Below are 57671 nucleotides of genomic sequence, written 5' to 3'. Positions count from 1 at the left end.
TGCGCGACCAGTCCGAGCCCTTCTTGCCCCAGGCGTACGCGCGCAGGCTCACGAGGTCGTAAGGCGCGCCGTTGTCGATCCCGAGCTCGTCCTTCTCCAGCGTCGGCGCGGGCAGGTTGCGGAACGTGCTCCAGGGCGTCTTCTGCGGCTGCTGCGGCACGCGCCCGAAGCCGCCGAAGCCGCCGAACCCCCCGAACCCGGGCGGCACAGGCGGAGCCGCGGCCTCCTTCTTCGCGGGTTTGTCCGGGAGCGGCTCGGTGACGGGTTTGCCCACGGGCGCGCAGGTCATCCGCACCGTCGGCGTCGTCTTCATCGACACGTAGAGCGAAGGCGGCGCCTCGGCCGCGCCGAGATCCCCCGAGATCGCGGGTTTGCCCCAGCCCACGCGGACCCAGCCCGCGAGCACGCACCCGACGGGCCCGCAGGCGCGCGTCGGCGCGTCGCTCGGCTCGACGTCGTGCTCGGGCAGGTCGAAGACCTTCCACGTCATGCCGCCGTCGATCGACTCCGCCGCGCGCCCGCCCTCGCCGGGCGACAGCGCGAACCGGCCCGAGATCACGACGCCGTTCTCGTTGTCGCGCGCCTCGCCCGCGGTCACCGTGCCGTCGAGTTTCACGCGCACGCCGATCACCGGGCCGCCTGCTTCCACCCAGCCGCCGAGCACGCCGGGCTCGCGCTCCTCGAACCCTTCGAGCCACATCCCGCGCCGCAGCTCGCGCGCCACGCTGCGCGGCTTCTGCGGCAGCACGAGCGGCACGTTCGTCATCTCCGCGCCCTTCAGGATCGTGAGCTGCCCGGTGCTGCCCGCGCGCGGGGGCACGAGGATCGCGACCCGCTCGTCCGAGAGCGCCACGACCCGCTCGACCCCGAGGTCGCCCTTCACCCGCACCTCGCGCGTCGCCCCGCTCGCCGCGCGCACGCAGTACACGCGCGTGCCCGCGTCGCTCGCCGCGCTCGCGGCCTCGGCCTTCGCGCCCGGCCTCTTCGCCTCATCGGCACTGTCCTCGCACGTCCCGCGCACCACGAGCGCGCCCGCCCCGTTCGCCGAGACGAACCGCGGGCCTTTGAACGAGAGGACCTTCTGCATCGCGAGCGGCGGGACGAACGCGTAGACGTTCGTCGGCCCCTCGCGCTCGCCGCAGACGAACCCGTACGAGGCGCCGAGGCGCACCGCGTGGCAGCTCGCTTCGCGCTCGGGGAACGCCGTGAGATTCAGGTCGACGATCGCGGCCGTGTCGAGCGAGACCCGCGCGAGCGCCCCGGCCCGCGCGACGACGGCCGTGCGCGCCGTGTCGGGAAAACCGTCCTCCACGGCCGCGCGCAGCACCTTCTTCCCGAACGGGCCCTTCGGCGCGCCCGGCGTGCTCGCGTCGCCTTCGTCGTCGGTCGCGACCTGGTTCGCGCGGTACGTCAGGTTGCCGCGCGCATCGAGCACGTACTTGCCGCCCGCGACGAACATCGTCGGCTCGCCGCCCACCACCGAGATCGCCGCGGGGCGCTCGGGGAGCTGGAGCGGCCGCCACGTCGTGCCCGCGTCGAACGTGGCGAGCACGCCGCGCAGATCCGCGTCGACGACCCCGGTGAACCCATCGGCGAACGCGAGCCCGCCATACGCCGCGGCGGGCGGCAGCGGCGCGAGCGATCGCACCTCGCCCGACTCGGCGTCCACCGCGACGAGCTTTCCGTTCGAAGAGAGCCGCAGGTAGAGCCGGTCGAAGCCCGGCACGACATCGCTCGTCGTCGACGAGAACTGCACGAGCGGCCGAAGTTTTCCGAGCCACGACGAGGCCCGCCAGAGCTGCGTGCCGCCGCCGGACGTCGCGTGGAAGACGAACCCCCCGCCGAGCCGGCTCGGCAGCGCCACGGCGCTCACGTGGCCGAGCGGCAGAAGCTCGTTCGCCCGCTCGGTCGTCCCGTCGTCGCGCACGAGGAGCCGCATGCGATCGACGAGCACGCGCCGCGCGCCCGCCTCGTACGCGACGAAGCCGCGATCGCCGCGCACATCGGGCACGAGCCGCGACGGCGAGACCATCGGGACGAGTTTTTCCGGGACGGCACCGGCGTTCGCCGCGGGCGGCGCGGACCCCTGGGCCGCGCGACCCGAGGCGCCCGATTTGCAGCCTGTCACGGTCAGCGACGTGAGCGGCGCGAGCGCAAGAAGCGCGAGGAGGCACGACGAAGCGCGGGGAGAGCCTCGCATCACGGAAGCCATGCTAGCGCGCGCCCCGCCGAGGCGCAGCGTTCTTGCGTCGACCGCGGACCGAGCGCTATAGCGGCACCATGTCGTGTGTCGTTGCTGTCGTGGGCGCCACGGGCGTGGTCGGGCGGGAGATGTTGCGGACCCTGGAGCTTCGGCGCTTTCCGGCGACCGAAGTGCGCGTCCTCGCCTCGGCGCGCTCCGCGGGCAGCCGCGTCCCCTTCCGCGGCGGTGAGCTCGAGATCCAGGTCGCCCGCGCGGAGGCCTTCGACGGCGTGGACATCGCGCTCTTCAGCGCCGGCGCCGCCGCCTCGCGCGAGCTCGCCCCGCTCGCGGCCGCGCGCGGCGCAGTGGTCATCGACAACTCGAGCGCGTGGCGCGGCGATCCCGACTGCCCCCTCGTCGTGCCCGAGGTGAACATGGACGCAGCGAAGAACCGCCCGAAGGGCATCATCGCAAACCCGAACTGCAGCACGATCCAGATGGTCGTCGCGCTCGGCCCGCTCCACGCCGCGGCAAGGCTGAAGCACGTCATCGTCTCCACGTACCAGGCCGCGAGCGGCAAGGGCCACGCGGCGATGGACGAGCTCATCACGCAAACGCGCGAGCTCGCGGCCGGCGCCGAGCCCACGGCGAACGTCTTCCCCGGCTCGCTCGCGGGCAACCTCCTCATGGACTGGAAGGCCGGGAGCCTGCCCGACTGGTCGGAGGAGGAGCTCAAGATGGTAAACGAGACGCGCAAGATCCTGGGCGACGCGGAGATCGGCGTGACGCCGACGACGGTGCGCGTCCCGGTCGTCACGGGCCACAGCGAGGCCGTGCACGCGCAGTTCCACCGCCCAATGACGGCGGCCGAGGCGCGCGAGCTTTTGCGCCGCGCCCCGGGCATCCGCCTCTTCGACGAGCCTTACGCGCCGGGAAAGCACCCGCAGCCGCGCGAGGCAGCCGGCACCGACGATGTTTTTGTTGGCCGCGTGCGCGATGACCTCGCGGTGCCGGGCGCGCTGAACCTGTGGATCGTCGCGGACAACCTGCGGAAGGGCGCGGCGCTGAACGCGGTGCAGATCGCGGAGCGGCTCGTCGGCTGAGGAAGTGCCCCCCGTCAGGGCGTAGCGCCGGGGTTTCACCCCGAACCCGACCAGGGGTTGTCCACCCCTGGACCCGGACCAGGGCCAGCCCTGGACCTCTGGGCATCGACTGCGCGATGCGCAGTCGATGCGGGGGAATTTTTGTAGCGTCCACCCCTCTTTGCTGGGCCAGCCCTGGACCTTTGCATCGACCGCGATGTGGTCGATGCAATGGCGCATCGCGCGGCGGAGCACTCGCGAAAGGCGGCGCCCCCCGCGGCCGGGCCGTTCGTTCCGGCACGCGCGGCATCCCTTCCCGCACCCCGAGGGAAAGAAAGCTACAACACACGCCTACCTTCCCACGGAAGTGCGGTTCGCTCCCACGGACGTGCGGTTCGCTCCCACGGAAGTGCGGTTCGCTCCCACGGAAGTGCGGTTCGCTCCCACGGAAGTGCGGTTCGCTCCGGGGGCGTGGGAAAACCCTCCCTGCACAATCGCTCTTCCTTCCTGCGGAGCGCCGCGACCTTCCTGCAAAGTTGCCTTGACGCGAGGGACCGTACCGCCCTCCGATCGCCCACCCACACGCCGTCAGGCCTCCCCCGCCCATGGCCAAGGACAAGAAAAAGCGCGCCGTCTCGCTCGACCCCGAAGACGTCATCACCGGCCGCGTGCGCCCCGAAGCGCGAGAGCTCGTCGCCCTGATCCGCGACGTCAACCCCACCGGCCTCGGCCTCGATCGCCGCGAGACCACGCGGCGCTACGCCCTGAAGAGCCGCCTCCAGAGCGTACTCGTCACGCACTTCCGCGACGCCATCGAGATCCGCCCCGAGCCCGACGAGCCCGGCGTCGTCCTCCTCCACCATCGCCCCTCCGGCCTCGACGCCTGCCACGCCGTGGTCGCAGAGCTCGACGACGACGCGCGGTCCTTCGTCCAGCGCGCGATCGATACAGCATCCCCCGTGCCCCCGACCCCGGAGGCTCCACGCAAGGCCGCGCCACGGCAAGGCGATGGGCGCGCGCCGAGAGGCGCGGACGAACCGCGGGGCGTCCGTGACGTCCCGGAGCTCCTCCGCGCGGCCGACGCTGCGCTCGCGGAGTACGACTACGAGCTCGCCCGGGCACACCTCGAAGAGGCGCTCGCCCGGAGCGGCGGCGACGTGGAAGCCGCAAGCGCGCTCCTCTCGCTCCTCGTGGCCACGCTCGGCGCAGACAAGGAGGCGCTCGACCTCGGCGAGACGCTCCCCCCAGAGACGCTCGCCGAGGTCCACGTGCGCCTCCTCCTCGCGCTCGCCGCCGCAAGGCTCGAAGACCGCGACCGCGCCCTTCGCCTGCTCCCAGCCGCGAACACGAAGGCCCCCCCGGCGCGCGTCGCCGAGGTCTTCGTGGCGCTCGCACGAGCCGCGCTCGCCGCGGGGAACCTCGCCGAGGCCGCCGACGATCTCGCGCGGGCGCGAGCCCTCGACGTGACACACCCGGAGCTCGTCGGCCTCGCGGCCGCACTCGCGAAGGCGCGCGCCACGACACGAGGCCCCGCAGAAGCGGAAGCTTCGCGGCTCTTCGCGGAGGGTGATCTCCAGGGCGCGGAAGGACGAGCCCGCGAGCTCCTCGCGCACCACCCGGAGAGCGAGGTCGCCCGGAGGATCCTTCGCGCCATCGAGGAGCAAAGGAAGCGGGACGAGGCGCGGCGAAAGCTCGAGGACGCATGCGACGCGCTCGATCGCGGCGAGCCTCAGCAAGCCGTCGCGCTGCTCGAAGCGGCGAAGGGTCTCGGGCTGCCGGAGCACGAGGCAGCGCCCGCGGAACGACGGATCGCCGAGAAGCTCGCCGAAGCCCGCGCGCGGGAAGACGAAGCGCACGCCGCGGCGATCGCCCGGACGATCGGCACGGGTGCGCTCGCCGAGGGGCTCGCCGCGTACGCCGCGCTGCCCGCCGCGGGGCGCGGCAAGGTGAAGGAGCGCGCGGAATCGAAGCTGCTCGCGTGGGTGGATGTCATCGCACCTCCCGGCGAAAGCGCGAAGGTGAAGCCAGCCGTAGCCGCGATCGTGGCGCTCCACCGCGCCGCGGAGATCGCCGAGCGAGCGCCGGAGACGGCCATGGATCTCGTCGACGCGCACGAAAAAGTGCTGCACGGCTTCGGGCCCGCGGAGGACGTACGAAAGCGCGCGCAGGTCGCGATCACAGAGGAACGTCGGCGCGTGGCGACGGCGCGCGTCGAGGCTGCGCGGCGGGCGATGGTGGAAGGCGACGTCGCGCAAGCGAACAAGATCCTCGGCGAGGTCCAACGAAAGGATCTGCCAGAGGACGAGGCCTCGCTCTTTGATGGGTTTCGCGCAGAGGTGCAGCGGAAGCTCGAACGACAAGCCCTCGCCGTCTCGCTCGATCAGCTCCGGCGCGAGGGGGATGCCCTGCGCGCACTCGCCGTGTGCGAGGAGCTCGCGGCGCGTCTGGAGGGCGAGGAAGCGGCGCGGTTCGCGGCCGTGCGCGGGGAGATCCGCGCGGAGGTACGGCGCGCGTTTTCAGTGCAGGTCGAGGCGTTCGAGGGAGAGGGCGTCACAGCGGGGCCTCTGGCGATCTTGCACGACGCACGGGTCTTGCCGCGGTGGAAGTGGGAGACGATGCTCGTGCGGACGCGCGACGAGCGCGAGGAGGTCGTGCTCATCGTCCCCACGACGAGGGGCCCGTGGGTCTTCGTCCGCGTGATCGATGTCGCGACAAGCGCGCTCCGGGCGCGCGTGCTCCTGCGGACGCCGAGGCCCCTCGAGGTCGTGACCTTCGCGCTCCGAGGCCATCGCTTGATCCTCGCGGGACGGCACGGAGGCGTGCTCGAGATCGACACGGACGACTGGACCGTGCTCGCATGGTGCCCGAACATCCTCCGCAACGACGGCGCCGTCGTGCCGACGCTCGAAGAGGGCATTTTCGAGGACACGCTGCCGGAGCTGCGCATCGAGGAGGGCACCGTCAGCCCGGAGGGGCGCTACCTCTGGCTCCGGATACGCAGCTCGCGCGACCTGTCGAACGTCATCCGCGTGTTCGACCTCCAGGATCTGCGGCTCGTCCGCGAGATCCCCGAGCACGGCTTCCCGCGCGTCCACATCCAGGGCGTCGAAGGACTCTCGGCGCCGCGCGTCGTCGTCGTCGTGGAGGCCGACAACGAGAAGGACATCGGGCGAACGACGTTCTACACGCCCCGCGGCACGCCGTCCGGCGCGCCGATCCCGAGGGCGCTCCTCTCCCTCACGGTGGCGCCTTGCCCCGACGGCGAGAGCGTCGTCGGCGTCGTCGGCACCGACGACGGGCCGAAGGAACCCGAAGGCGCGCTGTGGGGGTTCGTCCAGGTGGGCGCGGAAGGGGCGGGGCCCTTCCAGCTCTTCGACGGCGTGACGGGCCTCTACGAAGGAACCGCCGTCGGAAGCGCCTCGGCAGGGATGTGGTTCGTGCTGTTCGACATGCAGCGAGAGGGTCCCTTGCTCTTCGGCCTCCGCCACGGACAAGCAGGCCCTTCCATCGTGTACCGCGTGCGCGTGCCGCGTTCCTCGATCTTGCTCGCGACGCCTGGCGCCGACCGCGCGGCGCTCCTCGTGGTGCACGAGGGCCGCCCGACGATCGTGCCGCTCGACGCCAAGCCCCCGAAGGTCCCCGAGGGCCACACCACCAGGGCATTCTACTTGCCGAGCCTGCCCGTGAGGTCTCTCTACGCGAGGCGCTTGCTCTGCCACAAGCCGACAGGAAGGCACCTCGCGGCGGCGATCGCAGAGGAGCGCGCGCTGCGGAAGGAGGGAAAGGAAGGGTTGAAGCGCCGCCTCCTGTGGGCAAAGAGCAAGGCCGGTCCCGACGAGCTCCTGGCGCTCGAGGCAGCACTCTTCGCGCTCGGCGAGCACGCGACCGGAGCCATCGACGAGCTCGCCTGCACGAAGTTCCCCGATCACCCGCGGGTGCGTCTGTCGCTCGCGCGCTCGTTCGCCTGTGCGGCCAACTGGCGAGGAGCGCTCACTCAGCTCGACGGCATCGACCCTTCGCAGCTCTCCGAGGAGGCGGACGTGAAGCACTTCCATCACCTGCGTGGGATCACGCTCCTGATGCTGGGCGAGCCGGAGGCAGCGCTGGAGGCGCTGGATCGGTCGGCGGCGTGCAAGGAGGGCACGTGCGAGCCCGAGCAGCTCCTCCCGCTCTGCGTGCCGCTCGGGGAGGAGAGGTCATGGACGCCCAAGCAAGCCGCGTTGCGGGACTACGTGCGTGCCATCGCCGCCGCGGACGAGGCGCTCGCGCGAGGAGACGCGGACGCGGCGCGGCAGATCCTCGACGGACCCCTCGTGTGGGAAGCCAACGAGGTCCAAGGCTTCGCGCGGCTCGCGGAGACGTACCTATGCGAGGCGGAAAAGCACGCGCCCGTGGATCGATTCCGCAAAGCCTTAGCGCTCCTGTCCTTCTGCGACCTCTTCGACACGCGGAACACGGTGACCCGCCGCGAAGTGCCCCTGCCACGCGCGACGTGGGACGCCGAGCGACTGTCCATGCTCGCGGCTGAGGCGCGCGCATGGGTGGAGGAAGCGCTGAAGCTCAGCTGAGGACGCCGCGCCGGGGCGCTGCCCCGGGCCCCGCGGGGGCTGTTCGCCCCTCGACCCGAACCAGGGCCAGCCCTGGACCTCAGGGGGAAGAACTGCGCTCCGCGCAGTTCTTCCCACAGGCCGCCGCTGGTACCACGTCGCCCGTTGAACCGTCAGCGCGGCCGTCTTGGTTGGCAGGGTCGGTTGCGGTCTTGACCTGGCCTGTTCGATGAACTGCGCATCGCGCAGTTCATCGACCACGAGTCCAGCGCTTGCGCTGGTCCGGGGTGGAGGGGGCGGACAGCCCCCTCCTGGGGCCTGGGGCAAAGCCCCAGCGAAACGCTCACCAGGGGAACCACTCCCCTGGGATCGTCTGCCATGCGGTTGGCCTTCGCGGATCTCCTTCCGGCATTACGAGCGAGCCGACGAACTCGGCGTGCTCGTATACGCTCCCGATCGACCGGGAGATCCCGTCGAGATCTGCCTCGTCCACGACGCCGTTGCTCGTGGCCTTGTAGAACTGCACCGTGACGCGGATCGGGAACTTGGGATCCCGTACGAGCTTGAGGTTTCGCCCCTCGTTGTAGGGACCGAGGTTCGGGCCGTGGCCGAGCACCGCTTGCTCCACGTCGCTCTCCTCGGTGGGCTTCATGTCGAACACCTTCGACGGCTTGGCCGTGGCTGTGGCCATGGGCATCGACGTCCCGCCGCCGGACTGCTTCGGGACCGTCGGCACCGAACCGCCGAGCACCCCGCGGTTCGCGTGCACCAGCGGCACTTGTACCAGGAAGAGCACGTCTGCTCCCTTTGCGAGGGCGCTCTTGTCCGCCTCCGTCTTCGGCCCGCCTTGCGCCTCGATTCGCGCCTTCACGTCGCTCCGGCGCTCGGCCGTGAACGAGGAGCGCTGGCCCTTGTTGTTGAAATAGAGCTCCTGCCCCCATCCGCGTGCGCCCATGTCCTCGTTGCGATTCTCGATCACGCTGACGCTCGTGCCCTCGCGCGTCACGAGGAGCGTGAGCACGGCGGGGGATTTCGGGGCTGATTGGTAATTGAAGATGACCGGGTTGAACTCGGCCTTGCCCGTCTTCGGAATCGGCAAGAACACGGCCTGCGCGCTCACCAGGAAATGCGTGTCCCGCGGCGCGAGCAGGTTGCCGCTGCCGAGGATCGAGCCCGGCACGCTGGCGAATTTGCGAATGTCCTTGAGCACGTCCTTGAGCGGCACCGATTCGATCGACCCGCCGTCCGCCTTCTGGTTGCCGACGCGCACGAAAAACCGATCCGCCGGGATGTCGCCCGTGCGGTCCGTGAAATTCGGGAAGCGGATCACCGGCATCAGCGCCGTCTTGAAAAGGTCCCCGCTCTCGTCGCGATAGCGCACCTGCAGCGTCAGATCCGAGATGTTCGGCCCGAGCGACGAGCCCTGGGCCCGGCCCGTGTCCTCCCACATCACGTTCATGACCGACAAACCACGGCGCTGCGCCCCCGCCACGACCGTGCGGTCGCCGATCATCGACTCGACCTTCGCGACCACGTTCGGGTAGTTCACGGTCGGCGCGGGCGCGGGTCCGACGATTCCCCATTCGGATGGGCCCGTCGCCACCTCGGGCCCCGTGGGGGTCGTGAGGGGCGGAGGCGTGGGCTCGGTCTTCGCCTGCGAGGGGAGCGGCTCGGCGGCCTGATCACTGCTTTGCACGACCACGGGCCCGCTCGCGCATCCGATCCCGAGCCCGACCCCCGCGGCAAAGAATGCCGCAACACCCACCATGCTCCGCTTCATTCGCTCCTCCTCGCCTCCGCAGAACGTCCGGGCCGACATCGACCTTACACTTCTTCGTCAGCGGGCTCTTCGACGTTCGTACGCCACAAAAGACTTCGGCCGCGGATCGCTCCGCGGCCGACGTCATCGGACAGGTGTTTCGGTCACACCTTGTTCACGAGCGCGGTGATGGCGGAGCCCTTGTAGAACTCCGTCACCTTCTTCATGTCGCCGTTCGCGATCGCGTAGAGGATCGCGGCGCTCGCGGCGTGCACCGACTTCATCCCGTTGTAATCGGTGCTCAGGCCCGTGGTCGGGTCGATGCCCATGGCCTTGTTGTCGGTCCTCGGATGACCGTGCCAGCCGGCCGGGATGTACCCGTTGCCCATCACGTAAATCCAGTTCGCGCCGCCCGGCGTCGAATCGGGCCACGCCGGCCGGGAGAGCGGATCGTGCGGGTGATCGCCGTGCACCGTGGTGATGACCGTCTTGTCGAGGTTCTTCGCGGTGCAGGCCGGATCCGGCGCGCTCGCGAGGTCCTGATAGAACCGGTCGAGGAACATGCCGTAATACTTGGTCACCATGCGCGCGGCGGCGAGCTGCGCGAAGGTCTCGTGCGGATCGGTGAAAATGCCGCCGCCCGTCTCCGGCACGACGCCAATGACCACCTGGTTCGTCAATCCGAGCGAGAAGGCCTTCTTCGTGATGATGAGGGCCTTCGCCAGGTTGAGGAGCCTGTCCTTGCCATTCTGACCACCGAAGAACATGGCCGCCGCCATTCCCTCGACCTCGGTGGCCCCGTAAAACGCGAGGTCCGCGGCCGTCGGCTGGAGCTGCGCGGCGAGGTTTCGGCCAATCAGGTTCGAGGCCTTCTTGGAGATGTCGAGCTCGCGCGCCCAGGTCGGGCGCCCGGCGGCCTCGCGCAGGCCGAGGATCGCCTTGTAATAGGTCTCGAACATCGACTTGTCTTCCTGCGCGAGCAGGATCGCCTTCGACGCGGCGCTGTTGAACAGGTCGACCATCGAGTCCGCGCTCGGCACGACCGAGAGCGTCGGCGCGCCCGGCGCGGAGCCAATGGAAGCGGGCGCGACGCCGATCGACGGCAGGATCGAGGTCGTCGTCCGTTGCAATGCGCCGATCGCGGCGAAGAGCGTGACGCTATTGCCGACGACGCCGTCGCCGCTGTTGTTCGTGTTGCCCGGGAGTGCGCCGTCGATCGTGATCTGGCGGAGCGGCTTTCGGTGGTGCACGGCCGTATCCGCGACGAGGAACGCGCTCATCGGGCGGACCACCGCCTGCGTCGCCTGGTCGACGAACGGCGCGTCGGGGCCATAATAGAACGGCCGGTCGGCGGGGCCCGACTTGAAATACGACGTCTCGTCGACGTAGTTCGTCATGAAGCCCTGGCCGATCGAGTCGTACGCGAAGGCCGGGTTCATGGCCGCCGCGACGTCGGGCAGCGGCCACATGAGCTGCCAGAGGCAGAAATTGCCGCCGCCGGAGACGATACCGACGTGGCGGTTCGTCTCGCCGCACGCCTCGGCGGCGAGCGCGGTGCCGCCCTCGTCGGCGATGAAATTGAGCAGCCGCGAGCGCTCGAGCGCGAAGCCCGCGCCCGCCGCGGCCATCAGCCGGAGGAAGTCCCGGCGCTGAGGGCCGCGCAAATCCTTGAGTTTGTAGTTTGCCATGGCCCGTTCTCCTACTCGCAGGTGTGCGCCGCGCTCAGGAACGCAGCGACGGTGAGCGCGCGCTTGTTCGCGAGATCCTTGGGATCCGCCTTGTTCGCCTGCTCGATCATCAGGTTGCAGAGGTCCATGTCGTCCTCGCTCGCCGGCCGGCCCATGAGGCAGCTCAGCGAGTTGTAGACGCACTTGCCCGTGGCGGCGTCGAACATGGGGTTACCCACGCCGCTGATCTTGCACTCCTCGGCGTTCTCGATGTTCTGGATGATCTCGGGCGCGGCCTGGATGAAGATGTCGAGCACCTTCGCGGCCGCCGAGATCGTATAGAAATACGACTCGCCCATGCGCGCGTCGAAGTTCGCCACGCCGAGCGAATCCTTCGTTGCCGCCGATTTGTAGAGCTGGCCCGCCGTCGGGGGTTGGCCCGCCGCCGCCGTCTTGTTCAGATCCACGCCGCGCGACGTGAGCAGATCGCCGAGCGCCGCATACGTGAGCTTGCTGCATGAATGCAGCCGCGTGCGGATCTCCGGCGGCCCTTCGGCCGCGCGCTTCTTCAGGATGTCGAACGGATCGTCCTGGCCCGCCTGCGTCGGGTCCATCGGGTGGTGGAAGTTGTTGCTGCCATTCTCGCTCGTCTCGGGATCACCGGACGATTGCGCGCCCGCGCCGGCCGTGCCGCCGCCCGCGCCGCCCGCGCCGCCCGCGCCGCCATTGCCGCCCGCTCCGGGGCCCGACGCCGACGGCACGCAGTCCTCGCCCATCGGATCCTGGGTGCCGAGGCACGCAGCGAATCCGAAGCCGATCGTGAAGAACAGGCCGGGCAGCGCCCAGCCGAGGAAGCTCCGTGCCATGATCAATACCTCACGAAGTCGTCGTGGACGAAGGACGCGCGGATGATCTCGCGCAGGTTGTAGTTCGTCTTGAATTGCGTGACGAGCGGGCCGATGACCGAATCGGGCACATCCGCCAGATCGTAGACCGCGTCGCCCTTCGACATGGCGTAGTTCCAGACGCGGACGACCGCGCACCGCGCGACCTCGTCGTCGGCGGCCATGCGCTGGCCGAACTCGAGGAGGTTCGCGGCGGGCGCGCCGAACTTGAACGCCGTCGTCTCGCCGGGCGGCAGATAATCGCTCTGCTTGACCTTCGGATTGCCCTCGATCGGCACCGTGGCCGCGAACTCGAGGATGCCGTCCATTCCGGGAGCGGGCTCGACGTACTTGCCGGCGTCGTCATAGGCCGCGAAGAGCGGAGCGCGGTGGTTCATCGATCCGTGGCAGTTCGCGCAGATCGTCGACGAATAATCGAGGAAGTCGACGCGACCGCCGTTCGCCGCGCCGCCGATCGATTCGAACGGCCAGGGCGACGTATAGAAACCATCGCCCTTCGGCTCCGGCGTGCCCCGGTATTCGGCCGGCATCTTGCGACAGGAGAACGTCTCCTGGATGAACCGCACGCGGCGGAACGCGAGCGCGCTCGCGTACTGGGCCATCAGGCCCGCGTCCGTGAGCACGCCGGCCGCGGGCGCGGCGGCGGGGCCGTTCGCGCAATCGACGGGCGTGAACGTGCCAGTCGCCGGGTCGAACGTGGGGCACGTGCCGCTCATCGCCGTGAAGATCTGACGATAATCGCCGCCCTCGACGGTGACCTTCGCCGCGAAGAGCGGCGCGTTGTTGCGGTTCGGCGCCTCGTTCGCCGCCATGGCGCCCGAGCGGAACGTGTTCTTCCAGTAATCGATCATCACCGCGGCGAACCGCGGCGACGTCATGTACTGGTCGACGAGCGTCTCGTAGACCTTCTTCGGATCCGCGGCGCTCCGGACGCCCTCGATCTCCTCGTTCTTCGGCAGCTTGCCGACGAGCTTGAGGCTCGCGGTGCGCAGCGCCTCGGTGTACGTGACGACGCGCTCGTCGAGCACGGTCTTCACGCCGCCGCCCGCGCCGGTCGTCTCCCCGCCGCTCGTCGTCGTCGGATCGCCGCCGGCCGATCCGCCATTCCCGACGGTGGACGACGCCGTGGATCCGCCCTCGCCGCTCGCGGAGGGCGGGCAGGGTTTGCCCCCATTGGCGGGCGCCCCGCCGAGGAGCTTGTTGGGATCGTCCGGGTTACACGCAGAAAGGACCAAAGAAAGTCCAATCAGCGCGGTCCCGGTCCACGCTCTCTTGCCCCATTTCATTGTCATTGCTGCTCCGCCATGATCCAAGGCTCCACCTTGGTCTTGAAAGCGTTGTATGCGTTCAGATCACCGTCGAATTTGTACATGTGCACGATCGCCTGCACCGGATCCGTCACCTGCAGGATCTGGCTCGCCGCAGGATCGCCCGGCTTGATGCGCGCCCGTACCTCCTGGCAAGCCGCCGTGGGCATCATCGCGTTGAGCTCCGACAGGTCCATCGTGCCCTTCGCCTGCGGGTTTGCCCCGCCGTGACATTTCATCATGCACGTCTGCATGGCCGGCACGACGTTCTGCTGGAAGTTCACGAGATCGTTGCAGCCCGTCCCCGGGCCCGCGTTGCCCCCGTACACCTCGATGAGCTCGAACGCGATCCCGAGGTACGCCCCCTTCTGCCAGTTCGTCAGGACGAGCTCCCCGGTGCCGAGCGTGTTCTCCCCGCCGAGCGTGAACGTCTGGTCGAGGTTCGAGAAGCTGTCGACGGGATCCGGATCCCCCGGTTGTCCCGGCACGTACACCGTGAAGAGCGGGTGCACGATGTGGAGCGGCTTGTCGACCACCGGGTGCACCGTGATGTTCGTCAAGCGGAGCATCGTGGGCGCGTCGCTCGAGCCGCCGAGCGTCTCGGCGAAGAACGCGATCGACATGTACTCGAAATCGGCGCCGAGCGCGTCGAGGTAGACCGTGTTCAGCGCGCCGCCGGGCAAGGTCCGGAACGGACGCACGCTCGGCCCGATGTCCGCGGGGTTCGACGGCGGGAGCGCCTCGGCCTCGGCCGTGAGCCACTCGAGCACGCCGGGCTTGACGTTCTCCGGGATCTTCGGCGCCTCGCCGCCGCCGTGGTTCGGCGACTCCGGATGCGTGAGCAGAATGCTCTGCTCGGGCGCCGAGGTCACGATGCCCGGCCAGAACGTAATCGTCTGGTAGCGCTCCTCGGGCGTCGCCCCCGCGAGGAACGGCGCCGGCGCCGAGCCGCCCTTCTTGTGGCAAATGTTGCAATTCGTGACGAGATCCGGCTCGATTTTCAGGAAAAGCTCGTACGGCGTCGGCCCCGCAGGCGCCCCGCCCTCCCCGCCCATGCCCCCGGACCCCACGGTCGCGCCAGCCCCGTCCGACGTGCCCTCCGCGTTATTGCTCGAACACGCGCTCATCCCCGCGATCGTGACCACAATGCCGAGCGACAGGAGCAACCCCCGAATGGAGCGGCTCGAGGTTCCGATTTCACGAGAAGTTTTCGCTGCCATAACAAGGATCGAGGGTGATCCGGGTGGATCGATGCAGCTCCACCCGGGGAGGCCCGGGAAGCCGAGGGCGCGCCTCTACGGGCATCGATCCGCGCAGCCCTCGCCTCGATTCGCCTCGTCTCGAGGATCGAGGACGAGGGAGATCAGATCCGGATTATGCGCCCCTATTTCCGCCATGGGAAGGAGTTCTTGATGATCGACGGCATCCTTGGTAGCGAAAAGGGATGTCTCCCCGCCGCGCGTCGCTCGCCCTCGCGAGCGCGCTCCTCGCCGCGCTCGCCGCGTCGTCGGTCACGAGCTGCGTGCTCATCGCAGAGATCGATTACGATCTCATCCCCGACGACACGGACGCCCCGGACGCAGGATCAGGCGGCGGCGCGCCCGACAGCGGTGGCTGCACCCCGGCGGACTGCGACGACCAGAACCCCTGCACCGCCGACGCCTGCACGAACGGCGCGTGCGTCTCCACGCCCCTCGCGGCGGGCGCGTCGTGCGGCACGCCCCCGCCCTGCGTCGAGAGCCTGACCTGCGATGCGGCGGGCGCGTGCGTGCCCACGCCCGTCGCGACGGACGACGGCGATCCCTGCACGACGGATTCCTGCGATCCGCAGACGGGCCAGGTCTCGCACACGGCGCTCGGCGGCTCCTGCCTCTCGTGGATCCCGTTGCCCACGGAGAACGCGCCTTCACCGCGCTTCAACCACACCGCGATCTGGACCGGCACGCACATGATCATCTGGGGCGGCGAGCGGAACGGCCCCGATCCGCTGCTCGGCGACGGCGCCCTCTACGATCCGGCGTCGAAGACGTGGACGCCGATGAGCACCGTCGACGCGCCCTCCCCGCGCTTCGGGCACACGGCCGTCTGGACGGGCCAGTCCATGATCGTGTGGGGTGGGTATTCGACGAACGGGACGGTCAACTCGGGCGCGCAGTACCGCCCGGACACGAATACCTGGACGGCGCTGCCGACGATGAACGCGCCCGCGGCGCGCATCCGGCACACGGCCGTCGCAGGGAGCGGGTACATGGTCGTCTGGGGAGGCACCTCGGAGACCCACCAGGCGCTGCAGTCGGGCGCCCGTTACCACATCGCGACGAAGTCCTGGTCCGCGACCCCCACGATGGGCGCGCCGATCCCGCGCACGCAGCACTCCGCGACGTGGACCGGCGATCACATGGTCGTGTGGGGCGGCATGGACTTCTTCGATTGGTTCGCCGACGGCGCGACGTACTCGCCGTCCGCCAACCAGTGGACGGCGAAGACCTCGAACACGAACGCCGCATCGCCTCGCGAATCCCACACGGCCGTGTGGTCGGGCTCGGAGATCTTCGTCTGGGGCGGCTGGAACGGCGGGCCCTACCTCGACACGGGCGGGATCTTCGCGCCCGCGGGCGGCGCGCAAGGCACCTGGTCGTCCATGACCACGACGGGCGCGCCGAGCGCGCGCCGAGCGCACGTCGCCGTCTGGACCGGGTCCTCGATGGTCGTCTGGGGAGGCTGCAACGATCAGAACTGCACCGGGGCCCTCGGCGACGGCGGGCGCTTCACGCCCGGCATGAACGGCGGGACCTGGGAGCCCATCCCCGAGGTGCCCGGGCTGAGCTCGCGGCGCGACGCGACGGCCGTATGGACCGGCGCGCGCATCCTCGTGTGGGGCGGGCGCGACGCGTCGAACGCGCTCGGCGACGGCGCCGAAGCGCAGCCCTGACGAGCTCAATCGAGCGTGGCGGCGAGGACGCGCGCGACGCTCGGATCGCCCTGGATCCAGGCGACCACCGCGCGATCGCCGGGGCCGCCGAGGGTCACGTACGGCGTGAACGCGTCCTCCCCCGCGGGGGAGAGGACCTCGAGCAGCCCGAATCCCGCCGCGCTGCCCCGCCGCGCCGTGACCTGAAAAAGCTCCCCGATCTGCTCGCTCCACGCGACGATCACGCCGCCGTCCCGATCGGTCGCGATCACGGGCGTGATCGCCTGGACCGCGCCTTTGCTCGAGAGCACGAGCGGCTCGTCGCCCGGGTGGATCCAGGCGCCGTCGGGCGCGCGCTGGGCGAGTTTTACGATGTGCCCCGCGCCCACGTCCTCGGACCAGACGACGTAAAGGAAGCCGAGCGAGTCGAACGCCGCGTGCACGTCCCGGCACGTGCTGTCGCGCCGGGAGAGCGAATCCGAGAGGTCCGCGGGCCGGGTCCACGCGCCGCTCGCGTCGCGCGACGCGAGGTACACGGCGAGGCCGCCCTGCCCCGATTCCTGCGTCCAGACGACGACGGAGCGGCCATCTTCGGCGAGCGCCGGCTTCGGGTTCGCCACGTCGTCGCTGTCGACCGGCGCGCCCTTCGCCGAGAGGAAATCGGAGACACCGGGCCGGGAAAATGTGCCCGTCTTGCCCCAGCGCTCGCTCGCGAACGTCATGAGATCCGTGCCGGGTGACTGGTACCAGGACACGATCGCATCGCCGCGCGCATTCACCGCGACCTGCGGCGCATTCGAGAAAAAGGACGGCGGCGAGACCACGTCCTTCTCGGACGCAGCCCCCTCCCACGCCGCATCGGGCCCCGCGCGACGCTGGATCGCGATGCCGTAGTGCTCGCCGTCGTACCACTGGTTCCACGCGTGGACGATCTCCCCCGAGCGAGACGCGGCGAGGTGCGACTCGTGTCCCTTTTCCCCGAACGAGACGTGCTCGGCTTCGCTCGCAGGATCGATCCAGGCGCCGTCCACGGCGCGCTCGCTCCGGTACACGTGGCCCGTGGACGCGCCCGTGACCTGCCACCACGCGACGACCGCGTCTCCCGCCGCGCCCGCCGCGACCGTGGGTGCCGCGGCAAACCCCGGGAGCGCGAGGCTCGGCATGCGGAGCGCGAGGGACCCGTCGCTCCCCTCCTCGCCAATGACGACGACGCGGGACCCCGGCGCAGCGCCGGCCTGCTCCCAGACGAAGATCGCGCGTCCCGCGCTGTCGATCGACGCCGACACGCGCGCGGCCGCGGGCCCGCCGGAGGTTTGTCCGGGCGCCGGGAACGTCCAGGCGCGCCCGCGACAAACGCCCCCGGGCTCCGCCACGGTCCACGGCGGACAACACGCGCCGTCGGGGAGCGCGCGCGCGGGGCCGCAGGTGCAGGCGACGGGATCGTCACAAGCGACCTCGACCTCGCCGCATCCGAGTGCGCCGAGGCCGAGGAGGAGCAAAACCACAAGCGCGCGTGTCATGGAACCGAGAGCCGGCGAGCCCGGGTGAGCGACGTGAGGAAGACGCGCAGCTCGCCGCGCTCGGGCTCCGAGAGCGCGGCAAACGCGTCGCGCGCGGCCTGCGCCTCGCCGCCGTGGAGCAAAATCGCGTCCTCGAGGGTCGGGGCGCGGGCGTCGTGCAAGTACGGCCGGCTCCGCGCGATCCCCCAGAGCGGGCGCGTGAGGAACGTGCCCGGACGAACCGCCCGATCCGCCTCCCGCTCGGCGAGCCCGGGGCCCATGTCGTGCCGCTTGAGATCGCTGTACAGGTAAAGCCGGAGCGGACCTCCGTCGAACGGCGGCGCGATGCGCGGGAGCGCCGCGTCTTTCTGGAGATCGACGCGGATCGGGGCGCCGCCCTCGCGGCTCGGGAGCGAATACACGGCGCTCTCGAGCGTGAGCGAAGGGACGTGGCAGGTCGCGCAGCCGAGCGCCTGGAAACGCGCCTCGCCCTTGCCGAGGGCCACGACGTGATCCTGATCCACCGGCGTATCCGTGACGGGCACCTCCTGCATGGCGAGGAAGAGCACGAGCGCGGTCACCTGGCCCTCGCGGACTTCGTCGGTGATGCCGTCGCCGTCGGGGTCTGTCCCGCCAAACGCGCCGACACGCGCGGGGTCGCCGTGCGCGACGAGCCACGTCGATTGCATGCCGTGGTGGACGTTGAGCTCGTCCTCGACGACGTCGCGGAGCGAGGCGAAATGCCCCTTCCAGCCGAAGGGCTTGACCACGAGATCCGTGTCGACGCCGAGGACGCTCGTTCCATCGAGGCGGCCGTCGGGCCGGGCTTCGAGCTCGCCGAACGCGACGCCCTTGGCCACGAGGGGCCCGCGCGCGGGTTTGCCCTCGGCCTTCGCCCGCGCGACGAGGGCCTCGCGCGCGCGGCCGAGCTCGGCGCTCATCTCGCGGGCGACGAGCTCGACGAGGCCCGCGCCCACGAGCGAAGGCGGGTTCCGGGCGAGCGCGCTCGATTGCCGATCGCCGTCGCCGTCGAGGTACGCGTTGTCCGCCGCGTCGCCCGCGCCGCCGGGTCCGCCGCGCCAGTGGCACGAATCGCACCGCATGGCGTCGGGACCGCCGCGGCGACCCGCGTGAAAACGCGCGAGGTGCGGCAGATCCTTGCCGCCGTAGCCCATCTCGAGCGTGAACGTGGCGTGGAAGATCTGCGCGCCGAGCTGGAAAATTTCTTCGGGCGAATGCGCGCCCGCTTCGAGGTCGGATTGCTCGACGCGGATCGAGCGCGCGAGGTGGCCGGGATCGGCGGCGTCGAGGAACCGATGCTCGCGCCTCTGCGCGTCGCGCGCGAGGGCGTCATACGCTTGCCGTTCGAGGTCCGGATCGAGGTTTGTCGTGTACACCCCGAGCGCGCGCGCCGTGCCTTTCTGGGCCGTCGGCGTGGGCGTCGGATCGAGCGCGCAAGCCACGAGCGTGGTCGCCACGAGCGAGAGGACGAGCGAGCGCCTCATGGAAGCACGTGGACCTTCGGCTCGCGCGTGAGCGAGAGCAAAAAGACGTGGAGGTCCTTCCGGTCCTCGGGATCGAGCGCGCGGAAGGCATCTCGCGAGGCCGTGGCCTCGCCGCCGTGGGCCTCGATGGCCTCGGGGATCGTCGCGGCGCGGCCGTCGTGCAAATACGGCGCGGTCTCGGCCAGGCCCCAGAGCGGGCGCGTGAGAAAGACGCTGCGCGGAATGTCCCCGGCTCCGTCGTGCGGATCGGCGAGCGCCTCGCCCATGTCGTGCCGTTTCAGATCGCTGTAGAGCCTCACCAGGCTCGTGCTGCGCGGCTGATCCCCGTCGCGAACGAGGTTCACCTCGACGGGCGGCCCCCCGGTCGTGTCGGGCCACTCGTCCCAGAGCACGTGCGCGATCGGCAGCTCCGGGCGATGGCAGCTCGCGCAGCCCGCCTCCTCGAAGACGGCCATGCCGTTCGACCAGCGCGTGCGCAGCGCCGGATCGTGCGGCGGCAGGATCACCGGCGTCTCCAGCATCGACATGTACACCGCGGTCGCCGTGAGAATCCCTTCCTCGATCTCGCGCTGCACGCCGTCGTTATCGGGATCCCACCAGTTCGGCCCCGGGCCGAGCTTCGGCACGTCGGGCTCCGTTTGCCACCCGAGCGCGAGCACGTGCGACTGGATGCCGAAATGGATCCGCGCCGCGTCCTCGGCGAAGCGCCGGAGCCGCGCGATGTCGCCCTTCCATCCGAACGGCTTGATCACGAGATCCCGATCCACGCCGACGACCGCAGACGTATCGAGCGAGCCGTCGGGATGCGCCGTGAGGCTGCCGAACGAGACGCCCTTCGATTCGAGCGCCGCGGTGACGTCGATGCCCTTCTCCGCGGCCTCGGCGAGCGCGGCGCTCCGAGTTTGTCCGAGCTGATAGGTCATCTCCGCGCCGAGCGCCTGGACGAACCCGAGGCCGAGCACGTGCGGCGCGTTCCGCTGGTTCGCCGACGAGGCGCGGTCGCCGTCGCCGAGGAGAAACGCGTTTTGCGTGGGGCCGCCCGCGCCGTCCGGCCCGCCGACGGAGTGGCAACCCGCGCACGAATACGTGTCGAGCCCGCCGCGCACGCCTGCGTGCACACGCTGGAGCGCGGGATAGGGTTTGTCCCCGTAGCCGTCCTCGCCGCGGAACTCGTGCGCGAAGAAGGCGTCGCCGAAGCGGAAGAGCGCGTCGAGGTCGTAGGTCCCGAGATCGATCTGGGGCTGGAGCACGAAGATGTGCTCGCTGTCCTCGCCCTTCTCGAAGGCCTCCAGGTACTCCTCGAGCCGCTCGCGATCGGCGAGCTCGACGGCGCCGCCGACCATTTCTTGCAGGGCAATCGAGGAGGGCGGGTCTCCGTGGGGCCAAGGAATCGGGGCCTCGCCTCCGGCGGCGACCGTGAGGATCACCGCCGGGGCGAGCAGCGCGACAAGTCCGATCGGGCGACGTGCGCTCATGACCGGTCCTCGCCGGGATGGCTTCTCAGTTGCTCTGGCAGATGGGGAAACAGCACGGGATGTACCGCATCGATCCATTGCAATCGAGCCCGGCCTGGGCGTGACCCTGCGGATCGGTGGTGTACACGGTGTCGCTGTCGAGCGTGAAGGTGCCCGAGACCGCGCCGGCCGTGTTCGTGATGGTCACGTACTCGCCGTCGCTCAGGTGGTTCGTCGTGTACGTCCAGTTGTTGCAAGTGCCGCCGGGGCCAGGCTGCGATACGACGCCGTTCACCGTCTCGGGCGTCGTGCGGTTGACCCACGCCGTGATCGTCGTGCCCGCCGGCACGGCCGTGGCCAGCTTGGTCATGTCGACCGGGTGGGCAGCGGGGTTCGTGAAGATCTCCTTGAGCTGCTCGTAATCGCAGACGCCGGCCGCGCCGATGGCCTGGCACTGCTTCGTGCCGCCGTCATAACCGACGCTGCCGCCGAAGGCCCACTGCGGGCCCGACGGCGCCGCCGCGAAGCCCGAGAAGATCACCTTGCCCACGCAGGGATCGATCGGGGCGTCCGTGCCGGCGTCCGGGAGCTTGCAGTCGTTGGGACACATGTCGCCGACCTCGTTCTGGCCGTCGTCGCAGTCCTCGCCCGGCTGCACGATCTTGTCGCCGCAGTACGGCTTCTTGCACTTGTCCGAACACTCGTCCGTGGGCTCGCAGTTGCCGTCGTCGCACTCCTCGCCCGGATCGACGGTGCCATTGCCGCAGAGGACCTCCGCCGAGCCGCCCGGCACGCACGTCACGTCGTCGCCGCCGCCGCCGCTGCCGCCGCTGCCACCGGTGCCGCCGCCGTTGCAATCACACGACCCGTAGCCATTGCCCTCGGCGTTGCAGCTCTGCGCGCCGTTGCGCCCGTCCGTACAGACGCATGCGACGCTCGTCCCGGGAATGCAGCCGTTCGGGGTTCCCGACCCCGTGTTCGTGTTCTCTCCTCCGCTGCATGCCTGAGCGAAAAGCCCCGCCAGGCCGAGCGCAGTCAACGGAACGAGAATCGACTTGATAAAGCTATTACGCATGCTCCACTCCCGATGCTTCTCCCCACGACGCCGTCACGCGATGGACCAGCCGCTTATTTAAACGAGGGCGGTTCGGTGCGTCAACACATAAGTTTCGCGAAAACCCCGTTCCCGAAGGCCTCGCGGAAGCGGATTGCGTACATTCATTCGCAGTCGAAACGAGGCACGATCACGCAGCGCGGCTATGGGTTCACCGCAATGCGTCGTGACGCGCCGGGTCCGTGTTCGCGAAGGTCGGTGCAATGGGCGGGCAGCGCGTCGATCGCGGCTGCCCCGCCGTCCGTCACTGGAGCTTGAACATCGCCATCGCGGTCTCGCCGCCCTTGATGGCCACGCTTCTCGATTTCGTAGCGCCGCTCGCGGGCTTGCAGCTCACCGAATAGGTGCCGGGCGAGAGCGAGAGCTTGAGCGTCGACGTCGTGCCCTTGGAGGCGCCGTTTACCGAAAACGCACACGTGCCGCCGACCGCGACCGCGACGAGCGTGCCGTTGCCGCCGCCCGCAGGCGCAGCCGTCGGCGTCGCCGTGGCGGTGGGAGGCGCCTTCGCCGTGCTCGTGGCCGTCGCCGTGGATTTCGGCGTCGCGCCGCCACCGCTCGTCGCCGTGCCGAGAGGCGCGCTGCCGCCTCCCGCATTGCCACCCGCGGGCGCCTTGCCGGTATTCGGATCCCCGGCCGGAGGCGCGTTCACCGCGACGGGATCCTCCGCCGGCGGAGGCGTGGTCTCGGTCGTGGCCGGGGGCGGCGCTGTGGCCGCCGGCGCGGCCGTGGTCGATTGCGGCGGCGCGACGGCCACGGGGGCCGCGCTGTCCGCCGTCGTACCCTCGCCGCCCTTCTTGTCGCCCCCGACGAGCAGGAGCACGAGGAGCACGGGCACGAGCACGGCCGCGGCCGCGAGCCCGCCGAACAGAACGCGTCGATCCTTCTTCGGCGCGAAGGGGTTTGGCTCGACGATCGCGCCGGCCGGCCCCGTGCCCGGCGGCGAGATCACGGCCCCGGGCGGCGTCGCCGGATCGGCGCGCCCCGCGGCCCACGAGCTCTGCTGCGGACGCATCCCCGCGTCCGGCGCGCCCGAAGGACCGAGCACCGAGGGCCCCATTCCGCTCGCCGCGCCCCCGAAGACAGGGCCTCCGCCGGCAGGCGGGAACGGGACCGTCCCCGGCGTGGATGCCTTCGCATCCTTGGGCGGCCCGGGCGGTTGCGGGACGAAGTCGCCGGCGAGGAACATGGTCCGTTCCATTTCGCCAAGCGCGGCCGCCGAGCTCTGGATGCGCGTGACCGACTCCTCGTCCTCGATCTCGAGCTCGACCACCTGACCGCCCGCGGACGCACGCGGGGGCGGCGCAGGCGTGGGCAAGGGCGGAGGCGGCACGGAGCCGGTCTTCTTGCGTTGCTTGGCCGCGTGGGTGATCGCGCCGATGCGATCGATGATCACCTGCCCCTCGGCCGTCACGTACGGCCGGAGCGCATGCGCGAAGCCGTGCACGTTCGCGAAGCGGCCGTCGACGTCCTTGGCCATCGCCCAGCCAAGGATCTGCTCGATCTCGGGCGGCAGATCGCGGCGGAGCTGCGTCACGGGCCGCGGCTCCTCCTTCGTGATCTGGAGCATCAGCATCGCCATCTCGCCCTCGAAGGGCGGGCGCGCCGTGAGCAGGTGATAGAGGATCGCGCCGAGCGACCACACGTCGGCCCGCACGTCGATGCTCTTCGCCTTGCGCACGATCTCCGGCGAAGAGTAGGGCGAGAGGCCGAGCATCGTGGTGGCCGTCATCTCGCCCGCCATGGGCGCGGCCACGTCGCGCATGAGCTTCGCGGTGCCGAAATCGATGACCTTGAGGAAGGGCGCGCCGCCGACGCGCGTGGTCACGAAGAGGTGCTGCGGCTGCATCTCGCGGAAAATGATGCCGTGCCCGTGCGTCTCGGCGACGGCCTCCGCCGCCTGCAAGACGAGCAGGCAAGCCTCCTGCAAAGGCAAGGGGCCGCGCGTCTTGACGTGCGTCGCGAGGTCGGTGCCTTCGAGGAACTGGCGGACGAGGTAAAACGTGCCGTCCTGCTGCGTGCCGACGTCGATGATGCGCGCGACGTGCTCGGATTCGAGCTTCGCGAGCGTGCGCGCCTCGCGCCGGAAGCGCTCGAGCTCCTTGTCGTCGGTCTGGCCGGCGAGCAGGATGCGAATCGCGACTCGCTGGTCGAACTCGGTGTTGAAGGCCTCGACGAGGACCCCGTGCCCCCGGCCGAGAATGGTCCGGATGCGGTACTTCCCGGCCACGAGGCCGCCCGGGCGAATTTCGTCAGGTCGCATGTTTCGGATCGTGGCGGCGTCGAGGAAAGCCGCGGGGCCATTCTGGCACGTCTCGGGCCTCGGGTGGTACTTCCCGCGATCGCTTCGCGGGATCCCCTACTCGAGGGGCTCGATCGCCGCGGCGCAGGAGGCCGCGACGGTGGCGGCGTCCTTGAAGCCGAGCCAACCGAGGATGCACAGATCCCCGGGATCCTGCTCGTTCACGATCTTGCCGCCCTTGTGCCGCTCGAGCCCCCGCGCCTTGTTGACGAGCAGGAGCTTGTCGGCCGTGGAGCCGAGATCGTCGACGACCTGCTGCATGGCCGCGGGATCGAGGTTGCACACGGACGCGTAGTTCGCCTCGAGCTCGAGCTGCGTCGTCGACGCGCCGCCGGAGACATTGTTCTCCGCCGGGTGGCGCAGGCCGAGCTGGCCGTAGATGCGCATGGGGCGCGTCGCTTGGCCGTGGCAGTCGAGCGTGCCGCAGCGACGCTCGAGGTACGGCGAGACGCTCGCCGTGAAGACGGCGGGGTTCGGACACCCGTACGCCTTGAGCCCCTCCTCGCCCACGCAGCTCGAAGCCCCGAAGCCAAGGCCGACGAGCCCCGTCACGAGGACGCCGAGCGCCGCGAGGGAGCGAAAGCCGAGCGCCGCCCGGAGCCGTTCACGCACGTTCCGCCTCACGGCGCACCTCCACCACAGATGGGATCCGTGTCTCCATCGTCGACGAGCACCACGCCGGCCGAGTCACGACCCGCGCCGTTGTCGGGCCTGTCGTCCGAGGGCAGCTTGTGGCACGCGCCGCACGAGCCCTCGCGGCCGATGATCGAGTTCATGCTGCGCTGGCCGGCCCTCACCTTGAGCGGGAAGGTGAGGTCGGACCATTTGTCCTTCTCGATGTAGAAGTTGCCGGCCGCGTTCGTGCACGCGAAGCGCGACGGCCCGGCCGAGTCGAAGATCTCGACCTTCACGTTGGGCGCCGCCGCGAGCGCGCCCATCGCGTTCTCCTTGTACACGGTGCCGGCGATCGCGAACGCGGGCGCGGCGGCGCCGTACGTCGAGTGGCAGGACAAACACGGCTGACCCGGCCGGTGCAGGGCGCTCGGCGACCCCACCTCCGCGGGCAAACCGTCGATGACCTCCTGCGGGATGGGGTCGTTGCCGTTGCAACCCAAGGCGCCCAGCGCGACGGCGAGCGAGAGCGCGGCGAACCTTCGCCCGTACGACACGGCGACCATCAATCGACCTCCAGCTCCAGGGTCGCGGCGGTGAACAAGCCGAACCGGTTGAAGACGTAGATGTGGTCGAAGTACTGGTTGTAGAGGCCCTCGACCTGGAGCTGCGCCGAGAGCACCCGGGCGAGCGCGTAGCGGACGTTCGCGCCGAGCGTGAAGCCCATCAGCGCGCCGAGCTCGCGATCGCTCGTGCGGTACTCGGGGATGTTCCACCCCGTCGCGCTCTGCGTGGCGACGTAGGCGCGTTTCCAGAAGTCGACCGACGACTGGACGTTGAAGCGCAGGTGGCTGCCGAGGCGCAAATCGTCGTTCACGTCGAGGAAGAAGCGCGCGTCCGTGGTGCTCGCGAGCTGCCCCCACGTGTCGACGTAGAGCCGCTCGTCGCCGCGGATCGTGGTCTTCTCGAAGCGCTTGGCCGCACGCCCGAAGAGCGCGAAGCGGCTGCGCTCGGTGGGGAGCTGCTCGAGCGGCGCGAACGGCAAGCGGTTCTGGCTGACGACCTGGCGCGTCGCGCCGAGCGGCATGCGCGAGGCGACCGACTCCGAGAACATCGGGATCGTGCGGTACGGCTTCGAGGTGTCGCCGAAGACGAGCTCGGCCGTGGCGCCCGCGACGACGATCATGCTCGGATCGATCACGAGCGAGACGCCCGCGTCGATCGTGTGCCGCAGGATGTCCTCGCTGAAGACCTCGAACGGCGTGCCCGCGCGGCTGAGCACGTCGAAGCCGACGTTGTACGCGAGGGTCGGCGTAACCATCTTGCTCTTGAGGTCGGTGCTCACCGCGACGCCGACGCTACGCGCGAGGTAGTCCGGCTCGATCGAGACCGCGCCGTTCAAACCGACCTTCGCGGGGCCGACCTTGAAGTCACCCGAGAGCGAGCCCGCGTAACGGCGCTCGTTCCAACGCCGCGACGCCGTCGCCACGATGTCCGGCGACGCGGTGCTGACGACGTCGACGATGAAGCTGCCGCCCACCGACCAACCCGCGGTCGGGTTCTCGCCGGAGATGTACGCGGCAGGCGACACGACCGTGGTGTTCAGCGTGTCGGTGTAGAACATCGTCTCGAGGCCGGCCTTCAGCGTGAAGCCGCGGCCCTTGCCGCCGGTGTCGATGCAGCGCTGCATGTCGGCCGGCGTGCGCGCGGCCTGCATGCACTGGAAGACCGCGCTGTTGTTGCCGCCCGACCCGCCCTGATCGACGTTCACGGTGATCTGCTCGCCGCGATCGAAGGCCTCGGTCGTCTTGTACTGCGCGGGGAACTTGCCGCGTTTGCCCTTGGCCTCGATCGTGGCCTTGCCCGGGTTGTGCGGGATCGGCTGCTTGACCTTGTCGGCCGGGACGACGACGCCGTCGATCTTGATCTCGACCTCGCTCCACGAGCTCGGGATCTGCAACGTGATCGTGGGCGTGTCGGTCTGGAGTTTTTCGACGAGCGCCTTCGCCTCGTCCCCGACGCCGGGGTTGTTCTCTTCCTCCGCGTACTTCGCCGCGATCTGCGCGTCCGCCGCGGCTTCGAGGAGGAGCCCGCCGGCGTCCTGGCACTTCGCGAGCATCAGCTTGCCCGCGGCGAACTCGCTCGACGTCGCCATCTCGGCGATGAGCGTCTGCATGCACCCGCTCCAGTCCTTCTGGGCGAGCGCCGCCTGCGCCGTGGTGACCGCGGCCATCTGCTGCTTCGTGGGCGGCGGGCGCGCAGGACCGAGGACTTGCCGCGCCTCGGCGAAGGTCTTTTCGAGCTCCTTCGTCGCCCACTGCTTGTCGAGCTTGACGTTCGCGTCTTCCTTGAGGGCCCCCTCGAACGCCTTCTTCGCCGCGTCGAGCTTCTTCCGGCCCGCGCCCTGGATGACGCCGATCGCCATCTGGATCTCGGCGCGCACGCTCGGCTCGCAAGCCTTGCCCTTGCACGCCTTGAGCGCCGCATCGAGCCGCGCGAGGGCCTTGTCGTACTTGGCCTCGACGAACTCGTTCATCGCCTCGGCGACCGCGACGAGACCGTCGGCGTCCTTGTCCCCCGCGTACGAGGGCCCGGCGTCCGTGAGCCCGACGAGCCCGAAAACGGCCGCCGGCAGCAGGATCGCGCGGATCAGTTGTCGGGCGCGCCGCACTTGATCCACTCCTCGATGATGGTGAACTCCGCCTGGTTGAGCCGCGCGTCGTCGACGGTGTCGTCGGGATCGACCTGCGGCATGAGCGCGCCGCAGTTCGGCGGCTTCACGACCCCCATCTCGACACGCAAGTTGCAGAGCATCTTCGAGTTTTCCGGTGTGTCACACGCGATGTACGCGCCCCCCGCCACGCTCACGTCGAGCAGCTCCTCGCGGAGGTTCGCCGAGGTCAGCGTGAGCGTGCCCGCGCCCATGCCGTGGCACTGGGCGTCCGCGCACTTGCCCTTCGTTTCGAGGATCGGGAGCACGTCGCTCGAGAATTTCACGGTGCACATGGGATCCCCCATGCAACTCGCGCCGCCGGAGGACGAGGATGCCCCCGCGCCTCCCACGACCTTCGCCGGATCGCCGTAAGGCGGGATCTCCTCGGTGGCGCATCCGGCGACCGCCATCGTGAGCGCCGCAAACGCGGCAAGGAGCTGGATGGATGAAGGCTTGTGCATCGGACCGGGGGAAGGCACGCCATCATACCCGGGCCCGCGAAACAGGGACAAGCTCTCCTGTCAGGGATCAGCAGCGGCTTTGCGGATCGCCGCGAGGACCTCCTCGACCGTGCACTGGCCGGAGAGACGCGCGGCCTCGTGCCCCTCGGCGTCGAGCACGACCGTCATCGGCACGGCGGTCGCGCCGTACCGCGCAGCCCGGAGCTCGGCGTCCGGCGTCTCCTCCGTCAGATCGATGCGGAGCGCCACGAGCGGCGTGCTTTGGAGCAGGATGCGCGGATCGGACCAGACCTCGCGCGCCATCGCGATCGACGCCCCCGACCAGTCCGCCGAGAGGTACACGACGAGCGGCACCCCTTCCCGCGCGGCGCGGGCGCGGGCGCGCGGTTCGTCCGTCTCCCACACCCACGGCCTTTGCCGCGGCGAGGACGTCGCGCCGCTCGGCTCGGAACCTCCGGCAGCGATCACGGCAGGCCCGTCGCCGGCGATCGCCACGACGGGCTCGGGCTCGGGCGCGCGCGCGGCGCACGCGACGAGGCACGCGCCCGCCACGAGGACAAACGCGCGTGGATCGATCGAAGGTTTGGAAGGACGAACGAGAGGGGAGAGGGCGGGGCTCCGCAGCTCCGAGCGCCGGGAGCCCCCTGCCCGCGGGTTCACTTGCCCTTGGCAGAGCAGCGCATGGCGCACATGAGATCGCCGGGCGCGCAGCCGCAGGAGCTCGCCTTCGGCGCGGTCTTCGCCGTGGTCGCGGGCGCCGTACCACCGCCGCTCGTGGGCGCCGTGCCCGCCTTCGACGTCCCGCCGCCCGCCTTCGACGTCCCACCGCTCGCCTTCGACGTCCCACCGCTCGTCTTCGCGGCGACCGACGCGCTGGCTGCGGGCGCTTCGGTCTCCGCGACGGAAGGCGTCGGCACCGGAGGCGCGGTCTCGAGCGGAGGCGGCGTGTTCGCAGGCGCGGCCGACTGCGTCGTCGCCTGCTCCGGCGGCGGCCCGCCCTTCATGACCATGAACGCGCCGACGATCGCGCCGACCGCGACGAGCGCGCCGACGCCGATGAAGAGCGGCGTGCGGTTCTTCTGCGGCTTCGTCTCCTCGGGCGTCGGGATCGGAGCTGCTGCGGGGGCCGTGACGGGCGGCGCCGCGAGCTCGAAGAGGCCGCCGGAGTCGCCGAGCAAGCTCGCCGCGGCGGACGTCGTGGACGGCGCGGCCGACGCGCCTGCGGCGAGCGCCTTCAGGTCGATGAGGCCGGAGTCGTCGGTGTTCGTCGACTTCGACGGCGTCGACGCGAGCGCGCCGAGGCTGCCGAGGCTGCTCGCGGCCGAGCTCGACGAAGCGCCCGCGCGGTTCGTCAACGCGCTGAGCGAGAAGAGCGCGGACTGCTCCTCCTTGCCGGCGCCGATGCGCACGGGCGCGGGCGCGCGTGCCGGCGACGACGAGCCGCCGAGGCCCGAGGCGCTCGTCGACACGTCGGAGGCGCCATCGGAGCCGAAGAGATCGCGTGCTCCGCCGCGCGCGTCTTTCTTGACGGCGGCTCGCGCGGGCTCGGGCGCAGGCTGCGGCGCGCTCGCGCCTTGCGCGGCCGCGTTGAGCGCGTCCACGACCGCCTGTACCTGGCCGAGAGGCTGCCAGTCGCCCATGCCATCGGCCCAGACGTACGTGTCTGCGGTGATGACCGAGCTGTTGTAGGCCTGGACGATCTCTTGCAGCGACATCGTTCGCTGATCGCCCTCGGCCACGTTGACCTGGTACGACCCGCCGTCCGTCGCCGCCTCTTCGGCGCCCGCGGCCGAGGCGGCGTCGGCGTTTGTCGTGGTCGCCCCGCTGCTGTTGACGAGGATCGTCGCGCCGCACTTACGGCACTTGATCTTGACGGTCTTGCCTTGGACCTTCTCGTCCGAAACCGTGTACTTCGACTGGCAAGATTGGCAGGTGATCTTCATGTCGCGTCTGGTTCGGAGGGTCGACTGTTTACCTCGGGTCGGTCTTCGCTCGAAGACTCTACCAGGGCGCCCTGTCGTTTCGGACCTTTCCTGACGTATCAGTCACGAGGAAGACTCGAATTTGCCAAAAATTCGTCTCCACGTGCAATTTCTTGGAGCCCAACCCAAAAAAGCGCTTGCCAGCGTGTCGAAAGCGACCCGCGTCGGGAAGCGATCTCGCCAAACGGCGGACGAACCCAGCCGGCGAGGCCTCTCGCCGCAGGGTTCGAGCACGCGGGATCAAGGGAGCGATCAGGAGAGACAGCGGCTCGCGTCGAGATCTCCCGCGGCGCCGGGGACGCTCGGCGCCTCTTCCGAAGCAGGCGCCGGCGCCTCCTCCGTGCTGTCTTGCGGGCTCTCGGCCTCCTGCGCCTCGGGGGCCTCGTGGGTGCCGACGTGCTCGCCGTACGCCTGGAGCTTCGAGTAGAGCCCGCGCCGGCTGATGCCGAGCACGCGCGCCGCCCGTTGCTTGTTGCCGCGCACCGCTTCGAGCGTCAGCAGGATGAGCTTGCGCTCGGCGTCGGCGAGGCGCGTTCCCACGGGCAAACGCAGCACGAGCGGGTGCTCGCCGCGATCCCCCTCGCGGGCTTCGAGGTCGTGCGACGACGGCGACGTCGCGCGGATCGGCGGCTGGGCAAACGACGCCGACGTCGACGCCGGCGGCTCGACGAGCGAAGGCGGAGGCTCACGCCCCTCAATCTCCGCGATCGCCGGCGGCGGCGCGGTCGTGATCGGCGCCGGCGGCGCGTGGTGCTCCGGCTCCGCGTGCGGCGGGTTCGTCTGGGCCTGGAGGTCGTGGTGCGAGCGACGGCCCGTGCGCCGCTCGATGCGGCCCTGGCCGATCTGGACCTCCTCCGGCGCGACGATCTCACCCGCGGCGAAGAGCGCCGTCTGCTCGACGACGTTGCGAAGCTCGCGCACGTTGCCCGGCCAGTCGTGCACGTAGAGCCTGTGGATCGCGCCCTCGGAGAAGCGACGCGCGGGCGTGCCGTAGCGCTTCGCGAACTTCACGAGGAAGCGCTCGGCGATCGGCAGGATGTCCTCCACGCGCTCGCGCAGCGGCGGCAGCGTGATCGTGAAGACGTTGAGGCGGTAGTAGAGGTCCTCGCGGAAGACGTTCTCGTCCACGAGATCGAGCAGGTCCTTGTTCGTCGCGGCGACGATCCGGACGTCGGCCTCGATCTCCTTGCGGCCGCCGACGCGCGTGAAGCGGTAGGTCTCGAGGACGCGCAGGAGGCTCACCTGCACGGCGCTGTCCATCGTGCCGACCTCGTCGAGGAACACAGTGCCGCCCGTCGCCGCCTCGAACTTGCCCTCGGCCGAGGAGAAGGCGCCGGTGAAGGAGCCCTTCTCGTGACCGAAGAGCTCGCTGCCGATGAGCTCGCGCGGGATCGCGCCCGTGTGCACGGGGATGAACGGGCCGTTCTTGCGCGGGCTGCGGTTGTGGATCGCGCGCGCCACGAGCTCCTTGCCCGTGCCGCTCTCGCCCACGATGAGCACCGGCGCCATCGTCGATGCGACCCGGTCGATCCGAGCGAAGACCTCGCGCATGCCGCGCGATCCGCCCACCATGCCCTCGAACACGAGCGGCCCGGCCACGGCGTCGTCGTCCTCGCCCTCGGCCTCGCGGACGTTGTCCGAGGACAGAAGCTCGCGCACGAGCGAGACGAGCCGCGCCGGATCGAGCGGCTTCTGCAGGTAGTCGGCCGCGCCGAGCTTCAGCGCGTCGACCGCGCTCGACACCGAGCCCGACCCCGTGACGACCACGACGGCGGGCGCGGGCGTGGCCGCCTTGAGCGTCTCGTCCTCCGTCGGAGGCGTGAGCCGACGCATGAGATCCATGCCGGTCATCCCGGGGAGGTTGAGATCGGTCACGAGCACGTCCGCGGGCGTTCGGTGCTGGATCTCGAGCGCCTGCTCGCCGCTCGAGGCGACGAGGACGTCCAGCCCCTCGTGCCGCAGCACGGCCTCCAGGATCGCAGCCTGATCAGGCTCGTCCTCGACGAGCAGGACACGCCCCGTATGGTGCCCGGCCGCCCGGTGCGCGCGGAGCATCGATCCCCTCGCATGCACTGAAGCGCTCGCTCCCAAGCTTTTCCTCCCCGGAGGTTCTCCGCGCGATCTACGCGGCGCCTCCACGCTTTCGGTGAAGGAACTCTAGCGAAGAGGTTCGCTCACGCCACCCGCCGGGATCAATTCAGGATCCCCCTCGTTTGGGTATCGCGATACCCCGAGGTGCGTGTCAGGTACGGCCTGGACGCTCGTACGGAACGCATCAGGGCGCCTGCGTGCCGAGCGTCTCCTTGCGACGGTAGATGCACCACGCGAAGCCCGCGTCGAGCGGCACTTTGCCCGCGATCTCGTAGGCCGGCAGGAAGCGTCGATCGCGGTAGATCACCTGCGATCCTGGGACGGACGGGTGCTTGCAGTCGATGTTCGAGGAGATGAGCAGGAAGTAGTCCGGGCGTTTGTCGAAGAACCGATCGAGGAAGCCGGGGCCGAGCTTGCGCGTGTAACCGCCCTCGAGCTTGCTGATGACCGGATCGACGAGGCCCAGCAGATCGAGGATGGGGTAGTCCGTCGCGTAGCCGACGTACCCGATGTCGCCGATCGCGATCTCGCCGGGCGTGCCGTTCTCGAGGAACCACTTCGCCGTGCCGCCCGCCGCCATCGTCCAGAAGCGCTGCTCCTTCTCGACGATCTGCCGCTGCGCGCTCTGCATGTTCCCGACCCGCAACGAGAAAGCGATGGTGAGGAACGCGGCGAGCGCGAGGTTCGCGGCGCGGCTCCTTCGATCGACGATCGCGCGTGCCGAGACGCAGACGAGCAGGAAGGCGAACGGCTCGAAGGGCGCCATGAAGCGGAAGAACGGCATCCAGTCGCCGCCGACGAGGACGACGTAGACGAGCACGAAGATCGCGATCGCAGAGGCCGCCAGGAGCTCGCGGCGACGCCAGACGAGGCCCATCGCGACCGCGAAGAGCCCGAGGTAAAACACCGGGCCCGCGTGGTTCATGTAGTTCCGGACGTAGTCGGCGCCGCCGTCGATCTGCGCGGACCAGTTGCCCGTCTTGGCCGAGAACGTGTTCGGCACGAACGTGCCGTAGTACGCGCGTCGGAAGGCGAGGTGCGTCCCGACCGGAAGGACGAACGCCACGCCACGCCAAATGTTCTGCTTGCCGAAGAAGCCGCCCGGCGCGGTGAAGACGCGGGCCGCGGCGTTTTTCGTGCCGAACGCATCGCGCCCGAAGAGGAGCACGAGCATGAGCAGCCCGACGAATGCAGGCGCCTCGGGCCGCGTGATCCCGGCGAGGCCGAAGACGAGGCCCGACCAGGGGAAGCGGAACCTCGCCTTCTCCGAGCTCGCCTCGTCGGGATCGAGCTCGCGGAGGAAGAGCCACGTGCCCGCGAGCAGGAGGAAAACGAAGAACGCGGTCTCGAGGCCAAAGACGGCGTACCCGGAGAAGACGACGGTGGTCGCGGCGAGCCACGTCGCGAGGCACGGCAGCGCCGCGAACGGTCGGAACCGATCGGAGAGGCGGTACATCATGGCGAGCGCGCCGACCGCGGAGGCTGCGCCGAGGACCTTCGCCGTGACGTCGGGATCGAGGCCGATCTTGATCCCGCCGGCGAGGATCACGGTCCAGAGGAAGTTCGTGTACCCCTCGATGCGCTCGCCGGCGTTGTAGACGAGGCCGAGGCCCCGCGCGAGGTTCCGGGCGTAGCGGTAGGAGATGTACGCGTCGTCGATGGTGAACGACAGGACGCGGCGCGCGTTCGCGAGCATCACGATCGCCGGAAGGACGAGGCCGAGGACGAGGTGCACGGACCGCGGCAAAGGCGCCCCCGCGGCCCAGTCGCGGAACGTCGCCGCAGGCGTGCGTTTCCAGGGGGGATCGGCGGCGTCGGGATCGGCTTCGTCTCGATCGTCGTCCGATTCCGGATCATCCGCTTCCGCGTCTGCTTCCGCTTCCGCGTCTGCTTCCGCTTCCGCTTCCGCTTCCGCTTCCGCCTCGACGTCGCTTGCTTGCTCCTGACCCTCGGGCGTCCTCTTCACGCAACGGCCATACCACCGTCGGGCCCGGTGTTGGCAAGCGTCGCCGTGCTTTTCGCCGCGACGAAGGCCAGGTATGGGCCGCTCCCCGATGTCGATCCGCGAAAACGGCCCCCCCGCCGCCTTGTCCGAGGCTCCCCCGCCCAGCGCGCTCGCCTCTCTGCGCGCCTGGCTCGGCGGCGCGCCGCTCTCCCGACGCGCGCACCTCATCCTCGGGCTCGTCCTCCCCATGATGCTCGTCGTCGTGAACGCCTTCCGCGTCGCGAGCTTCACGATCGACGACGCCTTCATCTCCTTCCGCTACGCGCGGAACTTCGCGGAGGGCCACGGCCTCGTCTACAACCTCGGCGAGCGCGTCGAGGGGTACACGAACTTCCTTTGGACCGTGCTGCTCGGCGTCTTCGCGGCGCTCGGCGCGCGCCCCGAGATCACGGCGAAGGTGCTCGGCGTCGTCTGCGCGTGCGCCTCGCTCGTCCCCGTCTACCGCATCGCGCAGAGGCTCACGCCGCTCCGTTGGTCGCCGTGCCTCGCGACGTGGCTCTGCGCTTCGAGCTTCCTCCAGACCGGCTACGCCGTCTTCGGCCTGGAGTCGCCGTTTTTCCTCCTGCTCATCGTCCTCGGCACCGAACGCTTCTTGATCGAGGAGCACGACGACGCGAAGGTCTTCCCCTGGTCAGGTCCGCTCTTCGCGCTCGCGGCCCTCACCCGCCCCGAGGCGCCGCTCTTCCTGCTCCTGCTCTACGTCTGGCATCCGGACCGGCCTTTCTCCCGCCGGAGCCTCACGCGCATCGCCACGTTCGCTGTCCCCGTGATCGCGCTCCTCGCGTTCCGCCGCCTCTACTACGGCGGGTTCTTCCCGAACACGCTCACCGCGAAGACGGGCGACATGAACCAGCAGCTGAACGGCGGCGTCGACTACCTGCGGCGCTACGTGATGCACGCGGGGCCCGCGATCTGGCTCGGCATCGTGGCGATCGTGGTCTTCTTCGTGCGCAAGCGACGCGATGGGATCGCCATCGCTTCCATCGCCGTCACCTTCGCTCTCTACGTGCTGCTCGTCGGTGGCGACTGGATGCCCTACTACCGCTTCCTCGCGCCCGCCGAGCCCTTCGCCTTCCTCGTCGTCGACGCCGCCGCGCGCACCATCGCCGAGCGCAAGGAGCGGGCTGCGGCGCTCGCGGTCGCGCTGTTCGGGATCGTCGCGGGCGCCGCGCGCGTGGGCTCGCTCTGGGCGGCGCAGCGCGACATCCTCGACAGGGACAAAGCCTTCTGGGACGACGCCGCCGGCCGCACCGCAACGTGGCTCTCGTCGCACGGAAAACCCGGGCCCGTGGCCATCGCCGACATCGGGTACGTCGGCTACGCGACGGGGTTTCCCATCGTGGACATGCTCGGCCTGCTCGCGCCCGAGATCGCGCGCCTCCCGGGCGGCTACACGAACAAGACGGGCGCGGGCTACGTCGACGCGATCTTCGCGCGCGACCCTCGCTACGTGGTGATCATCTCCTCGACGATCGACTGCAAGAGCCCGACGGTGCCCTCGTCCCGCGCTCTCCACGCGAGCGCCCAGCTCCGCGGCGGGTTCGTCGTCGCCGAACCGATCAAGCTCCGCGGCGGCGGGGCGTGGTGCATCTACGAAAGAAAAAGCGGCGCCGAAACCCGTCCGGCGCCGCGCTGATCTGGGGAGGTCTGTCGCTCAGGGCTTCTTCGTCGGCTTCTTGGCAGCGGCCTTCTTCTTGTCCGCGGCCTTCTTCTTCTTGTTCTTGTCGCCCGCCTTCGCGACCTTCTTCTTCGCGTCGGTGCCGAGCGCGATGTCGAGCCGGTCTCCCTTCGCCTTCGCGACGTACGCCGGCACGCCGTCCTTGAACTGCAGGCTGATCTCCGCGCCGGCGGGGCTATTCACCACGTTGATCGAGGCGATGCGCTTGTCCTTGCGCGCGAGCTCCGTCGCCGACGAGAGCGCGCGCCGGCCGGGCAACGAGACCGTGAAGCCCATCGCGCCCGCCGCGCCGTTCACCGTCTCGATCGGCCCGTCCATCTTCAGCTTCAGCACGATCGGGCTCCGCACGGTGCCCTTGCCGAACTGCTTGCCGTCGCCTTGCGTCTCCGTCGCGTCGTCGCCCTCGCCTTCCCCGTCGTCCGCCGCGGCGTTCGCCTGCGCGGCGTCGCCCTCGGGCGCGGGCGGCGGCGTCTGCGCGATCGTCCCGTCGGGCTGCGTCGGCATCGCCGGCACCGGCTCCGTCGTGGAGAGCGGCGTCGCCCCGAAGAGCGGCACGTTCACGTTCGGCACCGCGTTCGGATCCCCCGCGGCCGTGTTCGCGGCCGTCGGCGCGGGCAGCGCTGCGGCCGATCCCGCCGCGTTTGCCTCCATCCCTTGCGGATCGGCCGGCGCCGCGCGCGACGCCCCGAGCAGCCGGATCCCGCCCACCACGACGAGCACCGCCGCGAGCCCGAGCGCGCTGCCCATGAGCGCGGCTTTCCGGCTCGATCGGGCCTTCGGCGCCGCCTCGGTCGTCTCCGCCTCGTCCTTGTCGCGCACGAGCTTCTTGCCGGATGCGCGCAGCGCGCCCGTCGGCGGCGCTGCGGTCGTCCGCCGCGCGGCTTGACCGTCGGTCGCCTCGGCGGCCTCCTCGCCGCGCCGCTTCCGGATCGCCGCGAACAGACCCGACATCGCGCCCTTCGCGCGCACGCCGATCCCGCCGACGGCCGGACCGATCGCGCCGAACGCCGCCTTCGTCGCGCCCTTGGCCTTCTCGGTCGCCCCGCGCAGCGCCGCGGAGAAATCCTTCTTCGAACCGCCGACCGCCGGCGAATCCAGCGACGGATCGTTCGCCTCGGCGACCTCGTCGCTCTCTTCTTCGTCCGCCGTGCGCAGCGCCGCGGACTCGGTCGACGCGCTCGGCCGCGTGGCCGGCGGCGTCGAGCGCATCTCCTGCGTGCGCGCGCGGGAAGGCACGGCCGACGACGAGAGCAGCTCCGCGCGAGCCTCCTTCTCCTTCGACTCCTTGGCCTCGCCGTTCCCTGCGCTCACCTCGGTCTTGCCGGCCGGACCCACGCCCGGCGTCGTGCGCTTGATGAGCGCGCCGAGCCCGAGGGACGACGCTTCCTTGCTCGTCTCCTTCTCCGGCGCCTTCGTCGCGGCCGCCTTCTCCGGCTCCTTCGCCGCGGCGGCGGCCTTCTTCGACTCCTTCGCCTCGCCGAACCGGAGCGACACCACGAGCTGCGGCACCTTCGTCGACGGATCGACCTCCACCTTCACGGCGTCGACCATCGCAGAGCGCTTGTCGCCGTGGTCCATGTCCTCGAGCTCGAGCGACCGACCCACTTTGAGGAACTCCAGGTTCGAGCCCACGAGCACCTCGCCGCCCGCGGCTTCCCGCACCCGCGCCTTCATCGGCGAGCCGAGCCCGTCGATGTGCAGCCGCACGCGCGTCCCGGGGATCCCCATCGCGCCGATCCCGCTCGTCCCCTCGGCCGATCCGCCGAGCTCCTGGCAGAGGCTTCGCAGCGTCGCCTCGGCGTCGGGGCTGTCGAAGCCCACGAAGCGCAGACCGAACTCGCCGCCGCGGGGCGCTTCGCGGCGCCAGATCACCTCGCCGTCGGCGACCACCTCGCCCGCGTCGCCTTCGAACCGGCACACGAGCTTGTCGCCGAGCTGCGGGAGGTAGGCCGTGCGCAGGCGCATGCCTTCGGGCGAGACGTCGATCGACTCGGCCTCGAAGCCGCCGCTCCCCTTGGCCTCGCCCACGGCCACCAGCGCCTCGAAGTGAACCCGGTGGTGGTGGCCCGAGCGCCGATCCGGCGTCCCCGACGTAGCCGTCGTGTTTGCCCGGCCGTTCGTGCCTTCCGCGGAGTCCTCTGCGCCTCGCATGCTCATGACAATCCTCCAGGGATAGGGACGGGACAGACCCGTCCCTGCCGCGCTCCACGCAGCTCCCTCGCTTTCGCCCCGACTAAGTCACCGCGAGGAAGAGGGCCAAGTTTGGTGGGCGGGAAGAAACCGCCCCGGCGGAGGTTGTCCGGAGCAGCGGACGAAACCGGCGCCCCCGAAAGGGCGCAGGGGTTCGGTCCAGGCTCCGCCATCGCGGACTTATTTCCGTGATGGCGACGGAAAGCCCTGGACAGTTCCGATACGGCACCTTAGATCATCCGTTATAGCGGACAGTCGACCACCGGCGGCACCGAGGTGCTTCGCGGGTGGCCGTCGAGGAGGCCCCATGCGCATTGGTTGGATCGGGGGAGTCGAGCGATACGAGGTGCAGCTGGAGCGTCTGGCGAGGGCGGCCGGGCACGAGCTCGAATACCACCGCGGCGATGTGCGAGGCCGCGGGGCGCAGTCGCTCGAAGGGCTCGTGGAGCGCTGCCAGCTCATCGTGATCTTGACGGAGACGAACAGCCACGGCGCCGTCCAGCTCGCGCGCAAGCTCGCCCGTCAGCGGGGCCGCGGGACGCTCCTTTTGCGCAAGAGCGGCATCGCCCGCTTTGCGCGATTGCTCGAGGCCATCGACCAGGCGACGGCGCAAGGCATCTTCCACGCGGACGGCTCGATGAGCACGGGCTACGAAGCGGCCCTGCTCGGGGCGTAATGCTCGCTGGTGCCCGGCCTGCCCGAGCGAAGCGGGCGCGCCGCGGCTTTCGCGATCTGCCCGAAACGTGACAAGCTTGCCTCGTGAGTGACGAGCCCGATCCGCCCGAGCGGCCTTTGGCGACGAGCGACGCGCCGGAGAAGGCGGCCGACGACGTGGTGATGATCCACAGCCCGATGTCCGACGGCCAGGGCTACCACGTGCTCCGGCTGCGCGAGGGCAACGTGGAGCTCGGCGCGATCCGCAACATGCGCGAGGGCGCGCCGGTGCATGGCGACGTCGTGAAACTGTCGCCTCGCAAAGAGCACGAGCGTCTCTACGACGTCGAGGTGCTCGTGAAGAGCCCGAAGCCCCCGGAGCCGCCGCGAGCGGGCCCGGCGCAGGTGGCGACGGATGCATACAGGGCAAACTGGGAGGCGATTTTCGGGGCAGGGCGCGGGGGCGGCGGGGGCGAGACGTTGAATTGAGCTCTTCGCGATTGCGGGGACCGCCGGACCATTGCGAGGTCGGGTCCGCCGCCGCGACGGGGCTTTGCTCCCCCTTGACCCCTCGGCGTACCCCGGCTTCCCTCCGCGCGCATGGATCCCCTCGCGCCCATCGCCGGTCTCTCGCTGGAGCAATACGCCGAGCTTCGCGCCCTCTGCGCGGATCACCCTGACGACGCCGACGCCTGCGCCCGCGTCGTGCAATCGAAGAACGTCTCCCGGGAGGATTGGCTCGCCGCGCATGCGGGCTGGCTCGCGCGGCTCGAGGATCCCGCGCTCGGCGGCGCCGTCGCCGTGCGGTTCGTCCCGGCGTACCAGGCCGCGCTCGGCCGCGCCAAGGGCGCCGCGCCCGCGCTCTCGTTCGAGGAGTACGTCGAGCTCTCCGCGCAGATCATGCACGCGGGCCTCTCGTCCACGCTCGCGCGGCAAGATCTGGATCTCTTCCGCTACACGCAGATCGCGTTCCACTGGAACGCCGCGATGTCTCGCGACATGCAGAAGTTCGTCGCGTACGTCTGCGCCGTCGAGCAGGAGCTTCTGCGGCTGCACCGCGGCGGCGAGCGTCGACCCATTTCCACGCTCGCCACGCTGATCGGCACACAAGCCACGGCCTTCGCGCCACCGTCAGAGGCCCCCGCGGCCCCCGCGAACGAACCCGCGCCCGCGCCCGCCTCCGTTCCCGCGCCCGCTGCCGCTTCCATTCCGGCGCCCGCTCCCGAGCCCGCGCCCGCTCCCGCTGCCGCTTCCATTCCCGCTCCCGCTCCCGCTCCCGAGCCCGCTCCCGCTCCCGCGGCCGTTCCGGCGCCCGAGCCCGCGCCCGCTCCCGCGCAGCAACAGCCGAAGAGCCTGGAGCAAGAGGCCACCGAGGCGGCCAAGGCCGTCGGCGGCGCGCTCAAGAGCGGCTTCGACAAGCTTGGCCACGCGCTCGATTCGTTCGGCAGGAGCCTGTCCAAACCCGGCGTCGGATCGGCTGTGCTCGTCGCGTGGTCGGACGGAAACAAGTACCCGGGGACAGTCGCGCAAATCGCGCAAGGTCAGTACTTCGTCACGATGAGCAACGGCGAGCAGTATTGGGTGGCCGAGCAGTACATCTCGGCGCCGTAGTCCTCGCGCGCTTCGTGCTACACCCGCGGCGAACGATGCCCGCGACCGAAAAGGCAACCAGAGGCGCAGAGCTCCGCGCTTCGCTCGGCGAGATCGCCGGCGTCGAGTCCCTCGAAGTCGAGCTCGATCGCCCCGACGCGGTGCCGGTCGAACCCCTCCCCTCGTACGAGCTCCCGCTCGACCGGCCGATCACCACCACGCGTGATCTCGCCACACGCGTCCTCGGCGCGAAGGCCTCCAGGCTCCACGTCGTCTCCGTCGCAGGCGGCGCCACCGCGCTCGTCCTCCGCGCGCTCGCGAAAGCCACGCGCCGGAAGATCATCGCCGTCACCGCCGACCTCGAGGCCGCCCGCGCCCTGCACGCCGACGCATCGTTCCTCCTCGCCGGCGCGGACGCCGAAGAGCCGGACGCCGGAAAGACCACGCTCGGCGAGGTCCTGCTCTTTCCGCCGAACGAGTCGAGCCCCTACGCGGACGTGAACCCCGATCGCCGCGGCGCCGAGGCCCGCCTCGCCGCGCTCTTCCACCTCGCCGTGGATCTGCCCTGGCGTGCGCTCGTCTGTCCCGTCTCCGCGCTCGCCCGCAAGGTCGTCCCGCAACCCGAGATCCTCGAGCACGCCGAGCTCGTCGTCACCGAGCAGGAGATCGAGCGCGACGCCTTGATCCGCAGGCTCGCGCAGGCCGGCTACGTCCGCAGCCCCCTCGTCGAGGACCCCGGCACCTTCGCCGTGCGCGGCGCCCTGCTCGACGTCTGGCCGCCGAACGCGAGTTTTCCCGCGCGCATCGAGTTTTACGGCGACCTCGTCATGGGGATCAAATCGTTTGATCCCGAAGGACAGAAGACGATCGCCGACATCAAGGAGGTCTGGCTCCCGCAGGCGCGCGAGGCCGTGCTCACGCCCGAAAACGAGGCTCGCGCCCGCGAGCGCGCGCGGGCCGCTTGCGACGCGGTGGATCTCCCGTCGGTGAAGGCGCGCGCGCTCGTCGACGACGTCACCAGCGGTCGCACGTTCTTCGGGGCCGAAGGGTTTCTCCCCGCGTACCTCGACCTCGCGCCGCTCGCCTCGTACCTGCCCGACGACGCGATCGTCGTGCTCGAAGATCCCGCGGCGATCACGCGCTCCTTGCGCGACGAGCTCGGCCGCGCCCTCTCCGATCTCGCCCACAAGTCGCGCGACGCGCACTTCCCGCTCCACGCGTTCTACGAGACCGAGGGCGGCATCGCCTCGTGGATCGAAGGCCGCACGCACGTCGCGCTCCATCGGACCGGCATCGCGGGGGACGCGCCGGATCCTGCTTCCCTCGAGCGCTTCGAGGTCGCGCCCGAGGACGCGCCCTCGCTCGCCACCTTCGATCAGGGCGACCTCGAACGCGCCATCAAGGCCGCGCGTGCTTCCCGGGGCAAGACCGGTGCGCTCGATCCGCTCGTGCGCCGCATGCTCGCCTGGCAGGAGCATGGCATGCGCATCGTCGTCGCGGCGCGCGCGGAGACGCAGGTCGAGCGCCTCGTCACGCTCCTCCGTCATCAAGGCGTCCGCGTCCGCGCCCGCCTCGGCACGTTCGATCCCTCGATCCTCGACGAGCAGGATCCCGAGGCGGCGCGCACCGCCCTCGTCGTGCGCGGAGGGCTCGCGCGTGGCGTCGTCGCGCCCGCGGAGCTCCTTGCGCTCGTCACCGAGGAAGAGATCTTCGGCGCCCGCGCACATCGCCGCGCCGCGCGAGGCGGCAAGGACACAAAAGCCTCGGCGCGACCCTTCCTCGAGGACCTGCGCAACCTCTCCGTCGGGGATTACGTCGTGCACGCCGATCACGGCATCGGCCGCTACCACGGGCTCGTGCACAAGCAGGTCGGCGGCATGGTCGTCGACCTCATCACGGTCGAGTACGCGGGCGGCGACAAACTCTACCTGCCCGTCTACCGCCTCAACCAGATCCAGAAGTTTCAGGGCGGCGAAGGCGCGCCCAAGCTCGACCGGCTCGGCGGACAGACGTTTGCGAAGACGAAGGCAAGAGTCGAGAAGAGCCTTCGAAAAATGGCGGACGAGCTGCTGCGCCTCTACGCCGAGCGCAGGAGCGCGATCGGCGAGCCCACGCCGCAGCCGGATGACGACTACGCCGCGTTCGAGGCCACGTTCCCCTTCGACGAGACGCCCGATCAGGCCCGCGCGATCGGCGAGGTCTCGTCCGATCTCGAAGCGGCGCGCCCGATGGATCGGCTCGTCTGCGGCGACGTCGGCTTCGGCAAGACCGAGGTCGCGATCCGCGCGGCCTTCCGCGTGGCCGCCTCGGGCCGCCAGGTCGCCGTCCTCTGCCCGACGACCGTGCTCGCGCAGCAGCACTACCTGAACTTCAAGGCCCGCATGAGCCCGTACGCGCTCGAGGTCCGGGCCATGTCGCGCTTCCAGTCGAACAAGGAGCAAGACGAGACCGCGCGGGCCTTGCGTGACGGCAAGGTCGACGTCGTCATCGGCACACATCGTTTGCTCTCCAAGGATGTCCACTTCAAGAAGCTCGGCCTCCTCGTGGTGGACGAGGAGCAGCGCTTCGGTGTGACGCACAAGGAGCGCATCAAGGCGCTGAAGACGAACGTCGACGTCCTCACGCTCACGGCGACGCCGATCCCGCGCACGCTCCAGATGGCCGTCACGGGCCTGCGCGACATGTCCATCATCACCACGCCGCCCGCGGAGCGCCGCGCGATCCGCACGATCGTCACGCGGCACGACGAGAACGTCCTGCGCGAGGCCGTCGAGCGCGAGCTCGGCCGCGGCGGGCAGGTGTTTTACGTGTACAACCGCGTCGAGGGCCTCTACGAGCGGGCCGCGCGGCTCCAGGAGCTCGTCCCCTCGGCGCGCATCACGATCGCGCACGGGCAGATGAGCGAGACCGCGCTGGAGCAGGCGATGCTCGACTTCGTCGAGGGCCGCTACGACATCCTCTGCTCGACGGCGATCATCGAGAGCGGCCTCGACATCCCGCGCGCGAACACGATGATCGTCGATCGTGCCGACATGTTCGGCCTCTCGCAGCTCTACCAGCTCCGCGGCCGGGTGGGCCGCTCGAAGGAGCGCGCGTACTGCTACCTCGTCGTCCCGCCCGCGAACGCGATGACGGACGAGTCACGCTCGCGCATCGAGGCGCTCGAGCGCCACACCGAGCTCGGCTCGGGCTTCCAGATCGCGTCGCTCGATCTGGAGCTGCGCGGCTCGGGCGACATCCTCGGCGCCGAGCAGAGCGGCAGCGTGGCGCAGGTCGGCTTCGAGCTGTTCTGCCAGATGCTCGACGAGGCCGTCCACGAGCTGCGCGGCGATCCCGTGGTCCACGAGGTCGATCCCGAGCTCGCCTTCGACGCCGACGCGCTCTTGCCCGAGGATTACGTGTCCGACGTCGGCGTGCGCCTGTCCTTCTACAAGCGGCTCGCGAGCGCATCGAGCCCGGACGAGGTGCAGGATCTCGCGAACGAGATGGAGGATCGCTTCGGCTCGCCGCCGATCGAGGCGCGAAGGCTCGTGCACCTGATGAGCCTCAAGACCGAGCTCCGAAAGCTCCGCGCGCTCGCGTGCGAGGCGACGGCGAAGGGCGTGACGCTCCACCTGCGCGACGACACGCCGCTCGATCCGGCGAAGGTAATGAAGCTCGTGCAGCCGAAGGGCTCGCCGTACAAGCTGTCGCCGGACATGCGTTTGTCGCGGCGAACGCGGGACACGGAGGTCTTCGCGAGCGGGCTCGAAGCGACGGACAAACTCCTCGCGGAGCTCGCGTCTTGCATGAAGGCGGGCGCTTGAATCAGGGATAAAGCGATTCCGGCCCCACACACGGCGCGCTCAAGGTGAGCGAAAACGAAAGCGCGTGCGCCGGGAAGGACGCGACCTCCACGAGCCCCGCAGGCTCCTCGGTTTGTCCGGGCGCGCAATGGACGCCGTCTCCGTCGCGGTCGAGCCATCCATACACGACGAGCCCGTCCCCCTCGTCGAGCGGATAAAGCACGGTCTCGCGCACCGGCCCCACACTGGCCACCGTGCGCGTCTCGAAGACGCCGAGCGGATGTGCGAGCTCGCCCTCGCCGAACGTCCTCGCCACGTGGAATTCGAGGTGCACGGCGCCCGCGCTCGGCGCGCCGCTCGGCACGGCGACCTGCCCGTCGAGCTCGATCTCGTAAAGGCGCGTCTCCTCGTTGATGCACCCCGCGAGCGCGAACACGAGGGCTCCGGCGAACACGAGGCGGGCCCGGCTCATCGCTCCCCTCCGAAATGCAACCCGAGGTGCACGCCCGGCAGCGCGATCGTCTCCGGCGCGCCCACCCAGCCATAATTGATGCCCAGATCGAGCCCGATCCCACGCGAAATCGCAAACCCGAGCCCCAGCGTCGCCCACGGCGTCCACTCGTGCCGTACCGACCAGCTCGTCTCCGTGCCCGAGGCGCGCTCGATCGTCAAAAGGTCCGGCAGGAACGCGTGGCGCGTGCCGATCACGAGGTACGGGACGAACCGGCGCACGGGAATGGCGAGGCGAAACCGGAGCTCGCCGTTCGGGCCGCGCCGGACCTCCTCGCTGCGCTGAAAAAGCCATCCGGCCAGGAATTCGCCCGTCAGCCGCACATGTTCCGCGTCCGCGAGCCGCACGCCGATCCCCAGCATCGGGCGATACCGGCGCCCGACGGCCGATTCGAGCTCGCTTTGCAGGGTGATCCGGTCCGACAAACCCACCTGCGCGCGCAGGAACGAAAACGGCCAGCCGCCTTGCGCCGACAGGACATAGGCCCCTTTCGCCGGGCTGCCGCCCACGGCGTCTAGCGTCGCATGCTCGGGAAACGGCGCGCGTGGCTCCGCGGCGGCGACCTCGGAAACGCCGAAGATCGTGGCCGAAACGGCGCCGAGCATGACGGCCCTCTGCATGCTCATTCCGCCGCCTCCGCGGGGATCGTCACGCCAAACACGCGCGCAAAGTTCCTCGCGAGGACGTCGGCGGCTTCTTGCTCCGTGTATCCGGTTTCCTTCATCGCGGTGACGGTTCGTTCGAGGTATCCCTTGACGAACCCCGGGCTCTGCGGCCCGTCGCTGCCATACAGGATCCGGTCCGTGATCCCGGCCTCCCGCATGCGGCGCATGGCTTCCTTCAGATTCGCGCCCGTCGGATCCGACGACGCGGAGCCGAGCGCCGACGGTTCGAGAAACACATTGGAATACGTCTTCGCGAGCCGGATGCACGTATCGAGGCCCGCGTGGCGCTTCTCCTCGAAATCATAGCCGAGGTGCCCGAGGATGAATTTCGCGCCGGAAAATTGCTGAATGGCCGTCTCGAGGTACGCCGGATCCGTATAGGCCGGCTCCTGCGACGTCCCCGGAAACGGGCTCGTCCCGGTGTGCAAATAGAGCGGTTTGCCCAGGGAGGCCGAGATCTCGTAGATCGGAAAAAACGCGGGATCATCCATGCGAAAATGCTGATGCGCGTGGGCCACCTTGATCCCGACGAACCCAGGCCGCGAGAGCGTGCTCTTCAATCGATCGAGCTCCGCGTCCCGATCCGTCGTCCACCGGTCGACACGCAAGGAGGCAAGCCCGAAGAAGCGATCCGGGGCAAACGTGAGATCCTCGGCGACGAGCTCGTTCGACGCGATCCCCACGGTGCGCGGGGCATAGATCGCAAACAGGCCCGCGCCCCAGATACCCGCGTCGTCGATCTCGCCGAGGATGCTCTCCGGCAAGAGCGAGCCCTTCGCCGCCGCCTCAGCATCGAGCCCGATCGGAAACGGGAAGCGCGAGGCCAAAAATTTCCGCGTGTCCTCGGGGACGTGATCCCAGTCGCCCGGGTGCAAGTGCATGTCGACGACGGCGAGGCGCTTTCCATTCCAGTCGACGCCACGCGGCGGCGCACCGCAGCCGACGTCGAGCGAGACGAGCGCGCCAAGCGCGAAGGCCGACGCGAGCGCGAGCGGCGTCGTTCGTCCGAACCGACGCTTCACATCCGAACCATCGACGCCGCCCACGTGATGCCGGCCCCGAGCGCGCAAAGGAGCACGTTGTGCCCGGGTTTCACGCGACCATCCCGCACAGCCTCGTCGAGCGCGATCGGGATCGAAGCCGCCCCCGTGTTGCCCACGTCGGCGAGGTTCTCGATGAACTTGCTGCGCGAATACCCGAGCCGCTCGGCGATGCGATCCACGATCCTGCGGTTCGCCTGCTGCGGGATGACCCAGTCGAGTTTGTCCGAGAGCAGGCCCGCCGCCTTGAGCGCCTCCATGCTCGCGACCTGGAGCTTCTTCACGCTGATCTGGAAGAGATCGTGCCCCTCCATGTGCATCTTGTTCCGCTTCGCCGCGAGCCCCTCCAGCGTCATCGGCTCGCCCGTGCCCCCACCCGGAATCGAGAGCAGCGAAGCCATCCCACCATCCGCGCCAAGGCGCATCGAGAGGATCCCACGGCCATCCTCCCCCGCCGCGCCGAGGATCACCGCGCCCGCGCCATCGCCGAAGAGCGCCGCCGTCGTCCGATCCTCAGGATCCACGCGGCGCGAGAGGACATCCGCGCCAACCACGAGCGCCGTGCTCGCCGCGCCCGCGGAGATCGACTGCTCCGCGACGGCAAGCGCATAGAGGAAGCCCGCATGCGAGGCCCCGAGGTCGAAGGAAGGGACAAGCTCGGTGCCAAGCTTCTGCTGGACCGTGGCCGCCGTGGCCGGCATGGGGCTGTCGCCAGTCCCCGTCGCCACGATGATGAGGTCGAGATCCGCAGGCGAGAGCCCCGCCGCATCAAGCGCAGCGCGCGCCGCCGCCGTGGCCATGTCACTCGTCGTCTCGCCCTCGGCAGCGACATGGCGACGCTCGACGCCAACATGCTCCTTGAGCCACGCATCCGAGGTCTTTGCATGCGCCGCGATCTCGTCGTTCGTGACGACGCGTGCAGGAAGGTAGCGGCCAGTGCCGAGAATCCGGGCGCGCGGGGGGCTCGCTCTCATGGCGCGGAGGGTAACAGAAGGTTTGAGAAGCGGGGCAGAGGAAGGTAGAGTCCGCGCGCCATGGCCGAGAAAGAACCGGACGAGGACAAGGACGAGGTCGAAGGCGAGGACGAGGGCGAAAACGAGCCCGAAGCCGAAGCCAAAGCAGAGGCCCCGAAAGCCGAAGCAAAGGCCCCCGCCGCGGCAAAAGCCGCCCCCACGAAGGCGCCCGCGAAGAAGCAGCCGAAAGCCGGCAAGGCCGCGCCAAGGCGCGCACCGCCGCCAAGCTCGGCGTCGCTCGGCAAGAGCATGGTGCTCTTCGTGGTCGTCGTGGGCACGCTAGCCGCAGGCTTCGCCCTGCTCGGTCAAGAACGCGGCGGCGGCGGCCCACGCGGGCCCGCATGGAAAACCGGCCAAACCGTCGACGTCGAGATCACGCTGGTAGCAAGCGACAAACGCGAGCTCAACTGCGCAGCGACAGACGAGGTCGCCGGCCGGCACTGCAGCTTCGAGTCCCCCACGAAGACCTGGGGCAAGGGCGATGCAGGCGACGACAAGAAGACGCTGCGCCCCTACACCTCGACGGACAACGTGCAGTTCGTCGCAGCCGGCCTCTGGAGCGAGCCCGCCCTCGCGAACACCCTGCCAACCACGCGCTTCAGCGTGAAGTGCAAGTACACGGTCGAAGGCAAGCTCAAGGCCCCGACGTTCCACTGGGAAAGCGGCTGGGAAGGCCAGCCCCGCGGCGAGATGCTCGCAGGTGTCCTCACCGGCTGCGTGCTCGTTCCCTGAGCTGAGCTGAGCTGAGGCGCCGCGCCGGGGCTCTGCCCCGGGCCCCGCGGGGGCTGTTCGCCCCTCGACCCGAACCAGGGCCAGCCCTGGACCTCTGGGCATCGACTGCGCGAAGCGCAGTCGATGTGGGGAAAGTTTTTCAAGCTGTTCGCCCCCTGTTTGCAGGGCCAGCCCTGGACCTCTGGGCATCGACTGCGCTTCGCGCAGTCGATGCGGGCAAAGTCTTTCAAGCTGTTCGCCCCCTCTTGGCACCCCAAGCCCTGGACCTCAGGGGGAAGAACTGCGCTCCGCGCAGTTCTTCCCACAAGCCGTCGCTGGTACCACGTCGCCCGTTGAACCGTCAGCGCGGCTGTTTTGGTTGGCAGGGTCGGTTGCGGTCTTGACCCTGGCCTGTTCGATGAACTGCGCATCGCGCAGTTCATCGACCCCGAGTCCAGCGCTTGCGCTGGTCCGGGTCCAGGGGCGGACAGCCCCGGTGGGGCCTGGGGCAAAGCCCCAGCGCAACGGCTCCCCAGCGAAACGGCTACCCGATCGGCGCGAGCGCGCCGAAGCCGTGGGCGCGGACCCAGTTTACGTGCACGCCTTGGCAGGAGGCGTTCTCGCGGCAGTCTTTGCAGCGGAGGGCCTTCGTGTAGAACGCGTCGGCCACGTATCGCTTCGTGAAGGCTGTCATGTCGATGCGCGCGTCGGCGCCGAGCATCGCGAGATCGAGTGTCCGCGCGGGCTTTCGCACGGGGCGGCCTGCCACGCAGGGGGGCACGTTCTCCACGGGGACGGCGTGGGGGTACGTCTTGAAAAACGTTTTCGTGTCGACGTCGTTTGTGTGGGCGTCCGAGACGAGGTCGTAGTTTTTCTGGACGAGCACGAGGTTTTCCGGCGGGGGATCGAGCTTGCGGATCGCGGGCTCCGTCTCCTTCGTCAGGAAGATGCGGACCTCGAAGGATCGGGGGAGTTCGAGGAGCGGGTCGATCGCGGCGGGATCGGCCGTGTAACACGCCGCGAGCTTCTTGCCAAAGAGCAGGCCTTCGGGTGAGAGCGCGCTGGACAGACCCTCGTACGATGCGAGCTCCAGCTCGATCGCGCCTGGGGCTGCCTTCGCCGCGAGTGCTGAGGCTTCTTCCAGGTTTGCCGCGACGATCCGCGCCGCGCGTGCTTCTGGCAGCTTGCCTGCGCGCGGCGGGTCGCTGGCGTAGCGCAGCACGTCGACCTCGTCGGCCTTGCGCACGTCGATCACCTCGTCGAGGGTGTCGCAGAGGCTCTGCAGGTAGCAGTATTTGCACCTCTCGGGCTCGCGGCACATGAGCTTCTTGCCGAGGGAGAGGTACCGATCGAACTCCTCGCGCCGCCCGCGAACCTCGTCGTTCAGCTTGTACGGATCCTGGATCAGGTCCTCGAAGCCTTCGGCGTACGGCGGCGGGAAGCGGTTCAGCCAGATGTGGATGTCGGGCCTCCGCGCGTAGGCGAAGGTTTGCTGGAGGTATTCGAGGTTGCCGTCGAGATCGTAGAAGAGGTGGTGCCGCGCGTCGCTCCATGCGTTGCCGAAGGGGATCACGTGCAGGAGGTCGAACTCCTTCACGCCCCAGCCGATGAACGTCTCCAGCATCTCCGGCAGGTGCCGGACGTTTTGCTTGTTGATGACGATGTCGACGTTGACGATGAACCGGCCCGATGCGAGCGCGGCCTTGAGCCCTGCGACCTCCTCGACGAACGCGCCGGGCGTGCCGACGAGCGCGTCGTGTAGCTTCGCCGTGTGGCCGTGCAGCGAGAAGGTGATCTCGTGCAGGCCGTTGTCCGCGGCTTTGTCGAGGAACTCCGGGTAGCGGAACATGCGGCCGTTCGTCACGGTCTGGATCTTCCGGTAGCCGGCGAGGCGCCCGAGCTTGACGAAGTCGAGGAAGTTCGGGTGCATCGTCGGCTCGCCGCCCGAGAGGATCAGACGATCGGCGCCGCGCCGCCGGCCCTCGACGATCTGCACCTTGATGTCCTGCGTCGCCCGCATCGTGCCGTCGTGCGCATTCGAATCGAGGCAGAACGTGCAGTGGTTGTTGCAATCGTAGGAGAGGCGCACCCAGTTGCGTTTTTCGTGCGCGGCCGCCTCGTGCGCGAGCGTCTTGCCGGAGCCCTCCGCGTCGCCGAGCAAGGCTTCGTTCTGGAAGTCGGCGAAGGCCGTCTCGACGGCGTCGGCGGCCGAGACGACGGGGAGCCTGCGGGGGCCCTGTACAGAAGCAGTCACGACGGCATTTCTCCCGTGCGCTCGTAGCGCAACATCCACTGATTGCTGGTCTCGCGGCCGACGTCGCGGCGTTCGAGGAGACGCAGAGGTTTGCCTTCGAGGCGTCGCGCGGCACGGGCCGCGTCGTCGTTGCGGTAATGCTCGAAGCGGTTTTCGGGTGCGCTCTCCGCGCGCGCGGCGTGCGCGCGGCTGCGGACCAGGCCGAACGCGACGTTGTCCACGAGCGTGAGCGTGCCGCCGGGGCGGAGCCGCGCGATCGCCGCGCCGAACGCGCGCGCCGGGTCTTCGAGGTGGTTCACGCTGCGGAGCGCGAGCACGTGGTCGAACGTGCCGAGCTCCTCGCCGAGCTCCTCCGCGCGGCCCTGTACGAAGCGGGCGAACGGGTGGCGCGACGCGAGGACGGCGAGCCGCTGCGGGTCGGGATCGACGCCGACGTACGTGATGTGCCCTTCCGCTGCGCGCCGCGCGAGCGCTTCGAGGTACGGCCCTTCGCCGCAGCCGAGATCGAGGACGCGGCCCGAGAGGCTCGCGAGGATCTCCATCACGTCGCGATCATCCCGCGTAAAGAGGTCGACGGGCACGGGCTCCCACGCGCCGGTGCAGCGCGGGCGCTCGGGGCACGCCTCGCACTCGGTCGCGGGGCGGAGCTTCCGTAAGTCCTTCGCGAAGTCGTCGGGGGCGAGCTTCGTGGAGACGTCGAGGTAGAGCTGGCCCGCGCTCTCCTTGGTGGCGAAGAGCTCCTCGTCGGAGAAGTCGCGCGTCTCGGTGCGGAAGAGGCGCATGCGGTCCTTGAGACGCAGGAACAAGGTCCGGCCGCGATCGTAGGGGCTCGTGCCGCCTTCGCGGATCGGGCACGGCGCGCCGGGCGGGCGCGCGAGATCACGCTCGGGGACGAAGTTGTACGAGTTCGCGCGGGGGCGATCCTTGACGGGCCGGAGCGCGCTCGCGCCGTGGACCTCGTGGTAGCCGCGATAGAGGCCCGGGCACGCGCCGCGCAGCGCGCAGTCGCCGCAGACCTCCTCGGGCTGGATCTTGGCCACGTCGTCGACGGGGACGAAGTCGTCCTCGTCGGCCTCGATCATCGTCGCGTACCGGTGCGTCTTGAGGTCGTCGTAGAGATGCTCGAGGCCCGGGAGCAGGCAAAACGGCAGGCCGTCGTGGGCGAACCGCGGGCCACGCTCGGTCCCCCGCGCGAGCCCGTACGCGATCGCCTCTTTCACGCGCGCGGCGCACGCGGCGACGTCGGGCACGATGACGTCGAAGGCGCGGTTCGCCGCGCCCTTCGGCTGCGTCATCGAGAGCTTGATGCAGAGGTCCGGGAACGGGAGCAGCCGATCGACGAGGCCTTTCAGGTGCTTCAGGTTCGCCGTGGTGATGACGCAGTTGATCGTGAGATCGGGGATCCTGCCGTGCAGGTTCTCGATGGCCTGCATGGCCTTGTGAAACGTGTCGGCGCGGACGACCGAGCCGTGCACCTTGGGCTCGCCGCCGTGGAGCGACATGTAGACGTAGCGGAGGCGGCACTCGTCCACGAGCTCGTCCACGACGTTCCGGTACGAGAGCATGAGCCCGTTCGTGACGAGGCCAAAATCCAGGCCGTGCGCGGCGATGCGTCGCGCCCAGCGCGAGAGCTCGGGCCGCATCGTGGGCTCGCCGCCGGAGAGGACGACCATCGAGGCGCCGAGGCGCTTGGCGCGGTCGATCTTCCAGTCGACCCGCTCGGCGGTGTCGTCGAGGTGGCGGATGTCGGCCGTGTGGCAGAACGTGCAGTTCTCGTTGCACGCGTAGCCGACTTTGATCAGCGCCTTCACGACGGGCGCGATCTTAGTACGAAGGAGGCCCTAGGCCGCGGCCGAAAAGAGCTTGCCGGGGTGCTTGCGCTCGAAATGGCCGATGATCGCGCGGCCGAGGGACTCGATCACGACGGCTGCGATGCCGGCCCGGATCACGATGCCCGCCGGTCCAGGGACGAACGAGACGGCGCGCGTGGCCACGAACTTGAGGCCCGCGCCCATGACCTCGAGGCCGCCGCCCGCGGCGAGGCTCTTCAGGTTGCCCACGGACTCGCCGTAGACGTCGCCGATGAAGTTGAACATGTGGACCTCGAGGGCGGCGAGGCCCGCGGACGTCGAGATCGGCAGCGGGAGGGCCGCGAACGCCGCACCTCCGATCGCGTACCGATGCACCCAGCGCATCGCTTCTTCCCTGCACGTGATGGCCATACGTCGAGGCTGAACCAGCCCGGGCCGGTTTGCACGCTCGGGGCGGTCGCCTTCGTGCAGGAAAATCAGCCGATCGTGGCGCCGTCCGTGGCGCCCGTCGCAGCGGGGACAGGCTCTCCATCCTCCGAGATCCCGAGCCGGCCCGAGATCTCGAAGGCGTAGCCCGCCGGCGTGAGCGCGCGGAGCGCCGCTTCGGCAGCCGCGAAGGCCGCGGGCAGCGTCGTGGCCGCGCGCGTCGCTTCCCAGATCGCGGCGGAGGCCTCGGCGAGGAGGCTCCGGACCTCGGGCACGTCGCTGAGAAGGCGGCCATCCCGCGCGCGCTCGGGCCGGAGCCACACATCGCAGAAGCGCGTGCGCAGGATCGGGATGTCGACGAGCTCCGGCGGCAAGCGCGCTTCGAGCAGGAGGTAGACGCGCGGGACGGCGCTCTCGGCGTGTTTCGCGCGGAAGACGAGGGTCATGGGCGGCTCGGCCACGCCGCCGCCGCGGAAGGCGCGGGAAGGCGTCGCCGTGATCTCGGCCGGCAGCACGGAAGGCGCACGGAGCGCTTTCCGGAGCCGCGCGCGCACGCGGCGCAGGAGCATGGGCTCCGCGGGATCGTCGGCGGCCGCGACGAGGCCCACGAGCGTCTGTTCGAGCTTCGCGAGCACCGCGGGATCGTGCGGTCGCACGGGGTACGGCACCAGCGTGACGAGCAGCCGCCCCGCCCGACGCGGCGTGACCCCAGCGAGCGGCGCGCCGGCTGCGCGCCCTTCCTCGACGAGCACGAGCCCGAGCGGCTGCCGCCCGGCGTCGACCAGATCGAGCACGAAATAACTCTTCCGCGGGCGATCCGTGAGGCTGCGCGGCTCGTGCCGCACGAGCCGGAGCCGAAGCCCCTCGGCCCGCACGCTCACGAGCTGCGCCGCCCCGCCCTCCCCCACGCGCCACACGAGCGGCGGCGACACGATCCGCGAGCGCGACCGCGCCGACGGGAGCTCCGGCGAGAACGGCTTTTTCGGTTCTTCGTTCGGGATCTTCGCTCGCTCCCCGAGCTCTCGGCGCACCTGCGCGGCCGGGTCATGCGGCGCCTCGACCGCGGCGTTTCGCAAGAGGCCCGCCGTGATGAACAAAAACGCGAGCTCCGGCGCGACGGCCTCGCCGACCCGCAGGATTTGCTTTGAGGTCCAAAAGATCGAGTCCCTGCGCCCCGCGGCCTTGTAAAAAGCCTTCACCTGCGTGAGCAGCTCCCGGTACGTCGCGCCGTACGTCTCCTCGTAGAAGCGGCGCAGGAACAGCTCGTGGCGCGGCTCGTCGAGCGCGCTGTGCACGCACGCAGCGGCCCAGAAGCCGCTCGTCATCGCGAGGTGCACGCCCGTCGAGAGGATCGGATCGATGAAGCAAGCCGCGTCCCCCGCGAGCAAAATCCCCGGCCCGGAGAGGCGACGCGCGCGGTACGACCAGTCCTTCGCGCCCGTCACATCCGTCACCCGACGCGCGTTCTCGAGCAGCGGCCACGCCGCCTCCGACGCGCGCAGCACCTGCTCGTACCAGGCCTTCGCCCCGAGCTTCTCCCGCTCCGCGCGCGTCGCCGCCGACGTCACGACCCCCACGCTCGTCCGCTTGCCCAGCGGGATCACCCAGATCCAGCCCTCAGGCACGCTCGTCGTCAGGATGTGCGCCTGCTTGTGGCCCGGCAGGCGCTCGGCGCCCTCCCAGTAGGCCCACACCGCCACGTTCTTGAGCCCACGCACGACCCGCCGCAGATCGGCATTCCGCGCCACGAGCGCGCTCTGCCCCGACGCGTCCACGACGAACCGCGCCCGCTCGTCACGCTCCTCGCCGCCCGGCCCCCGCACGCGCACCCCGACGGCGCGGCCCTTCTCGAAGATCACGCGCGTCACCGCGTGCCCCTCGCGCACGGTCGCGCCGACCTTCTCCGCGTTGCGCAGGAGGATCTCGTCGAAGCGCCCCCGGTCCACGAAGTACGCGTACGGGTGCACGTCGAGCTCGCGGAAGTCGATCTCCCACGGCGTCCGATCGCGGCCCCAGACGAAGGTTTGTCCCTCCTTGCGCTCGAAGCCCGCGCTCTCCACGGCCTCGCGCGCGCCGAGCGCGTCGAGGTACGGCAGCACGCCCGGCAAGAGCGACTCGCCGATGTGCTCGCGCGGAAACCGCTCCCGTTCGAGCACGAGAACCCGCCGCCCTTCGCGGCCGAGGTAGGTCGCGACGGACGAGCCCGCCGGCCCGCCGCCGATCACGATCGCATCCCACGGTGCCGCGCTCTGCATCGTCGTCTTCCTCGGCGCCTCAGCCGACTTCGTCGTACGAGCGCGCGAGCAGGGTCACGGCGTCGCCCACGCAGAGCTCGCCTTCCCCTTCGGCGACCATGTTCCAGCCGAAGTACACACGGTTCGCGCGCGCCCGGAACGTCGCGAGCGTCGCCAGCGGATCCTTGCCCCGCGCGCCCGTCGCCTGGTCGACGGTGATGACGTTGCAGCGGCTGCACGGCTTGCGCAGGTGAAAGACGATCGAGCCGACGGACAGGGTCGTCCACGCATCCTCGGACCAGGGCGGCGCCCCGCGCACCACGAGGTTCGGCCGGAACCGATCCATCGGCACGGCCTCGCGCAGGCGCGCGTTCAGATCCGCGAGCGAGCCCTCCGTGGTGAGCAGGTACGGAAAACCATCGGCGAAGCCGACGCGCTCCTTGCGGCTCACGTAGCGACCGTCCACACGCCGCGCGGCCTCCTCGGGCATGTACACGAGCTCCGCGCGCCGGCCGAGGTAGTCGCTCAGGTACGCAGCGGCCTCGTCCCCGACGAACACGGCGCGGCACTTGTCGCTCCAGACCCGGACGCGCCGATCCGTGGGCCCTTCCGGGCGGAGCGGCAGGCGCAGCGGCCCGTGCCCCTTCGCGTGCAGGACGAGCGCATCGCCCTCGATCGCCGTCTCGATGAGCGCGATCTCCGGGTGCTCGCGCTGCGTCAGGAACTCGCCGTCTGGGTCGACGATCATGAACCGTCGGTCGTGCTCGATGCCGAGGCTCTGCGCCCGAGCCCGGTCGAGGGCGATGCCGCGCGCGCCCTTGACGGGGTACACGAAGAGTCCGCTCAGGGTGAGGTTGCTCATGGAGGCCTGAGAGGCATAAAGCGGCCCCGCTCGCGCGTCGAGAGGATGAAAGGCGCTCGCCTCGACGCCCGGCCGGCCCTAGAACGGGGGGCATGTCGCAAGGTCGGTTGGTGCTCGGGGCAAAGGACGCCGAAGATCCGCAGGCCCGCAGGTTCAGGCGTGTTGCTTGGGCGACGCTCGTCGTCACCCTCGGCGTCATCCTCTGGGGCGCCTACGTCCGCGCCACGAGCTCCGGCGCAGGCTGCGGGAGCCACTGGCCCACCTGCAACGGCGAGGTCATCCCCCGCGCCGCCAGCGCGAAGACGCTGATCGAGTTCACGCACCGGGTGACATCGGGCATCGCCTTCCTGCTCACGCTGATCCAGCTCGTGTGGTCCTTCCGCGCCTTCCCACGCGCGCACGCAGTGCGGCGCGGCGCAGCCGCGTCCATGTTCTTCATGGTCACCGAGGCAGCCGTCGGCGCAGGCCTCGTCCTCTTCGAGCGCGTCGCAGGCGACACGTCGATCGCGCGTGCCTACTGGATGAGCGCGCACCTCATCAACACGTTCCTGCTCGTCGCATCGATGACGCTCACAGTGCTCTGGGCCTCGGGCGGCCCCGCGCCACGGCGCTCCTCGGGCGCGCCAACGAACGTGCTCGCAGGCGGCCTCGTCGGCGTGGTGCTCGTCGGCGTGACCGGCGCCATCGCAGCCCTCGGCGACACGCTCTTCCCCGCGAAGACGTTGAGCGAAGGCCTCGCCGCCGACGTGTCCCAAGCCGCGCACGTCTTCGTGCAGCTTCGCGTCTACCACCCGATCGTGGCCGGCGTGGTGGCAGCGTACCTCCTCTTCGCGACCGGGTTCGTCGCATCGCAACGCCCGGACCTCCTCAAGCCCGCGCGGCTCGTATCAGCGCTCGTGATCATGCAGATCGGCGCAGGCTTCTTGAACCTCTTCCTCCTCGCGCCCGTGGCCATGCAGCTCGTGCACCTGCTGCTCGCCGATCTCGTATGGATGGCGCTCGTCGTGCTCACGGCATGGTCACTCGGAGAAGCACCCGCGTCGGCGTCGTCCGCAGCCACGCCGCTGCCGTGGTCGGGTCTCTCGGACGAGTTCGCACGCCCGAAGGAGACGCCTCCGCGGTAGGATGTCTCCATTCCACCGCGCGAACGCGCGTGGCTCACGCTTGGAAGGGAGACAATCGATGAGGCTTGGTTTCTATGCGCTCGGGCTCGCAGCGCTCGGGTCCTTGTTCGTGACCGTGGGATGCAGCGACGACACGGGCGGCTCAGGCGGCACCGGCGGCACAGGCAACGGTCCATCCTCGAGCTCCTCGAACAGCGGCTCGTCGAGCTCCTCCGGCTCAGGCGGCGCAGGCGGCGTAGGCGGCGGCTCGGGCGGCGCAGGCGGCGCAGGCGGCGGCTCGTCCAGCTCCTCCGGCACCGGCGGCAGCGGCAACTACTCGGTCTGCAGCGACTGCACGAGCAACACGACAGGCGCCTACGCAAACGAGTGCAAAGCACTCGCCGACGCCTGCGTCGCCGACGCAGACTGCAAGGCCCTCGCCGACTGCTCCTACGACAACTGCGCACTCAGCACCGACGGCGGCTGCTGCACACTCAAGTGTGCCCAGGACCTCCAGACGCCGCAGGCCGCACTCAACAAGTTCAAAGCCCTCGACTCCTGCGTCTTCTGCCAGACGTGCAAGACGATCTGCGGAAGCGACGGCGCCCCCGAGTACTGCGCCGTCGTCGAAGCCGCGAACCCGAACTGCCCCTGACCCGCCGCGCCGGGGCGCTGCCCCGGTCCCCGCGGGGGCTATTCGCCCCTCGACCCGAACCAGGGCCAGCCCTGGACCTCTGGGCATCGACTGCGCGAAGCGCAGTCGATGCGGGGAAAATTTTTAAAGCTGTCCGCCCCCATCTTTCCAGGGCCAGCCCTGGACCTTTGTGGGAAGAACTGCGCGATGCGCAGTTCTTCCCACAGGCCGGTTGGCACCGCGTCGCCAGTTGAACCGTCAGCGCGGCTGTCTTGATTGGCAGGATCGCCGTGGTCTTGACCTGGCCCGTTCGATGAACTGCGCATCGCGCAGTTCATCGACCACGAGTCCAGCGCTTGCGCTGGTCCGGGTCCAGGGGCGGATAGCCCCGGTGGGGCCTGGGGCAAAGCCCCAG

General features: G+C 69.9%; 40 protein-coding genes (1 of these 40 running past the window's edge). 11 read left to right on the top strand and 29 right to left on the bottom strand.

The annotated features are described in order from the left end of the window. Positions 1 to 2200: the 5' portion of a hypothetical protein gene (locus tag QHF85_RS07690; protein ID WP_281326589.1), read on the bottom strand. The gene continues 914 nt to the left of window position 1, outside the view; the window shows 2200 of its 3114 coding nt (coding positions 1-2200); its start codon is at positions 2198 to 2200; its stop codon lies off the left edge, out of view. 80 nt (positions 2201 to 2280) lie between these two features. Between QHF85_RS07690 and QHF85_RS07685 the strand changes: the two genes are divergently transcribed. Both QHF85_RS07685 and QHF85_RS07680 read left to right on the top strand, forming a co-directional pair. Further along, complete coding sequence (locus QHF85_RS07685; RefSeq protein WP_281326420.1) at positions 2281 to 3285, top strand: aspartate-semialdehyde dehydrogenase; 1005 nt, start codon at positions 2281 to 2283, stop codon at positions 3283 to 3285. 584 nt (positions 3286 to 3869) lie between these two features. After that, complete coding sequence (locus QHF85_RS07680; protein ID WP_281326419.1) at positions 3870 to 7832, top strand: hypothetical protein; 3963 nt, start codon at positions 3870 to 3872, stop codon at positions 7830 to 7832. Positions 7833 to 8154: 322 nt separating this feature from the next. On the opposite strand, the gene QHF85_RS07675 is transcribed toward QHF85_RS07680, so the two are convergent. The 5 genes from QHF85_RS07675 to QHF85_RS07655 all read right to left on the bottom strand — a co-directional run bounded on the left by QHF85_RS07675 (position 8155) and on the right by QHF85_RS07655 (position 14576). Then, entirely contained in the window at positions 8155 to 9591 is a 1437-nt protein-coding gene (locus tag QHF85_RS07675; protein ID WP_281326418.1) for a hypothetical protein, read from the bottom strand. A 143-nt stretch (positions 9592 to 9734) separates the two neighbouring features. Then, the gene (locus QHF85_RS07670) at positions 9735 to 11258 is read right to left on the bottom strand and encodes a hypothetical protein (protein WP_281326417.1); all 1524 of its coding nucleotides are present in this window, start codon (positions 11256 to 11258) and stop codon (positions 9735 to 9737) included. A gap of 11 nt (positions 11259 to 11269) precedes the next feature. Next, positions 11270 to 12103: a hypothetical protein gene (locus QHF85_RS07665; protein WP_281326416.1), complete on the bottom strand. Its 834-nt coding sequence runs from the start codon at positions 12101 to 12103 to the stop codon at positions 11270 to 11272. A gap of 2 nt (positions 12104 to 12105) precedes the next feature. After that, on the bottom strand, positions 12106 to 13434 hold the full coding sequence (locus tag QHF85_RS07660) for a DUF1549 domain-containing protein (protein ID WP_281326415.1): 1329 nt from the start codon (positions 13432 to 13434) through the stop codon (positions 12106 to 12108). Then, positions 13431 to 14576 (bottom strand): hypothetical protein, encoded by a 1146-nt coding sequence (locus tag QHF85_RS07655; protein WP_281326414.1) that lies wholly within the window; start codon positions 14574 to 14576, stop codon positions 13431 to 13433. Before QHF85_RS07655 ends, QHF85_RS07660 begins: the two co-directional genes overlap by 4 nt. A gap of 317 nt (positions 14577 to 14893) precedes the next feature. Between QHF85_RS07655 and QHF85_RS07650 the strand changes: the two genes are divergently transcribed. Continuing rightward, complete coding sequence (locus QHF85_RS07650; RefSeq protein WP_281326413.1) at positions 14894 to 16381, top strand: hypothetical protein; 1488 nt, start codon at positions 14894 to 14896, stop codon at positions 16379 to 16381. Between the two features lie 5 nt (positions 16382 to 16386). Here QHF85_RS07650 and QHF85_RS07645 read toward each other — a convergent pair whose 3' ends face one another. From QHF85_RS07645 to QHF85_RS07585, 13 genes are all read right to left on the bottom strand, one after another. Next, positions 16387 to 17880, bottom strand: a complete 1494-nt coding sequence (locus QHF85_RS07645; protein WP_281326412.1) for a hypothetical protein — start codon at positions 17878 to 17880, stop codon at positions 16387 to 16389. Then, on the bottom strand, positions 17877 to 19364 hold the full coding sequence (locus QHF85_RS07640; protein ID WP_281326411.1) for a di-heme oxidoredictase family protein: 1488 nt from the start codon (positions 19362 to 19364) through the stop codon (positions 17877 to 17879). The genes QHF85_RS07645 and QHF85_RS07640 overlap by 4 nt, the downstream gene beginning before the upstream one ends. Beyond that, a complete protein-coding gene (locus QHF85_RS07635; RefSeq protein WP_281326410.1) occupies positions 19361 to 20839 on the bottom strand; it encodes a di-heme oxidoredictase family protein in 1479 nt (492 codons plus the stop codon). Before QHF85_RS07635 ends, QHF85_RS07640 begins: the two co-directional genes overlap by 4 nt. Positions 20840 to 20864: 25 nt before the next feature. Continuing rightward, positions 20865 to 21893, bottom strand: a complete 1029-nt coding sequence (locus QHF85_RS07630) for a DUF4215 domain-containing protein (protein ID WP_281326409.1) — start codon at positions 21891 to 21893, stop codon at positions 20865 to 20867. 283 nt (positions 21894 to 22176) lie between these two features. Further along, a complete protein-coding gene (locus tag QHF85_RS07625; protein ID WP_281326408.1) occupies positions 22177 to 24192 on the bottom strand; it encodes a serine/threonine-protein kinase in 2016 nt (671 codons plus the stop codon). 96 nt (positions 24193 to 24288) lie between these two features. Further along, entirely contained in the window at positions 24289 to 24855 is a 567-nt protein-coding gene (locus QHF85_RS07620) for a hypothetical protein (protein WP_281326407.1), read from the bottom strand. Continuing rightward, positions 24852 to 25409: a hypothetical protein gene (locus QHF85_RS07615; RefSeq protein ID WP_281326406.1), complete on the bottom strand. Its 558-nt coding sequence runs from the start codon at positions 25407 to 25409 to the stop codon at positions 24852 to 24854. The genes QHF85_RS07620 and QHF85_RS07615 overlap by 4 nt, the downstream gene beginning before the upstream one ends. Continuing rightward, positions 25409 to 27514, bottom strand: a complete 2106-nt coding sequence (locus QHF85_RS07610; RefSeq protein WP_281326405.1) for a DUF3570 domain-containing protein — start codon at positions 27512 to 27514, stop codon at positions 25409 to 25411. The genes QHF85_RS07615 and QHF85_RS07610 overlap by 1 nt, the downstream gene beginning before the upstream one ends. After that, positions 27493 to 28017, bottom strand: a complete 525-nt coding sequence (locus QHF85_RS07605; RefSeq protein ID WP_281326404.1) for a hypothetical protein — start codon at positions 28015 to 28017, stop codon at positions 27493 to 27495. The genes QHF85_RS07610 and QHF85_RS07605 overlap by 22 nt, the downstream gene beginning before the upstream one ends. Positions 28018 to 28077: 60 nt before the next feature. Beyond that, positions 28078 to 28677 (bottom strand): thioredoxin family protein, encoded by a 600-nt coding sequence (locus QHF85_RS07600; protein WP_281326403.1) that lies wholly within the window; start codon positions 28675 to 28677, stop codon positions 28078 to 28080. Then, a complete protein-coding gene (locus tag QHF85_RS07595; protein ID WP_281326402.1) occupies positions 28674 to 29960 on the bottom strand; it encodes a zinc-ribbon domain-containing protein in 1287 nt (428 codons plus the stop codon). The genes QHF85_RS07600 and QHF85_RS07595 overlap by 4 nt, the downstream gene beginning before the upstream one ends. Positions 29961 to 30251: 291 nt before the next feature. Beyond that, the gene (locus QHF85_RS07590; protein WP_281326401.1) at positions 30252 to 32054 is read right to left on the bottom strand and encodes a sigma-54 dependent transcriptional regulator; all 1803 of its coding nucleotides are present in this window, start codon (positions 32052 to 32054) and stop codon (positions 30252 to 30254) included. A gap of 220 nt (positions 32055 to 32274) precedes the next feature. Continuing rightward, positions 32275 to 34056: a hypothetical protein gene (locus QHF85_RS07585; RefSeq protein WP_281326400.1), complete on the bottom strand. Its 1782-nt coding sequence runs from the start codon at positions 34054 to 34056 to the stop codon at positions 32275 to 32277. Between the two features lie 88 nt (positions 34057 to 34144). Between QHF85_RS07585 and QHF85_RS07580 the strand changes: the two genes are divergently transcribed. Further along, positions 34145 to 35731 (top strand): hypothetical protein, encoded by a 1587-nt coding sequence (locus tag QHF85_RS07580; protein WP_281326399.1) that lies wholly within the window; start codon positions 34145 to 34147, stop codon positions 35729 to 35731. Between the two features lie 18 nt (positions 35732 to 35749). Here QHF85_RS07580 and QHF85_RS07575 read toward each other — a convergent pair whose 3' ends face one another. Continuing rightward, positions 35750 to 37930: a PilZ domain-containing protein gene (locus QHF85_RS07575; RefSeq protein WP_281326398.1), complete on the bottom strand. Its 2181-nt coding sequence runs from the start codon at positions 37928 to 37930 to the stop codon at positions 35750 to 35752. A gap of 340 nt (positions 37931 to 38270) precedes the next feature. On the opposite strand from QHF85_RS07575, the gene QHF85_RS07570 reads away from it, so the two are divergent. The 4 genes from QHF85_RS07570 to mfd all read left to right on the top strand — a co-directional run bounded on the left by QHF85_RS07570 (position 38271) and on the right by mfd (position 44013). Beyond that, the gene (locus tag QHF85_RS07570) at positions 38271 to 38639 is read left to right on the top strand and encodes a DUF2325 domain-containing protein (protein ID WP_281326397.1); all 369 of its coding nucleotides are present in this window, start codon (positions 38271 to 38273) and stop codon (positions 38637 to 38639) included. Positions 38640 to 38722: 83 nt separating this feature from the next. Next, positions 38723 to 39106 (top strand): hypothetical protein, encoded by a 384-nt coding sequence (locus QHF85_RS07565; RefSeq protein ID WP_281326396.1) that lies wholly within the window; start codon positions 38723 to 38725, stop codon positions 39104 to 39106. A gap of 111 nt (positions 39107 to 39217) precedes the next feature. Next, positions 39218 to 40228: a hypothetical protein gene (locus tag QHF85_RS07560; RefSeq protein WP_281326395.1), complete on the top strand. Its 1011-nt coding sequence runs from the start codon at positions 39218 to 39220 to the stop codon at positions 40226 to 40228. A 35-nt stretch (positions 40229 to 40263) separates the two neighbouring features. Further along, entirely contained in the window at positions 40264 to 44013 is a 3750-nt protein-coding gene (mfd, locus tag QHF85_RS07555) for a transcription-repair coupling factor (protein ID WP_281326394.1), read from the top strand. Position 44014: 1 nt separating this feature from the next. On the opposite strand, the gene QHF85_RS07550 is transcribed toward mfd, so the two are convergent. The 4 genes from QHF85_RS07550 to QHF85_RS07535 are packed head-to-tail and all read right to left on the bottom strand — an operon-like array spanning position 44015 to position 47182. Then, complete coding sequence (locus tag QHF85_RS07550; RefSeq protein WP_281326393.1) at positions 44015 to 44464, bottom strand: hypothetical protein; 450 nt, start codon at positions 44462 to 44464, stop codon at positions 44015 to 44017. Continuing rightward, positions 44461 to 45129, bottom strand: coding sequence for a hypothetical protein (locus QHF85_RS07545; protein ID WP_281326392.1), 669 nt, complete (start codon positions 45127 to 45129; stop codon positions 44461 to 44463). Before QHF85_RS07545 ends, QHF85_RS07550 begins: the two co-directional genes overlap by 4 nt. Continuing rightward, entirely contained in the window at positions 45126 to 46190 is a 1065-nt protein-coding gene (locus tag QHF85_RS07540) for an amidohydrolase family protein (protein ID WP_281326391.1), read from the bottom strand. Before QHF85_RS07540 ends, QHF85_RS07545 begins: the two co-directional genes overlap by 4 nt. Further along, on the bottom strand, positions 46187 to 47182 hold the full coding sequence (locus QHF85_RS07535) for a beta-ketoacyl-ACP synthase III (RefSeq protein ID WP_281326390.1): 996 nt from the start codon (positions 47180 to 47182) through the stop codon (positions 46187 to 46189). Before QHF85_RS07535 ends, QHF85_RS07540 begins: the two co-directional genes overlap by 4 nt. 60 nt (positions 47183 to 47242) lie before the next feature. Here QHF85_RS07535 and QHF85_RS07530 point away from each other — a divergent pair, with 60 nt between their 5' ends. Next, a complete protein-coding gene (locus QHF85_RS07530; protein ID WP_281326389.1) occupies positions 47243 to 47953 on the top strand; it encodes a hypothetical protein in 711 nt (236 codons plus the stop codon). 523 nt (positions 47954 to 48476) lie between these two features. Here the strand turns inward: QHF85_RS07530 and QHF85_RS07525 are convergent. The 5 genes from QHF85_RS07525 to QHF85_RS07505 all read right to left on the bottom strand — a co-directional run bounded on the left by QHF85_RS07525 (position 48477) and on the right by QHF85_RS07505 (position 55519). Next, positions 48477 to 50186, bottom strand: a complete 1710-nt coding sequence (locus tag QHF85_RS07525) for a radical SAM protein (RefSeq protein ID WP_281326388.1) — start codon at positions 50184 to 50186, stop codon at positions 48477 to 48479. Then, positions 50183 to 51997 carry a radical SAM protein gene (locus tag QHF85_RS07520; protein WP_281326387.1) on the bottom strand — a complete coding sequence of 605 codons (1815 nt, stop codon included), beginning with the start codon at positions 51995 to 51997 and terminating at the stop codon, positions 50183 to 50185. The genes QHF85_RS07525 and QHF85_RS07520 overlap by 4 nt, the downstream gene beginning before the upstream one ends. Before the next feature lie 30 nt (positions 51998 to 52027). After that, positions 52028 to 52381 (bottom strand): hypothetical protein, encoded by a 354-nt coding sequence (locus tag QHF85_RS07515; protein WP_281326386.1) that lies wholly within the window; start codon positions 52379 to 52381, stop codon positions 52028 to 52030. Positions 52382 to 52473: 92 nt separating this feature from the next. Then, positions 52474 to 54678, bottom strand: a complete 2205-nt coding sequence (locus QHF85_RS07510; protein ID WP_281326385.1) for an NAD(P)/FAD-dependent oxidoreductase — start codon at positions 54676 to 54678, stop codon at positions 52474 to 52476. A gap of 19 nt (positions 54679 to 54697) precedes the next feature. After that, positions 54698 to 55519 (bottom strand): MOSC domain-containing protein, encoded by an 822-nt coding sequence (locus QHF85_RS07505; protein WP_281326384.1) that lies wholly within the window; start codon positions 55517 to 55519, stop codon positions 54698 to 54700. 92 nt (positions 55520 to 55611) lie between these two features. Here QHF85_RS07505 and QHF85_RS07500 point away from each other — a divergent pair, with 92 nt between their 5' ends. Together QHF85_RS07500 and QHF85_RS07495 are read left to right on the top strand one after the other, a co-directional pair. Beyond that, a complete protein-coding gene (locus QHF85_RS07500; RefSeq protein ID WP_281326383.1) occupies positions 55612 to 56643 on the top strand; it encodes a COX15/CtaA family protein in 1032 nt (343 codons plus the stop codon). 58 nt (positions 56644 to 56701) lie between these two features. Then, on the top strand, positions 56702 to 57277 hold the full coding sequence (locus QHF85_RS07495) for a hypothetical protein (RefSeq protein ID WP_281326382.1): 576 nt from the start codon (positions 56702 to 56704) through the stop codon (positions 57275 to 57277). Positions 57278 to 57671: the final 394 nt, after the last annotated feature.

The organism is Polyangium sp. 6x1 (genome assembly GCF_029946515.1).
Lineage (GTDB): Bacteria > Myxococcota_A > Polyangia > Polyangiales > Polyangiaceae > Polyangium.
The sequence above is the reverse complement of the archived record's forward strand: the minus strand, read 5'-3'. Positions and strand labels throughout refer to the sequence as shown.

Excerpts from the sequence above, each read along its gene's own strand:
- QHF85_RS07665 (WP_281326416.1), bottom strand. The coding sequence starts at position 12,103 with ATGGCACGGAGCTTCCTCGGCTGGGCGCTGCCCGGCCTGTTCTTCACG.
- QHF85_RS07575 (WP_281326398.1), bottom strand. The coding sequence starts at position 37,930 with ATGAGCATGCGAGGCGCAGAGGACTCCGCGGAAGGCACGAACGGCCGG.
- QHF85_RS07685 (WP_281326420.1), top strand. The coding sequence starts at position 2,281 with ATGTCGTGTGTCGTTGCTGTCGTGGGCGCCACGGGCGTGGTCGGGCGG.
- mfd (WP_281326394.1), top strand. The coding sequence starts at position 40,264 with ATGCCCGCGACCGAAAAGGCAACCAGAGGCGCAGAGCTCCGCGCTTCG.
- QHF85_RS07505 (WP_281326384.1), bottom strand. The coding sequence starts at position 55,519 with ATGAGCAACCTCACCCTGAGCGGACTCTTCGTGTACCCCGTCAAGGGC.
- QHF85_RS07550 (WP_281326393.1), bottom strand. The coding sequence starts at position 44,464 with ATGAGCCGGGCCCGCCTCGTGTTCGCCGGAGCCCTCGTGTTCGCGCTC.
- QHF85_RS07615 (WP_281326406.1), bottom strand. The coding sequence starts at position 25,409 with ATGGTCGCCGTGTCGTACGGGCGAAGGTTCGCCGCGCTCTCGCTCGCC.
- QHF85_RS07655 (WP_281326414.1), bottom strand. The coding sequence starts at position 14,576 with ATGAGCGCGTGTTCGAGCAATAACGCGGAGGGCACGTCGGACGGGGCT.
- QHF85_RS07495 (WP_281326382.1), top strand. The coding sequence starts at position 56,702 with ATGAGGCTTGGTTTCTATGCGCTCGGGCTCGCAGCGCTCGGGTCCTTG.
- QHF85_RS07580 (WP_281326399.1), top strand. The coding sequence starts at position 34,145 with ATGTCGATCCGCGAAAACGGCCCCCCCGCCGCCTTGTCCGAGGCTCCC.
- QHF85_RS07635 (WP_281326410.1), bottom strand. The coding sequence starts at position 20,839 with ATGAGCGCACGTCGCCCGATCGGACTTGTCGCGCTGCTCGCCCCGGCG.
- QHF85_RS07595 (WP_281326402.1), bottom strand. The coding sequence starts at position 29,960 with ATGAAGATCACCTGCCAATCTTGCCAGTCGAAGTACACGGTTTCGGAC.
- QHF85_RS07570 (WP_281326397.1), top strand. The coding sequence starts at position 38,271 with ATGCGCATTGGTTGGATCGGGGGAGTCGAGCGATACGAGGTGCAGCTG.
- QHF85_RS07545 (WP_281326392.1), bottom strand. The coding sequence starts at position 45,129 with ATGAGCATGCAGAGGGCCGTCATGCTCGGCGCCGTTTCGGCCACGATC.
- QHF85_RS07560 (WP_281326395.1), top strand. The coding sequence starts at position 39,218 with ATGGATCCCCTCGCGCCCATCGCCGGTCTCTCGCTGGAGCAATACGCC.
- QHF85_RS07605 (WP_281326404.1), bottom strand. The coding sequence starts at position 28,017 with ATGCACAAGCCTTCATCCATCCAGCTCCTTGCCGCGTTTGCGGCGCTC.
- QHF85_RS07640 (WP_281326411.1), bottom strand. The coding sequence starts at position 19,364 with ATGAGGCGCTCGCTCGTCCTCTCGCTCGTGGCGACCACGCTCGTGGCT.
- QHF85_RS07510 (WP_281326385.1), bottom strand. The coding sequence starts at position 54,678 with ATGCAGAGCGCGGCACCGTGGGATGCGATCGTGATCGGCGGCGGGCCG.
- QHF85_RS07530 (WP_281326389.1), top strand. The coding sequence starts at position 47,243 with ATGGCCGAGAAAGAACCGGACGAGGACAAGGACGAGGTCGAAGGCGAG.
- QHF85_RS07500 (WP_281326383.1), top strand. The coding sequence starts at position 55,612 with ATGTCGCAAGGTCGGTTGGTGCTCGGGGCAAAGGACGCCGAAGATCCG.
- QHF85_RS07650 (WP_281326413.1), top strand. The coding sequence starts at position 14,894 with ATGTCTCCCCGCCGCGCGTCGCTCGCCCTCGCGAGCGCGCTCCTCGCC.
- QHF85_RS07670 (WP_281326417.1), bottom strand. The coding sequence starts at position 11,258 with ATGGCAAACTACAAACTCAAGGATTTGCGCGGCCCTCAGCGCCGGGAC.
- QHF85_RS07590 (WP_281326401.1), bottom strand. The coding sequence starts at position 32,054 with ATGCTCCGCGCGCACCGGGCGGCCGGGCACCATACGGGGCGTGTCCTG.
- QHF85_RS07630 (WP_281326409.1), bottom strand. The coding sequence starts at position 21,893 with ATGCGTAATAGCTTTATCAAGTCGATTCTCGTTCCGTTGACTGCGCTC.
- QHF85_RS07535 (WP_281326390.1), bottom strand. The coding sequence starts at position 47,182 with ATGAGAGCGAGCCCCCCGCGCGCCCGGATTCTCGGCACTGGCCGCTAC.
- QHF85_RS07675 (WP_281326418.1), bottom strand. The coding sequence starts at position 9,591 with ATGAAGCGGAGCATGGTGGGTGTTGCGGCATTCTTTGCCGCGGGGGTC.
- QHF85_RS07680 (WP_281326419.1), top strand. The coding sequence starts at position 3,870 with ATGGCCAAGGACAAGAAAAAGCGCGCCGTCTCGCTCGACCCCGAAGAC.
- QHF85_RS07515 (WP_281326386.1), bottom strand. The coding sequence starts at position 52,381 with ATGCGCTGGGTGCATCGGTACGCGATCGGAGGTGCGGCGTTCGCGGCC.
- QHF85_RS07660 (WP_281326415.1), bottom strand. The coding sequence starts at position 13,434 with ATGACAATGAAATGGGGCAAGAGAGCGTGGACCGGGACCGCGCTGATT.
- QHF85_RS07645 (WP_281326412.1), bottom strand. The coding sequence starts at position 17,880 with ATGACACGCGCGCTTGTGGTTTTGCTCCTCCTCGGCCTCGGCGCACTC.
- QHF85_RS07625 (WP_281326408.1), bottom strand. The coding sequence starts at position 24,192 with ATGCGACCTGACGAAATTCGCCCGGGCGGCCTCGTGGCCGGGAAGTAC.